This window comes from Aliivibrio sp. S3MY1, assembly GCF_028765575.1.
Taxonomy (GTDB): domain Bacteria; phylum Pseudomonadota; class Gammaproteobacteria; order Enterobacterales; family Vibrionaceae; genus Aliivibrio.
In genome coordinates, this window is the sequence record NZ_JARACO010000015.1 from 1 (window position 1) to 57,671 (window position 57,671).

General features: G+C 39.5%; 50 protein-coding genes (1 of these 50 running past the window's edge). 27 read left to right on the forward strand and 23 right to left on the reverse strand.

Going from position 1 to position 57,671, the window contains the following annotated elements; translation table 11 throughout:
- Positions 1-207: 207 nt before the first annotated feature.
- Positions 208-4,005 carry an autotransporter assembly complex protein TamB gene (gene tamB, locus PVK62_RS10965; protein ID WP_274444341.1) on the reverse strand — a complete coding sequence of 1,266 codons (3,798 nt, stop codon included), beginning with the start codon at positions 4,003-4,005 and terminating at the stop codon, positions 208-210.
- Entirely contained in the window at positions 4,002-5,723 is a 1,722-nt protein-coding gene (gene tamA, locus PVK62_RS10970; RefSeq protein WP_443111773.1) for an autotransporter assembly complex protein TamA, read from the reverse strand. Before tamA ends, tamB begins: the two co-directional genes overlap by 4 nt.
- A 115-nt stretch (positions 5,724-5,838) precedes the next feature.
- Here tamA and msrA point away from each other — a divergent pair, with 115 nt between their 5' ends.
- Positions 5,839-6,417: a peptide-methionine (S)-S-oxide reductase MsrA gene (gene msrA, locus PVK62_RS10975; protein WP_274444342.1), complete on the forward strand. Its 579-nt coding sequence runs from the start codon at positions 5,839-5,841 to the stop codon at positions 6,415-6,417.
- A gap of 42 nt (positions 6,418-6,459) precedes the next feature.
- Here msrA and PVK62_RS10980 read toward each other — a convergent pair whose 3' ends face one another.
- Positions 6,460-6,669 carry a DUF1107 domain-containing protein gene (locus PVK62_RS10980; protein ID WP_274444343.1) on the reverse strand — a complete coding sequence of 70 codons (210 nt, stop codon included), beginning with the start codon at positions 6,667-6,669 and terminating at the stop codon, positions 6,460-6,462.
- 249 nt (positions 6,670-6,918) lie between these two features.
- On the opposite strand from PVK62_RS10980, the gene PVK62_RS10985 reads away from it, so the two are divergent.
- The 7 genes from PVK62_RS10985 (at position 6,919) to PVK62_RS11015 (ending at position 12,212) form a co-directional block, all read left to right on the forward strand.
- Positions 6,919-7,470: a YtfJ family protein gene (locus PVK62_RS10985; RefSeq protein ID WP_274444344.1), complete on the forward strand. Its 552-nt coding sequence runs from the start codon at positions 6,919-6,921 to the stop codon at positions 7,468-7,470.
- A gap of 67 nt (positions 7,471-7,537) precedes the next feature.
- Positions 7,538-7,828 (forward strand): DUF2607 family protein, encoded by a 291-nt coding sequence (locus PVK62_RS10990; protein WP_274444345.1) that lies wholly within the window; start codon positions 7,538-7,540, stop codon positions 7,826-7,828.
- A gap of 45 nt (positions 7,829-7,873) precedes the next feature.
- Positions 7,874-8,536, forward strand: coding sequence for a zinc uptake protein ZrgA (gene zrgA, locus PVK62_RS10995; RefSeq protein WP_274449407.1), 663 nt, complete (start codon positions 7,874-7,876; stop codon positions 8,534-8,536).
- 36 nt (positions 8,537-8,572) lie between these two features.
- Positions 8,573-9,259, forward strand: coding sequence for an ABC transporter ATP-binding protein (locus tag PVK62_RS11000; protein WP_274444347.1), 687 nt, complete (start codon positions 8,573-8,575; stop codon positions 9,257-9,259).
- Positions 9,256-10,515 carry an ABC transporter permease gene (locus PVK62_RS11005; RefSeq protein ID WP_274444348.1) on the forward strand — a complete coding sequence of 420 codons (1,260 nt, stop codon included), beginning with the start codon at positions 9,256-9,258 and terminating at the stop codon, positions 10,513-10,515. Before PVK62_RS11000 ends, PVK62_RS11005 begins: the two co-directional genes overlap by 4 nt.
- Positions 10,516-10,523: 8 nt before the next feature.
- On the forward strand, positions 10,524-11,009 hold the full coding sequence (locus tag PVK62_RS11010; protein ID WP_274444349.1) for a DUF3299 domain-containing protein: 486 nt from the start codon (positions 10,524-10,526) through the stop codon (positions 11,007-11,009).
- A gap of 309 nt (positions 11,010-11,318) precedes the next feature.
- Entirely contained in the window at positions 11,319-12,212 is an 894-nt protein-coding gene (locus PVK62_RS11015) for a TIGR03899 family protein (RefSeq protein ID WP_274444350.1), read from the forward strand.
- A 107-nt stretch (positions 12,213-12,319) separates the two neighbouring features.
- Here the strand turns inward: PVK62_RS11015 and cysC are convergent, their stop codons facing one another.
- From cysC to cysD, 4 genes are read right to left on the reverse strand one after another with little or no spacing between them, the layout of a single operon-like run.
- Positions 12,320-12,937, reverse strand: coding sequence for an adenylyl-sulfate kinase (gene cysC, locus PVK62_RS11020; RefSeq protein WP_274444351.1), 618 nt, complete (start codon positions 12,935-12,937; stop codon positions 12,320-12,322).
- Between the two features lie 14 nt (positions 12,938-12,951).
- Positions 12,952-14,679, reverse strand: a complete 1,728-nt coding sequence (locus PVK62_RS11025) for an SLC13 family permease (protein ID WP_274444352.1) — start codon at positions 14,677-14,679, stop codon at positions 12,952-12,954.
- 21 nt (positions 14,680-14,700) lie between these two features.
- On the reverse strand, positions 14,701-16,137 hold the full coding sequence (gene cysN, locus PVK62_RS11030; protein WP_274444353.1) for a sulfate adenylyltransferase subunit CysN: 1,437 nt from the start codon (positions 16,135-16,137) through the stop codon (positions 14,701-14,703).
- Between the two features lie 28 nt (positions 16,138-16,165).
- The gene (gene cysD / locus PVK62_RS11035) at positions 16,166-17,143 is read right to left on the reverse strand and encodes a sulfate adenylyltransferase subunit CysD (RefSeq protein ID WP_274444354.1); all 978 of its coding nucleotides are present in this window, start codon (positions 17,141-17,143) and stop codon (positions 16,166-16,168) included.
- Between the two features lie 299 nt (positions 17,144-17,442).
- Between cysD and PVK62_RS11040 the strand changes: the two genes are divergently transcribed.
- From PVK62_RS11040 to PVK62_RS11055, 4 genes are all read left to right on the forward strand, one after another.
- Positions 17,443-19,425 (forward strand): bifunctional 2',3'-cyclic-nucleotide 2'-phosphodiesterase/3'-nucleotidase, encoded by a 1,983-nt coding sequence (locus PVK62_RS11040; RefSeq protein WP_274444355.1) that lies wholly within the window; start codon positions 17,443-17,445, stop codon positions 19,423-19,425.
- 133 nt (positions 19,426-19,558) lie between these two features.
- Positions 19,559-20,128, forward strand: coding sequence for a Crp/Fnr family transcriptional regulator (locus PVK62_RS11045; RefSeq protein WP_274444357.1), 570 nt, complete (start codon positions 19,559-19,561; stop codon positions 20,126-20,128).
- A gap of 65 nt (positions 20,129-20,193) precedes the next feature.
- Positions 20,194-20,646: a GNAT family N-acetyltransferase gene (locus PVK62_RS11050; protein WP_274444358.1), complete on the forward strand. Its 453-nt coding sequence runs from the start codon at positions 20,194-20,196 to the stop codon at positions 20,644-20,646.
- A gap of 19 nt (positions 20,647-20,665) precedes the next feature.
- A complete protein-coding gene (locus PVK62_RS11055; protein WP_274444433.1) occupies positions 20,666-21,514 on the forward strand; it encodes a DMT family transporter in 849 nt (282 codons plus the stop codon).
- A gap of 26 nt (positions 21,515-21,540) precedes the next feature.
- On the opposite strand, the gene PVK62_RS11060 is transcribed toward PVK62_RS11055, so the two are convergent.
- Positions 21,541-22,209, reverse strand: a complete 669-nt coding sequence (locus PVK62_RS11060; RefSeq protein WP_274444359.1) for a LysM-like peptidoglycan-binding domain-containing protein — start codon at positions 22,207-22,209, stop codon at positions 21,541-21,543.
- Positions 22,210-22,348: 139 nt separating this feature from the next.
- Between PVK62_RS11060 and PVK62_RS11065 the strand changes: the two genes are divergently transcribed.
- Positions 22,349-22,969: an FKBP-type peptidyl-prolyl cis-trans isomerase gene (locus PVK62_RS11065; RefSeq protein WP_274444360.1), complete on the forward strand. Its 621-nt coding sequence runs from the start codon at positions 22,349-22,351 to the stop codon at positions 22,967-22,969.
- 123 nt (positions 22,970-23,092) lie between these two features.
- Positions 23,093-23,560 (forward strand): DUF2780 domain-containing protein, encoded by a 468-nt coding sequence (locus tag PVK62_RS11070; RefSeq protein WP_274444362.1) that lies wholly within the window; start codon positions 23,093-23,095, stop codon positions 23,558-23,560.
- 66 nt (positions 23,561-23,626) lie between these two features.
- Here PVK62_RS11070 and PVK62_RS11075 read toward each other — a convergent pair whose 3' ends face one another.
- The 6 genes from PVK62_RS11075 to dusA form a co-directional block, all read right to left on the reverse strand.
- Positions 23,627-24,388: a phosphoadenylyl-sulfate reductase gene (locus PVK62_RS11075; RefSeq protein WP_274444363.1), complete on the reverse strand. Its 762-nt coding sequence runs from the start codon at positions 24,386-24,388 to the stop codon at positions 23,627-23,629.
- A complete protein-coding gene (cysI, locus tag PVK62_RS11080; RefSeq protein WP_274444364.1) occupies positions 24,381-26,111 on the reverse strand; it encodes an assimilatory sulfite reductase (NADPH) hemoprotein subunit in 1,731 nt (576 codons plus the stop codon). Before cysI ends, PVK62_RS11075 begins: the two co-directional genes overlap by 8 nt.
- Positions 26,111-27,934, reverse strand: coding sequence for an assimilatory sulfite reductase (NADPH) flavoprotein subunit (locus PVK62_RS11085; protein ID WP_274444365.1), 1,824 nt, complete (start codon positions 27,932-27,934; stop codon positions 26,111-26,113). Before PVK62_RS11085 ends, cysI begins: the two co-directional genes overlap by 1 nt.
- 133 nt (positions 27,935-28,067) lie before the next feature.
- Entirely contained in the window at positions 28,068-28,298 is a 231-nt protein-coding gene (locus PVK62_RS11090) for a hypothetical protein (RefSeq protein WP_274444366.1), read from the reverse strand.
- Between the two features lie 144 nt (positions 28,299-28,442).
- Positions 28,443-29,141 carry a TIGR04219 family outer membrane beta-barrel protein gene (locus PVK62_RS11095; RefSeq protein ID WP_274444367.1) on the reverse strand — a complete coding sequence of 233 codons (699 nt, stop codon included), beginning with the start codon at positions 29,139-29,141 and terminating at the stop codon, positions 28,443-28,445.
- Between the two features lie 119 nt (positions 29,142-29,260).
- Positions 29,261-30,247, reverse strand: coding sequence for a tRNA dihydrouridine(20/20a) synthase DusA (dusA, locus tag PVK62_RS11100; RefSeq protein WP_274444368.1), 987 nt, complete (start codon positions 30,245-30,247; stop codon positions 29,261-29,263).
- A gap of 178 nt (positions 30,248-30,425) precedes the next feature.
- On the opposite strand from dusA, the gene zur reads away from it, so the two are divergent.
- Together zur and PVK62_RS11110 are read left to right on the forward strand one after the other, a co-directional pair.
- On the forward strand, positions 30,426-30,875 hold the full coding sequence (gene zur / locus PVK62_RS11105; protein ID WP_274444369.1) for a zinc uptake transcriptional repressor Zur: 450 nt from the start codon (positions 30,426-30,428) through the stop codon (positions 30,873-30,875).
- Between the two features lie 20 nt (positions 30,876-30,895).
- On the forward strand, positions 30,896-31,357 hold the full coding sequence (locus PVK62_RS11110) for a chemotaxis protein CheX (RefSeq protein WP_274444370.1): 462 nt from the start codon (positions 30,896-30,898) through the stop codon (positions 31,355-31,357).
- Between the two features lie 385 nt (positions 31,358-31,742).
- Here PVK62_RS11110 and pgi read toward each other — a convergent pair whose 3' ends face one another.
- From pgi to PVK62_RS11130, 4 genes are all read right to left on the reverse strand, one after another.
- A complete protein-coding gene (gene pgi / locus PVK62_RS11115) occupies positions 31,743-33,395 on the reverse strand; it encodes a glucose-6-phosphate isomerase (protein WP_274444371.1) in 1,653 nt (550 codons plus the stop codon).
- Between the two features lie 237 nt (positions 33,396-33,632).
- Positions 33,633-34,868, reverse strand: a complete 1,236-nt coding sequence (locus tag PVK62_RS11120) for a hypothetical protein (protein WP_274444372.1) — start codon at positions 34,866-34,868, stop codon at positions 33,633-33,635.
- The gene (gene alr / locus PVK62_RS11125) at positions 34,868-35,950 is read right to left on the reverse strand and encodes an alanine racemase (RefSeq protein WP_274444373.1); all 1,083 of its coding nucleotides are present in this window, start codon (positions 35,948-35,950) and stop codon (positions 34,868-34,870) included. Before alr ends, PVK62_RS11120 begins: the two co-directional genes overlap by 1 nt.
- Positions 35,951-35,960: 10 nt before the next feature.
- The gene (locus PVK62_RS11130; protein ID WP_122032901.1) at positions 35,961-37,358 is read right to left on the reverse strand and encodes a replicative DNA helicase; all 1,398 of its coding nucleotides are present in this window, start codon (positions 37,356-37,358) and stop codon (positions 35,961-35,963) included.
- A gap of 460 nt (positions 37,359-37,818) precedes the next feature.
- Between PVK62_RS11130 and PVK62_RS11135 the strand changes: the two genes are divergently transcribed.
- Positions 37,819-38,541 (forward strand): DUF481 domain-containing protein, encoded by a 723-nt coding sequence (locus tag PVK62_RS11135; protein ID WP_274444434.1) that lies wholly within the window; start codon positions 37,819-37,821, stop codon positions 38,539-38,541.
- A gap of 17 nt (positions 38,542-38,558) precedes the next feature.
- Here PVK62_RS11135 and PVK62_RS11140 read toward each other — a convergent pair whose 3' ends face one another.
- Both PVK62_RS11140 and PVK62_RS11145 read right to left on the reverse strand, forming a co-directional pair.
- Positions 38,559-41,663, reverse strand: a complete 3,105-nt coding sequence (locus PVK62_RS11140; RefSeq protein ID WP_274444374.1) for an efflux RND transporter permease subunit — start codon at positions 41,661-41,663, stop codon at positions 38,559-38,561.
- Positions 41,660-42,973 carry an efflux RND transporter periplasmic adaptor subunit gene (locus PVK62_RS11145; protein WP_274444376.1) on the reverse strand — a complete coding sequence of 438 codons (1,314 nt, stop codon included), beginning with the start codon at positions 42,971-42,973 and terminating at the stop codon, positions 41,660-41,662. The genes PVK62_RS11140 and PVK62_RS11145 overlap by 4 nt, the downstream gene beginning before the upstream one ends.
- A 420-nt stretch (positions 42,974-43,393) precedes the next feature.
- Between PVK62_RS11145 and leuA the strand changes: the two genes are divergently transcribed.
- From leuA to PVK62_RS11170, 5 genes are all read left to right on the forward strand, one after another.
- A complete protein-coding gene (gene leuA / locus PVK62_RS11150; protein WP_274444377.1) occupies positions 43,394-44,941 on the forward strand; it encodes a 2-isopropylmalate synthase in 1,548 nt (515 codons plus the stop codon).
- Between the two features lie 83 nt (positions 44,942-45,024).
- Positions 45,025-46,116, forward strand: coding sequence for a 3-isopropylmalate dehydrogenase (gene leuB, locus PVK62_RS11155; protein WP_274444379.1), 1,092 nt, complete (start codon positions 45,025-45,027; stop codon positions 46,114-46,116).
- A gap of 15 nt (positions 46,117-46,131) precedes the next feature.
- Positions 46,132-47,547, forward strand: a complete 1,416-nt coding sequence (gene leuC / locus PVK62_RS11160; protein WP_274444380.1) for a 3-isopropylmalate dehydratase large subunit — start codon at positions 46,132-46,134, stop codon at positions 47,545-47,547.
- 11 nt (positions 47,548-47,558) lie between these two features.
- The gene (gene leuD, locus PVK62_RS11165; RefSeq protein ID WP_274444381.1) at positions 47,559-48,161 is read left to right on the forward strand and encodes a 3-isopropylmalate dehydratase small subunit; all 603 of its coding nucleotides are present in this window, start codon (positions 47,559-47,561) and stop codon (positions 48,159-48,161) included.
- Between the two features lie 174 nt (positions 48,162-48,335).
- A complete protein-coding gene (locus PVK62_RS11170) occupies positions 48,336-49,115 on the forward strand; it encodes a DUF547 domain-containing protein (RefSeq protein ID WP_274444382.1) in 780 nt (259 codons plus the stop codon).
- 13 nt (positions 49,116-49,128) lie between these two features.
- Here PVK62_RS11170 and djlA read toward each other — a convergent pair whose 3' ends face one another.
- Positions 49,129-49,971 (reverse strand): co-chaperone DjlA, encoded by an 843-nt coding sequence (djlA, locus tag PVK62_RS11175; protein WP_122032893.1) that lies wholly within the window; start codon positions 49,969-49,971, stop codon positions 49,129-49,131.
- A 207-nt stretch (positions 49,972-50,178) separates the two neighbouring features.
- Between djlA and lptD the strand changes: the two genes are divergently transcribed.
- The 5 genes from lptD (at position 50,179) to apaH (ending at position 56,643) form a co-directional block, all read left to right on the forward strand.
- On the forward strand, positions 50,179-52,536 hold the full coding sequence (lptD, locus tag PVK62_RS11180; RefSeq protein WP_274444384.1) for an LPS assembly protein LptD: 2,358 nt from the start codon (positions 50,179-50,181) through the stop codon (positions 52,534-52,536).
- 68 nt (positions 52,537-52,604) lie between these two features.
- Positions 52,605-53,918, forward strand: a complete 1,314-nt coding sequence (surA, locus tag PVK62_RS11185) for a peptidylprolyl isomerase SurA (protein WP_274444387.1) — start codon at positions 52,605-52,607, stop codon at positions 53,916-53,918.
- Complete coding sequence (gene pdxA / locus PVK62_RS11190) at positions 53,911-54,900, forward strand: 4-hydroxythreonine-4-phosphate dehydrogenase PdxA (protein ID WP_274444388.1); 990 nt, start codon at positions 53,911-53,913, stop codon at positions 54,898-54,900. Before surA ends, pdxA begins: the two co-directional genes overlap by 8 nt.
- Positions 54,897-55,730, forward strand: coding sequence for a 16S rRNA (adenine(1518)-N(6)/adenine(1519)-N(6))-dimethyltransferase RsmA (gene rsmA / locus PVK62_RS11195; protein WP_274444389.1), 834 nt, complete (start codon positions 54,897-54,899; stop codon positions 55,728-55,730). The genes pdxA and rsmA overlap by 4 nt, the downstream gene beginning before the upstream one ends.
- A gap of 91 nt (positions 55,731-55,821) precedes the next feature.
- Positions 55,822-56,643, forward strand: coding sequence for a bis(5'-nucleosyl)-tetraphosphatase (symmetrical) ApaH (gene apaH / locus PVK62_RS11200; protein WP_274444390.1), 822 nt, complete (start codon positions 55,822-55,824; stop codon positions 56,641-56,643).
- Between the two features lie 212 nt (positions 56,644-56,855).
- On the opposite strand, the gene folA is transcribed toward apaH, so the two are convergent.
- Both folA and PVK62_RS11210 read right to left on the reverse strand, forming a co-directional pair.
- Positions 56,856-57,335, reverse strand: a complete 480-nt coding sequence (gene folA, locus PVK62_RS11205) for a type 3 dihydrofolate reductase (RefSeq protein ID WP_274444392.1) — start codon at positions 57,333-57,335, stop codon at positions 56,856-56,858.
- A 25-nt stretch (positions 57,336-57,360) separates the two neighbouring features.
- Positions 57,361-57,671, reverse strand: the 3' portion of a protein-coding gene (locus PVK62_RS11210; RefSeq protein ID WP_274444393.1) for a threonine/serine exporter family protein. Its footprint extends 181 nt past the window's final position; the window shows 311 of its 492 coding nt (coding positions 182-492); its start codon lies off the right edge, out of view; the stop codon is at positions 57,361-57,363.

Consider the following 57,671-nt stretch of genomic DNA (forward strand, 5'->3'; position numbering starts at 1 on the left):
GTCACCAACCCTTTGCTGCTCTTGGTTGAGCGCTCCGTGTCAGTGAGGTCGCATTATAGGGAGTTCGATCACATTAGCAAGCTTTAAATGTGTTTTTTTATATGTTTTCTTTCCGTTTGAGTGCTATTTAAACGATAGAAAACTTATACTTTATTACCCTTACCCGCAACACAGCTTGTGCACAAAGTTATCCACAATTGGTTTGTTTTAATCAAATGTAAACTGATAAATTAAATCAACCGCATTGTCTACTCCCGAAATAGCTTCTAGATAGAGATCACTAATAATTCGATACCTTAACGTAAATTCACCCAGTGAGTTAAAAATACCAACGCCATACTTAACTTGGAGATCTGGTGCAATATAACCACTTATTGTAACTTGAGAGTCATCACCAGAACCTGCCGTATCTAATTGTAAGTCTTGGACACCAAATGCTTGGCCAATCTCCCCAACTACCTTACCGCTTTTAGCAAGACTTAAACCTATCAGTGTCGTCGTCATAGCATTGCCACCAGATTCACTATCTATATCCTGCCCTCTTAATAAATAAGATAACGCATTTGCTTGAGGCATAGATGGTGATGAGAATATCTCGACTCTTGGCGTATCAGCAGGACCACTCACTTTAACTCCAGCTATCACGTCATCCTGAGTATTCTCTGGATTTCGAATTGCTTCGATATCTACATAGGGTTGATCTGCAGGGCCATTAAATAAAATCTTTCCTTTTCTTATTTGTAAATCTTGTCCGAAAGAGCGATAACTACCATTTTTAATATTTACTTCCCCAGTAATGAATGGACCTTTATTTTTTTGGGTTACATTTAGCTGACCGACTAATCCAGCCTCTAAACCAAATGCAGAAAGAAGCACATCATTACCAATCGATATTTTAATATTTGTCTCCACTTCCATTGGAAGCGTAGTTTCTGTTTCTACGGGCTGAAGGTCATCATTTAAAATGACTTCATCTTTTGATACTCCGACTGCACTTTCGGGTAAATCATTGACGACAATTCTTCCCCACGGAATACCAATACTCCCAGAGATCTTCGCTAATGTAGGAATGATACGGATCTTCATATCTGGCTTAACTTTTAATTTAACCATTGGTGGGACGTTTACTTGAAGTTCATTACCAAAAACATCAAGTCCTGCTTTCCAATTTTTCAAATCACGCCAGTCTGCTGAACCATGAATATGTAAATCACCATCTGGTGTAGTTATCTTAGAAACCAACTCTCCATCATAACCATTAAATTTGATTTTAAAGTCCCCATTATCAACATCGATAGGAGACACCTCCCCTTTTACTATTACTTTACTTATTTCAAGCTCACCAACTGACTTAGGATGCAGTATCGGTCCTGAAAAATTAACCGTTGAATTAATGAACCCTTGAAGTTGACTGTACTCACCTAATATAGGCTGGAACATAGATAATGAAAGCTCCTCTATATTAGAGGTCGCTTTTATTGTTTTCTTTCCAGTCAAATCATCAATGACCACTTGACCTTTTAATTGACCATTATCTGTCAGCGCGATGAGCCAATCTGCATTGAGCTCATCATTTTTCATTTCAGCATTAACGTTAATATCATCCCAACCAATAATAAGCGGTTGCTCCATCTGCTGTTGGGCACTCCCTATTGGCAAATACAAATTTGCTTTAACATAAGGCGCCTTTTGCTTCTCCCACTTTGCGATAACATTTAGATTCGCTTCACCATTAATTGTCATTTCTTCTGGTAAAAAGTTTTTCAGCTTATTAAATTCAAAATGATTAATACTTAAATCAACGGTTCCAGAGTTACCTACTAACAAATCTTTATTCAAGCAAATAGAAGTGACTCCTTGACTCCAACAGTTTGCTTGAATAAATGCTTCTGATGTTTCAAGGTTGTAGGCCAATGCTGATTTTTTATCTAATTTCCATGGGCCAATCTCTGTCTTAACTTCCGCTTTTGATAACTCACCTTTCCAACCTTTCTTCCTATTTAGAGCGCCATCAATAACTAGGTATGAATCAACAACGTTGGAATCCAAATTTACACTTAAGCGATGCTCTTCTTCTTTTCCACTAAAGTTAATATTTAGAGCCTCAAGCAACTGTTTTTTATATTTGCCTTTAGTTAAATCAATATTAAGATCTGCGTTTAGTTTTGGCATTGGTACTACGTAACCTTTAATTGATGCTTTTTTTAATGTCGCGTCTTTGTTCCACTTTAATCCAAGCGCATCTATATCAAGATCGATCTTTGGTTCTGCTAATTTACCTGTTAATGCAATATCACCAAATAACTTGCCATATAAATCAGGGACACTATCAGACAGTTCCGGAACGTTAATACTTATATCCAGATCCAGCTCTTTGTTCACATCACCAGAAATTTCAATCCCATTATCACCATGATGTAACTCTAAACTTGGGATATTGATGTTTATATCCCCCTCGCCATCCTCATCATGAGCAAAGAGAGATCCATTAATATCTAATGGATACTTCCTAAAGACACCATTAATATCAATCTTTGGTATTAACGCATTCCAGCCACCTCCCTTTGTCAGCGAACCACTAGTAACAATCCGTCCACTAATATTTCCTTCTGCCGCTGCCCACTCAAGTCCTGGCTGAATATTTTGAAGATTTATATCCCCTTTCCATTGCAATACTGATCGCCAATCCAGTTCAGCTTTACCTGAAACCTGCCCACCCAATGTATCAATAAGCAAATCATATAAATTTACAGACCCCGTATCACCTTTTCCTTCAAAACGAATATCCGTTTGAGGGATCCCTTTTCCCTCTATATATAGAGAGCTTGAAAATTGATATTGGTTTAAGTCACCTTTAGCTCTTAAATTTGGTATTAATGTCGTTATCGTTTTATCACCGCTTAGCGGCCAATAAACATCCCCTTTTGAAATTTTAATATCGAATGGGAGTGTCGGCTCTAATGGCTTTATCCTTGCATCTACATGAGCCTGCAATCCACCACTCAATTGGAGTGATGCTGTAAGATCAGCAACACTTCCTTTTGCATCCAATGTAACTGTCTGGCCTTTTAATTCCGTATCTTTGACTTTTAAGCTGGCATCTAGCGTTAACGGATAATCACCATCAAGTTCGATATCATTATTCATCGTTAAACTTGCTTGTGGCATATCTAAATAAAAATCGTTTATATGAACGTTATGCTCTCTGACCTTCGCAATAAAATCGAGTTGGTTAACTTGAATTGGAGTCTCTTGTTTGAGAGTAAAATCTCGTAAGGTAAATTGCTCAATACTAATGTTCAATGGGATATAAACAGAAGGAAGTATTATTCTTGATGCTGATTTTTCTTTTGATAATGTGTCGGTGTCTTCCTGAGGTGTTGCTTTCTTAGCTAACTCAACGCTTATCTTATTCCAAGAAAGCGGAGTTATTGTCAAATCACTATGATGTAGTTTTACACCAGTATTAAATGAGCGCCATTGAATATGGTCACCTAAAATATTCATATCAATGTTATTCAAACTAATATTAGTTACATTAATAGGGATAGGAATAGATAACAGTTTTTGCTCAGTTGGCTCAGCCTCTTTTGTCGCTTGAGTTTCAGGTAACTCAGGCAAGTCTAATTTCAAGCCATCAATAGATATATCCTCGATACAAAGTGCTGGTTGTATTAAACATTTAGGAGTAGAGGCAACATGCAGATTATTTACTTTAGCATTGATGAATGCTTTATCTTGGTAAGATATTCCAGATAAAGAAAACTCAGGCAATAAGCTGCCTTCTACTTTATCTATATATAAAGAGGGTAATGCTTTCTCCGCTCCCCATACAAGAAGCTTTAAACCTGGGTTAGTAAAAACAATCGCTCCAACCAACAGAAGAAATACGAGGAATAACATCGGTAAAAAAAGCGCTAAACAAATACAATGACGACTAAAACGGCGGCTTTTCTTTTGTTTACTATCGATACTCTGCTCTTGGTTTTCTTCTAAAGAACTCATACTTCAGGCCCTAAAGTGAAATGTATTTTAAATTCATCTCCCGGCTCAGCATCAAGCCCCCAAGCGAAATCAAGTCGCACCGGCCCAACGGGTGATGCCCATCGAACACCTAAACCTGCTCCCATCTTCCAATTAGGAGTTGATATCCATGCATCGCCATAATCGACAAACGTTGCCAACCACCAATTGCCAACCACTCGATATTGATACTCTACACTGCTGGCCGCCATAAATTGTCCACCCGTCAAATAGCCCTCTTCATCTTTAGGGGATATTTCTTCATAGCCATAACCTCTAACACTATTATCACCACCAGCAAAAAATCGAATTGAAGGAGGAAGCTTGTTGAAGTCATCCGTATACATAGCTCCAATCTCAGCCCTTGCAACTCCGCGATGATTTTCACCAATGCTCCGTACAATAGCTCCTTGCGCTAAGATACGAAGTAATTTCACATCAGAAGTTAGGCCCTGATCGGTCGCTTCAATAGTCAATGCTTTTTTATCGCCCCACATAGGCATAGTGCCTCCACGAGAACGACTTTGAGAAAAAGACACGCCAGGAAGTATCAATTTTGCGGTGCCATCTTGAGAACCTTGGGTAAATTCTTCATAAAGAAAACGGGTATAAAGCGTTCTATGCCAACCAGAATCAAATACCCAATGTCTTTCAACGGCCAAATTTGACTCTAAACTGTCTGTATCTCTATTATCCACATTCTTTAAACCATACTTAACGATATAGTAATCTTTAAGTACCTGCTCTAAAGGGATTTTATAGGATATAGTTACTTCTTGTTCTGGCCTTGAGATAGAAAAGCCCGTATCTAAACTATGCCCATAGTCATTAAGCCATGGTTTTTTCCAACGGATCTTGCCTCTCACACCGACATCTGTAGAGTAGCCGATACTGGTTTCCAATTGATTTCGAACCTGAGGGGATAAATGCACATTCATTGGTAACTGTCGACTAGAACCAACAGCATCAAGATCTGGCTCAACATAAACAGAGGCAAACCACTCCGTATTAGATAAAGATTGGTTTAGTTGACCAATTTGGCTTGCTAGGTATGGGGCACCTTCTTTAAAGGGGATAATAGAACGAACACGTTTCTCTTCAATTTGGCTGCCATCAATTGTGGTTTTACCAAAATGGTAACGTTGACCACTCTGATAATGTAAACGTACCAAAGCTTGATGACGACCCGGTGCGATCTCTAAACGGCTTAAAGTAAACTCACCATCAAAATAGCCTTTTCTTAATGCTAGATTTTGCAAAGTGCTTTTTAAGCTTTCATATTTACCGTGATTAATCACTTGCCCCAGGTTTAACCCTGAATGACCAACCGCATTAATAAAATCAATATCATCTTTCGCTTCACCGGTGATCAAGATATCACTGACATAGATATAAACAGGCTCTCCAGGGTTAACACTCAGCACTAAGGTGCGTTCCCCTTTTTCACCTTCAATAGAAAAACTCATCGATGGCTGGTAATAACCTAACGCTTTAAGTGCATCTCGGGTATTGTTCTCAAGACGAGATTGAAAACGAAGTGAAGTAGAGTACTCCTCCTCTGGTATGGCTGAAATATACGCTTCAACATTATTCAGCAAAGATCCTTCTAAACCCTCAATCTCTAGTTCCGTTTGTGCTGTCACTCTTGTTGAAAAAAAGGTCAAACAGCACATCAATAAGAGGGGTAACTTCTTTGTCATACTTAATTAATTATTCTATTGATTCATGAATGCGTTCTATGTAATGGTAATTTACTCGCTTTGTAGAGTAGCACAAGGTAAAAGTCTTCCAAATGACTCAGTTGAAGGATGCGACATGACCATGAATAAAAAAAACACATTATCACCTCACTTTCTTTCACATGTTGATTTAGAAACGGTACCTTTAAATCATGAGGTTATCTACATCGGTATGGGGTGCTTTTGGGGAGCTGAACGATTGTTTTGGCAATTATCTGGAGTGTATTCAACCGCAGTAGGATATACAGGTGGGGAACAATCAAACCCAAACTATAAAGAGGTTTGTACTGGAACGACAAATCACGCCGAAGTAGTAAAAATTGTATTTGACCCTACCCTTATCTCACTTGAGATGCTATTGCATTCTTTTTGGCAAAACCACAATCCCACTCAAGGAATGCGCCAAGGTAATGATATTGGTACACAGTATCGCTCAGTAATTTATACACATTCAAACCAGCAACTGCAAATAGCAAAAAAAACACAACAGCAATATCAAGAGGCATTAGACAAACAAGGTATTACAGACCCTATAACGACTGAAATAATGCCAGCTACCCCTTTCTATTTTGCCGAAGATTACCATCAGCAGTACCTAGCTAAAAACCCCAATGGTTACTGTGGATTAGGTGGTACTGGTGTGTGCTTCTTATAATAAAAGAGGTGTTCATAACGAGCACCTCTTAATTTAACCTGCTTAAGCTGGCATTGCTGAAAGTTGACGAATATGTTGATTCACTTCACTCATCACCGATAACATTTTTCTATTTTCTTCATTTGGCATCAGTAACTTGCCACCATCAAATTCAAAAGTTCCAATACCTTCAATGTGAATCTGCCCTTTAAATAACGTCTTTACAAAACGAGCCACTTGAAGTGGTCGATAAGCCTTAAAATTTCTAAACATAGCCATTACCTCAATAATCCATATAAGGTGTTCATTCATAGTCCATCAAAACATACTGATTTTATTATTATGTTTTATCTAAAAATGTGCTCGAAACATTTCCTTAACATTATAGAGCGCAAAACAGTGTGCGACAAGTTGGATTTTACTTTTTTACAACAACTAACAATTAATCAGATTATACTGGTCGAATCGCTTTTTATTAAGCTCTGAACTACACTACAAAGACTTATTTTTAAGGATAATAAAATGAACACAGTAAAACTATTCGCTCTTAGCGCTTGTCTATTGCCTTCTCTTTCTTTTGCTCACAACATTTCATTAAACAAAAGCGTTCCTTCCGTCTCTATTGAACAATATGGTGAGATCACTTACGCCAACGATGCTGCTATATACCAGACTTGGAACAGTGAACAATTAAAAGGGAAAGTTGGCGTTTTACAAGTCATTGCAGGCCGAAGCAGTGCCAAAGCAATGAACGCTGATCTTATGAGTGCCATTACCCTAGAAAAGTTCCCTGAATCAAAATATCAAACGACAACAATTATTAATCAAGACGATTCTATTTGGGGTACTGGTGGGTTTGTAAAATCTTCTGCTGAAGAAAGCAAAAAAGAATTTTCATGGTCATCGATGGTTCTTGATAAAAACGGCAAGGTAGCCACCGCTTGGGATCTTCAAGCTGAAAGCTCTGCTATCATTGTTCAAGATAAAAAAGGGAATGTACTTTTTGTAAAAGAAGGCAAACTAACTTCTGATGAAATAAAACAAGTCATTAGCTTAATTCACGCTCAGCTATAAATAAATGCCTTGCTTATAAATTGTTATATTATTACATTTACCACTCAAATTTCTTTCGGGTGGTACAATGCAATCGTACTTTTTTACTAAACAGCGTTGGTTAAATTGGAGTTTAGCAATTACTCTAGCGCTATTTAGTGTCTTGGTTGCTTATCATCAAATTGATTCCAACATACAACATCATGAACACCACCACTGTCAATTATTTCATTCTATTGGCTCTGGTCTTGTTATTCATATCAGCTCTCCCTCTATTATTCCTCAAGTTATTATTCATTTTGAATTCTCTACTGTAGAAAATAGCTCTCCGTTTTCAATTACCGTTCACTCGCGAGCACCTCCTCTCTCTATCGTCTAACATTAATAAATTACATTTATAACTCTTAGATAATAGGAAGCCATTATGCTTATCTGTAATAAAAAAAATGCACTACGACTAATCATCTCGACTACATTATTTTCAGTACCACTAATGACTTATGCCGCTGATCACCATGACGATCATAATGGGCACGATCATTCAGATCATTCTGAACACTCAGAGCATCGCCAACACGACGCGCACATTCATGGTGTCGTTGAAACCAATATAGCTCAAGATGGCGAACATTTACTTTTTGAGATCACCGCTCCTGGCTCTGATGTTGTAGGATTTGAACACGCTCCTAAAAACAAAGAACAAGAACAGTTATTAGAGCAAGCTATCGCTAAACTAAAAACGCCAAATGCAATTTTCTCTCTACCAGAATCTGCCAACTGTGAAGTTTCGGATATACATGTTTCTCATAACATGAAAAGCGAAGACCACGGTGACCATGACCATGACCATGACCATGACCATGACCATCATAATGATGATTCTCACCATGAAGAACATCAAGGTGAACACGGTGAATTTACTGCTCAATATGAATACCATTGCGAAACAATGTCGAAATTAAATCAAATAGAAACACAGTGGTTTAATGTATTTTCTCATACACAAAAAATGACAGTTCAGTATCTAGGTAACTCAGGACAGAAAGCAGCAACGTTAACCGCTAAAAAAGCAGTTTTAGCTCTATAATTTAGGTATGACGGTGGCAACACCGTCATAATTTTTATGAATATTATTGAATTATCAAACCTGACTTTTTGCTGGCCAAATCAAACAGAGCAGACTCTTGATATCCCAAGCTATCAGCAACAACAAGGCACAAAAGTATTTATCAAAGGCCCTAGTGGCAGTGGTAAATCTACTTTACTTAGTCTTCTTACAGGGATCTTATCTCCCACAGAAGGAACGGTGAGTATTAATGGTACTGATATCAATCAATTAACCTCAAATCAACGAGACCGATTTAGAGCGGATAATATTGGTTATATTTTTCAGCAATTTAATTTACTGCCTTATCTTTCTGTTATTGATAATGTTATTTTGCCATACCAGTTTTCATCAAAAAAAGAACTCTCAAAACAAGAGCTAATAAAAGAAGCAGAGCGCCTACTAAATCAACTTCAATTGCCAAATTCTCACTTTAGTAAACCAATTACTGACTTAAGTATCGGTCAACAACAGCGAGTCGCAGCAGCAAGAGCATTCATTGGTAAACCTAAACTGATCATTGCTGACGAACCAACCTCAGCATTAGATCACGAAACTCGCTTTGCTTTTATTCAGCTCTTAATGGAAGAGTGTGAAAGCAGTGGCGCAGGATTACTTTTTGTGAGTCATGACCCAAGTTTGGAGTCTCTTTTTGATCGTTGTATTGATTTAAGAACATTAAATAATGCAGGAGGTACGCTGTGATTGGTATTGCTCAGTTAGCATGGAAAAGCCTAAGAAACCGAAAAACGACGGTCATATTAACAGTCGTAACTATCGCTATTTCTGTCATGCTATTAATGGGGGTTGAACGAATTAGAACACAAGCAAAGACAAGCTTTGCCAATACTATTTCTAATACCGACTTAATCGTTGGTGCTCGTTCAGGTCAAGTTAACCTACTGCTTTATTCTGTTTTTCGCATTGGTAATGCTACCAACAATATTGACTGGAAAAGCTATCAAGAGATCAGCAATCAAAAATCAGTAAAATGGTCGATTCCAATCTCTCTAGGTGATTCCCATAAAGGCTTTAGAGTCATGGGAACTAATCAAGATTATTTTCGCTTTTACCAATACGGAAAAAAACAACCATTAACCTTCAAAGAAGGTAAACCATTCTCACACTTATTTGATGTCGTTCTCGGTGCTGATGTCGCCAATAAACTGAACTACCAACTAGGTGATAAATTAGTTATCGCTCATGGAATTAGTGATCAATCTTTTACTCGTCATGATAATTTACCCTTTACTGTCACCGGTATCTTAGCACCGACAGGGACACCAGTAGACAAAACCTTACATGTCTCTTTAGGTGCAATAGAAGCCATACATGTTGGCTGGGAAAGTGGTGCCCATTTAGGAAATACGCCAGATGCTGAAATATTAGAACAGCATCAATTTGAACCTAAAGCCATTACTGCATTCATGTTAGGACTTAACTCAAAAATTCAAACCTTTGCGCTACAACGCTATATTAATGATTATAGTAAAGAACCCCTAAGCGCCATTCTTCCAGGTATCGCATTACATGAGTTATGGGGAATGATGTCGATGGCAGAGCAAGCTTTATTGGCCGTCTCTGTTTTTGTTGTCATTGCAGGCTTAATGGGAATGCTCACTAGCTTATTGACCAGCCTACAAGAAAGACGACGAGAAATGGCGATCCTAAGATCAATGGGAGCCCAACCGAAACACATTTTCGCACTACTTATTAGTGAAGCGGTCGTAATAACAACCTTTGGGATCATCGTAGGCCTACTCGGTTTATATCTTTCTTTATCTATATTGCAGCCTATCATCCAGCAATATTATGGTATTGCCATTGAACTTACCTTACCAAGCTTATACGAATTAAAACTATTAGCTCTTGTTCTGTGCTCTGGTTTTATTATTGGTGTTATTCCAGCAATTCAAGCGTATCGACACTCATTGAGTGATGGTATGACAATTAGACTTTAAGGATAAATATGAAAAAGAAATTTTTACTCTGTTTTTTATTACTTCTGCCCTTTAGCGCTATAAGTAATGACGTATTAAAACTCGATTGGATTGACTTAGTTCCTGAACAAGAAAGAAATCAATTCGATGCGGTAGGCATGCCTAAAGTTGATCATAATGGCTCTCAAATGCAGCAATCTCTTGTGGGTGGTGTTCGACAAGAGTTGAATGGCAGTATGGTTAAAATACCTGGATTTGTTATTCCTTTAGAAGGTGATGACAAAATGATCACTGAGTTTTTGCTAGTGCCTTACTTTGGCGCTTGTATCCACGTACCACCACCACCGCCAAATCAAATCATTTATGTTAAGTTTGAAAAAGGCGCTCCAATACAGCAATTGTGGGATGTTATTTATATCGTAGGAAAACTAAAGACAGAAACCATTAATAGCGAACTTGCAGAGACGGGTTATCTTATTGAAGGCGTTCGTTTAGAAGAGTATGACGACGAGTAAATGTAATTAGAATGTAATCACTGGTCTATTGGAATTATTATATATAATGAGAAAGATAGACCAGTGTTGCTGTATACCCTGAAGCAAGCACCACGCTAAACAGCATTTTTTTAAAACCTAAGCCTTTCATTCTATTCCTTTACTTAAAAACTAATCAATACTCATTATTTTAACAAAAATTTAGCATTTAGCCATATTTACTCTTACTGTTTTTTGATTTTTTCTTAATTCTTGTTTTGATATTAAAGTTTTTATTTTCTAATACCGATAATATAAAGGAAGAACCGTTACTCAGGGCTAGGTCAATCAATGAACTCATCACAAAAAATCATCCCTAAAGATGAAAATATAAAAGAACAACCAACACACAAAAAAGAACATTACGTGATAAGTAGTGCTCGTCGACTCACTGAGATCGCACTAAAGCAAGGTCTGGCAGCAAAACTTCAAGCACCAAAGCCAGAAGAAACCCTTTTAAAGCGCTCTTTATATCGAGAGAAATTACTACGAGAGCAACAACAACAAAACTTAGAACAAATTATTAAGTTTGCTCATGATTATTGTAATGATGAAACCGCTGGCGAGCCTGATCCTGATTGGCTTCATCGCTTCTTTGAAATGGCTAAAGATATTCACGACCCATCAATGCAGCGGTTATGGAGTCAAATTTTTAAACAAGAACTAATTACCCCCGGTTCAACGTCCATGAAAGCACTAAAAGTGCTGAAAGATATGACACAACGTGAAGCACAAACGTTCCAGCGAGCAGCCTCATTAGCTTGTAGTTTTGGGCAAGATAACAGTAAAAAATTACTGCTCGGTTATAAGTGTGCTGGCACCCTTTTTAATCTGTATAAAACTGAAGGTCCACAGTTAGTTCATTTAGGTAATTACAAACTTCCCTATTCAAGTTTATTACTATTAATTGAATTAGGCCTGTTACTTGGTACGGAATTAGAATCTGGAGAAATAGAGTTTGAACCCGCATTGCCACTGCAATATCAAGGGAAGAATATTGCTATAAAACCAATGCAAAAAGGATCTCGTTTTGTCTATTATCGCTTTAGCCCTACAGGTGCCGAACTGTGCAAATTATTAGGAAATAAACCTAACGAAAATTATTACGACAACCTAATAGGGTTATTAAGTCAAAAGTTCATTGTTGAAACAGACGTAAAAAAAACCATTTCAACGATGGCATAATTATTTTTCTTCATACATAGCAAAGCCCTTAAATGCATCAATATTTAAGGGCTTTTAAAAGATTCAAAGACTGAAAGCTATGGCCTAACTCGAAGGTAAAAATAGATCTATTTAATGATGCCTCGTGCTTTCAGCTCTGCTAAACACTGCTCAACTAACGCATCAATAGATTCGCTTCCAGCAGGTAAATCAACCTCAGGATTTAATGGCGATTGGTATTCTGAATCAATTCCTGTGAAGTGTTTTATCTCTCCTGCTCGTGCTTTTTTATATAAGCCTTTAGGGTCTCTTTTTTCACATTCATCCAGAGAAGTATTCACAAAGACTTCTAAAAACTCGCCTTCTGGTAATAATTCTCGAACCATTTGACGCTCGACTCGATGCGGTGAGATGAAGGCACTTAATACAATTAAACCTGCATCTGCCATTAATTTTGCAAGCTCACCAATACGTCGAATGTTTTCTTGCCTATCATGATCCGAAAAGCCTAAGTCCTGACATAAACCGTGACGAACATTATCTCCATCTAATAGGTAAGTATGATAACCAAGTTCAGCTAACTTAATTTCTAGCGCCCCAGCGATGGTTGATTTCCCTGCACCAGATAGCCCAGTAAACCAAAGTACCGCTGGCTTCTGATTTTTTAATATTGAGCGAGTTTCTTTAGTTACTGAATGTTGGTGCCAAACAATATTTTCATCTTTCACAACGTCTTTGACTGTCATGTTTCATCCTTGAATTAAAATGGGAAAAAATAAGGGATTAACGTCAGCACTAATACCGAATAAATAATCGACATCGGTAATCCCACTTTTACGTAATCAAGCAGCGTGTAGTTACCCACACTAAATACTAATAAATTGGTTTGATATCCATAAGGAGAAATAAAACTCGCACTGGCCCCAAACAATACCGCCATAATAAAGGGCATAGGGTCAACGCCATAACCTAGCGCCATGCTGTAGCCAATAGGAAACGCCAACGCTGCCGCCGCATTATTGGTGATTAATTCCGTTAATACCAAAGTAATCAGATAAACGGCGATCAAGGCTCCCATCACTCCCCAACCATTAAATAACTCCATAAACATATTGCCAAGCTGTACAGATAAACCTGATGACAACATTAGTTGTGCAATCGAAAGTGCCGCTCCAACGATAACGACAATATCAATCGGAAAACGACGACGTAATTCTCCAATATTAATCACACCAAACGCTAAAAGTGCCAAAAGATACACCGACAGCCCTTTGATAATCGGAAATGCATTCAATAACTCAGCGGCAATAACACCGGCAAAACCTAATAAAACCAGCGCGCTTTTGTCACCATCCAATTTTGCTGCAGAATCGAGATCACTAATAATGACAAATTCACGTTTTAGCTGCTGCTTACTCTGTTCAAAATCTTTTCCTGGTACTAAAACTAAGGTATCACCCGCTTGCAGCTCAATCTTACCTAAACCACCTTCAAGGCGTTCATGGCCTCGTCGAATAGCGACAACCACAGCATCAAAACGGTCTCTAAATTGTGAAGACTTAATACTTTTTCCACGAATAGATGCAGATTGACTGACAATAACTTCTAGTAAATTCTGACCATTTAAATGGTGCTGCCCAAACAGTGTTAAGCCATTAATTTCTTGTAGGGTCGTGACGCTTTCAATATCACCACAAAACAGCAATCTATCTCCGGCTAAGAGCACCATATCAGGGTCAACCGATGCGATAGTTTTCCCCTCTCGAATCACTTCTGCTAAAAAGAGTTTACGTAATGCTCTTAAATTATTTTCACTGATCGACTTTCCAACTAATGGCGAACCGCCCTGAACTCTGGCCTCTAAAAAGTAGGGTAGCTCATCTTGATGGCCCTCATCGTACTGAGGTAACAAATAACTTAATGGAATTAAAATTAACAGACCGCCAAGCAGTACCGCGATACCAATCGTTGTTGGTGCAAAGAAACTTAAACTTGGTAAACCGGCATCTTCTACAAAACTATTAATAATTAAATTGGTTGATGTTCCGATTAAGGTCAGTGTGCCACCTAAGATTGCAGCATACGAGAGAGGAATAAGCAGACGAGAAGGCGCGTGGCGTTGATTGCGCTTTATCGCACCAATTAAAGACACCACCACGGCAGTATTATTAGTAAAAGAAGAAAGAATAGCAGTAGATAGACCCAATTTGCCTACCACACTCCCTAACCTTCCTTCTGAAATATAGCGCCCTACCCAACTGATAAGACGTGTTTTTTCTAAGGCACAAGAACTTAAAATCAATAACACCAACGTTAGCAGTGACGAGTTAGTAAAGTTTTTTGCCAAGCTAGGTAAATCAATCATCCCTAGCATAAAAGCAATAAACGCCGCCCCTGCAAAAATCACACTTGGTTTTAATTTACTTGCTAATAGGCTCATAATAATAAGAGCCAATAAAGCCAGAACGAATCCTTGTTCCCATGCCATAGACTATTCCTTTTTAAGCCATTAACTTAAAAGTTTAGAAACGTCTTGTGCTTTCCAATGAGGAAAATGTTTACGAACTAACGCGTTCAATTCCACCTCAAAAGCACTGACATTATCATTGATAGGCTTTACATCACTCAGTTCAGAAAGGTTTTGGATCATACCAGCCCCTACCGTGACATTCGTTAAGCGATCAATAAAGATAAAGCCCCCCGTATCGGCACAATCTTGATAACGATCTAAGCTTACCGTTTCAATCAGGGATACCTCACACAAACCAATGCCGTTTAGAGGCAATTCTTGTGTCTCAAACGTATCCAAACTATTAATATTTACCTGATGATGAATCGCATCAATTTGGCCTACGGTTTTCTTACCTGCAATTTTAATATCGTACTGACGGCCTGGCTCTAGCCCTTTTTCAGTCATCCATACAATCTCAGCCTTAAATTGATCCGTTGCTTGTAAGCTAGAGTTCGACTTAACGAGTAAATCACCACGGCTAATATCAATCTCATCTGCAAGCGTTAATGTCACCGCTTGACCTGCTTGGGCTGAATCTAAATCACCATCAAAGGTAACAATGCGCGCCACTTTTGATTTTTTACCCGATGGTAGCGCGACAATTTCATCACCAACAGCAATACCGCCCGATGAAACCGTGCCCGCAAAACCACGAAAATCTAGATTTGGACGATTCACATATTGCACTGGAAATCTAAACTCTCCATTACCTCTGTCTGAATCAATATCAATATTTTCTAACACTTCTAAAAGAGGCGTACCTTGATACCAAGATAGCTCCTCACTCTGATTTACCACGTTATCTCCTTCTAGGGCAGATAACGGTAGAATAGAAATATCTAGGTTTGGATTATTTAGCTTCTTGGAGAACGTTAAGTACTCTTCTTTAATCTCTTCAAAGCGAGATTGAGAGTAATCTACTAAATCCATTTTATTTACTGCAACCACAAAGTGGCGAATACCAAGCAGGTTCGCGATATAAGAGTGACGACGAGTTTGGTCAAGCACTCCTTTACGCGCATCAATCAAGATAACCGCAACATTACAGGTCGATGCGCCGGTTGCCATATTTCGCGTATACTGCTCATGTCCTGGAGTATCGGCAATAATAAACTTACGTTTTTGAGTTGAGAAATAACGATATGCAACATCAATAGTAATGCCTTGTTCACGCTCAGCTTGCAGGCCATCAACCAATAACGCTAAGTCAGGACGCTCACCAGTTGTGCCGACACGTTGGCTATCTGCATGAACTGCATCTAACTGATCTGCATAGATTTGTTTTGAGTCATGGAGTAATCGGCCTATGAGGGTACTTTTACCATCATCCACCGAACCACAAGTTAAAAATCGAAGTAATGATTTGTATTGATGTTCTTTTAAATAAGCTTCAATACCAAGCTCTTCTAATTGTTGCTCTACTGCACTATTCATTATTTAATCCTTCCTTAGATGCTTGATATTAAAAGTAACCTTGACGTTTTTTCAACTCCATTGAGCCCGATGAATCATGATCTATCGCGCGGCCTTGACGCTCACTTGAGGTGGCAACCAGCATTTCTTCAATGATTTCAGGTAAGGTGTTTGCTGTTGATTCCACAGCACCTGTTAATGGATAACAACCCAAAGTTCTAAAGCGAATGTCTTTATGTTGGATCTCTTCGCCTTCTTCTAATTCTAAACGCTCATCGTCTACCATGATCAACATGCCATCACGCTCAACCACAGGGCGTTTCTCAGATAAATAAAGAGGCACGATTTCAATGTTCTCTAAATAGATGTATTGCCAAATATCCAACTCTGTCCAATTCGATAATGGGAAAACTCGAATGCTTTCGCCTTTATTTACTTGGCCGTTATAAGTATTCCATAACTCTGGTCGCTGATTTTTTGGGTCCCACGTATGATTTTTATCTCTGAAAGAATACACTCGCTCTTTGGCACGAGATTTTTCTTCATCACGACGCGCACCACCAAAAGCCGCATCAAACCCATATTTATTTAGTGCTTGCTTTAAACCCTGAGTTTTCATGACATCGGTGTGCTTTGATGAACCATGAACAAATGGGTTAATTCCCATTGCCATACCTTCAGGGTTTTTATGTACTAATAGGTCAAAACCATATTTCTTTGCAGTTTTTTCACGAAATTCAATCATCTCTTTGAATTTCCAATCAGTATCAACGTGTAAAAGAGGAAATGGAATTTTTCCTGGATAAAAAGCTTTACGAGCAAGATGCAGCATCACAGAAGAATCTTTACCAATTGAATACATCATTACTGGGTTATCAAACTCAGCAGCAACTTCACGAATAATGTGAATACTTTCAGCTTCAAGCTGTTGTAGGTGGGTTAATCGTTTTGCGTCCATGTGTGTTTTGTCCTTTAGGCTAAATTTGGCAATGACATCACTAACAGCATTAATTGCTCTAACAAACATCAATGCTCTTTTCTCGCGATGGCTATTTTTCATTCCAATAAAGTCACTATAGACGGGTTGCTTTATTACCTGAAATGCTAAAATTTCATTTTTTATTCGATTTAATGCTAACGAAAGTTTTACAAAAAATAATCAATAGAAAAACAGTATGTAAAATCTTGTTTAAGCTGTGATCTTGTTACCGTAAACCACACAGAGACTGGATCAACCGCACACATTAAGAATCCAGTTACATTGATAACATAACCAATCTGTTATCTTATCGGCGTTTTTATGATTATCACCTTTTGGAGAATACGATGAAACTCTCTGCTAAACCTGTTTCACTTGCTGTATTAGCGGGCTTAGGCTTACTAACAATTTCTGGCTGTACACCATCACCAGTAGACACAAACGAAGTGATTAAACTACGTGTTGTAGAAACAACAGATATCCATACCAACCTAATGGATTACGATTACTACAAAGATAAACCCTCTCAAAAAATTGGTTTAGCACGCACTGCAACTTTAGTAAAAGAAGCTCGCGATGAAGTAACAAACAGTGTTCTTGTTGATAACGGTGATTTACTGCAAGGTAGCCCAATGGGTGACTACATGGCAGATAAAGGTATTGAAACAGGTGAAGTTCATCCTGCATATAAAGCGATGAATCAACTCGATTATGATGCAGCTAATCTAGGCAACCATGAATTTAACTACGGTCTAGATTTCTTAGCAGAATCAATTAACGACGCTGATTTCCCTTACATCAGTGCAAACGTATACGATGCTGAAACAAAAGAGCATTACTTTACGCCTTACATCATTAAAACGCATACGTTTAAAGATACTGCTGGTGTAGATCACGAAATTAAAGTGGGTTACATCGGTTTTGTTCCACCACAAATCATGGTGTGGGATAAAAAGAATCTTGAGGGTAAAGTCATTGCTCGTGACATTATCGAAACAGCCAATGAACTTGTTCCTCAAATGAAAGCAGAAGGCGCTGATGTTATTGTTGCAATCCCGCACTCAGGCGTATCTACTGATCCATATAAGCAAGGCGAAGAAAACTCAACGTTTTACTTATCTGAAATAGACGGTATTGATGCTATCGCATTCGGCCATTCTCATGCAGTCTTCCCTGGTAAAGGGTTTGATAACATGCAAGGTATTGATAATCAAAATGGCACAATGAATGGTGTTGCTGCTGTAATGCCTGGACGCTGGGGTAGCCACGTTGGTGTGATGGATTTAACTCTAGAGCAAAAAGATGGCAAATGGATTGTAGTAAAAGGCCAATCTGAAGCTCGCCCTATCTTTGATAAAAAAGAGAAAAAATCATTAGCAGCAGCTGATGAAGGCATTATTAAAGCACTAGAAGCTGATCATAAAGGCACTCGTAATTTCGTTAACCAACCTATCGGTAAAGCTGACGATGTTATGTATAGTTTCTTAGCATTAGTGCAAGATGATCCTACTGTTCAAATCGTTAACCTAGCGCAAAAAGATTACGTAGAACGCTTCATTCAGGGTGACCCTGATTTAGATGGCACACCTGTACTTTCTGCAGCGGCTCCATTTAAAGCTGGCGGCCGTGGCAATGATCCTACCAACTTCACTGAAGTTGAGTCGGGCCAATTAACGTTCCGTAATGCAGCTGACTTATACCTATACCCAAATACTCTAGTGGCAATGAAAGTAACAGGTCACGAAGTAAAAGAGTGGCTTGAATGTTCTGCAGGTCAATTTAAACAAATCGACATCAATAGCACAGCGCCACAACAATTAATTAATTGGGATGGCTTCCGTACCTATAACTTTGATGTGATTGATGGCGTTAACTATCAAATCGATGTTACTCAACCAGCAAAATATGATGGTGACTGTAACGTAATTAACGAAGGTTCAGAGCGTATTGTTGGTCTAACTTACCAAGATAAAGCGATTGATATGAAGCAAGACTTCCTTATCGCAACTAACAACTACCGCGCTTACAGCAACAAATTCCCTGGCACAGGTACTGATTTCATTGCATTTGATGCACCAGATGAAAACCGTACGGTTCTTTCTAGTTACATTTCACGTGTAAGTAAAGAAGAAGGCCAAGTGAAACCAACAGCAGACAACAACTGGTCTTTTGCTCCAATTAAGAGCAATAAGAAGCTGGACATTCGCTTTGAAACCTCACCAAGTGATAAAGCGGCTCAGTTTATTAAAGACAAGGGACAATACCCAATGAAACGCGTTGCAACCGATGATGTTGGCTTTGCGGTATACCAAATTGATTTGGCAAAATAAATAAAATCTACATTTTCTACAGCATAAATAGCATGGTGATTTCACCATGCTATTTTTTTATCTATATACTGCATTTTACTCTAGAAAATAGAACTCTTTTCTAATAAAAAAACACACTAAAAGTACTTACACTATGACTGATCTTTTTACTGCTCAACTTGGATCTTACGGGTTTACCCCTCAAGAGATTACTCAATTAATTAAATTAAGTAACCTCAAAGTTCTTCCCGCGAAGTCTACACTCATTCACCAAAATAGTGCTGCTAGTGAGTTTTATTTTCTTATCGATGGGTTTTGTCATTCTTGCTACCTCACAGAGCAAGGTAAGCAGTTTAGTAAAGAGTTTTATTGGAAAGGTGATTGGGTGGTAGGATTTGAAGAATTATTAGATCAAACTCCATCTCCCTATACTCTTGAAACAATTACGCCAACCAGATTAATCGCATTACCGATTACATTACTTAATCAATGGCGAAAAGACGCCAACCTTCTTTATATCAAGCTACTAGAAACTCAATTAGTCTATAAAGAGAGAAAAGAGCGTTTTATGTTACTTTACTCCCCTCAGTCTCGTTACGAAATTTTCTGTCAACACTACCCTGACTTGCATTCACAATTAAGTGATTATCAAGTAGCCGCTTACCTGGGGATCACTCACATCAGCTTAAGCCGCATTAAAAATAGAATAAAAAAGTTAACATAAGTTAATGCCTAAAAAAGTCAAAATAGGTATCTTGATGAACTTCTTTTTTGATCGAGATAGTTTCTATGATCCATTGGCAAAACATACTTTTTAATGACTTAACTACCGCACAACTGTACGAACTGATTCGTTTAAGAGTTGACGTTTTTGTCGTAGAGCAAACCTGTCCATACCCTGAGTTAGATGGCAAAGATTGCCATGAAGGCGTTTATCATTTAATTGGGACTAAAAATAATGAAATAATCGCCTGTGCTCGATTACTTCCTGCGGGGATTAGTTATCGCAATCCAAGTATTGGCAGAGTCGCAACAAAAGAAACAGCCAGAGGTAATGGCCTAGGGCATGAGCTTATCTCGCAAGCTCTACTATTATGTGAAGAATTATGGCCAGGTGAAACTATTGATATTGGTGCTCAGGAGCATTTAAGCCACTTTTATCAAAAACATGGTTTTAACGTTATTTCTGATATGTATCTTGAGGATGATATTCCTCATGTCGATATGCGATTAGCTAAGTAGTGCGAAAATGAAACCTATGATGACACCAGTCAACCTCGCAATTATCTTACTTATATTAGGTAACTTATTGGCATCTCTATCTGATGTTGCAGTAAAAGTTCTTGATGGTGGAGTATCACCTTTTCAATATATTTTTCTTCGCCAACTGATCTCTCTCGCCCTTCTTTTTCCTTTTTGGATACGCCAATCTTCAGCATCAAAAAAGTTAAGTAACCCGAAAATAACGGTATTAAGATCTCACATTCTCTTAGTTGGCAGTTGTTGCATGGTGGTATCTATTACTTATTTATCTCTTGCTACTGCCAATGCCGTTTTTTATACCGCTCCATTATTGATGATCCCGCTTTCAATGCTGTTACTCAATGAAAGACCCTCGGCTAAAAAAGTACTTCAGACCATCGTTGGATTTATTGGCGTTGTTATTATTTTGCGTCCCTCTCAATTTCATTGGGCGGCAATTTTTGCACTCGGCACCGCAATGACCTTAGCGTCATACAATATTTTGGTTCGGAAAATACCTAATGAACAATCGGTAATCACCACTCTATTTTGGACAACCTTATTATCTCTACCAGTATCAGGAGGCTTGGCTTGGTTTTACTGGCAGCCATTAACTCATAATGAAATCTTTTGGATCGCATTAAGTGCTACCTTTATTATTAGTTACAATGGCCTAGCAACCATGGCATATAAAAAAGCACCAGCAACCCAAATATCTTTGGCTGAATATTCAGGATTAATTTTTGTCGTTCTATTTGGTGTGATGTGGTTTGATGAGGTGCCGGATTTATTAACGGTAATGGGGATTGCATTAATCATTCTCCCTCTTATGCCTAAAACGTGGTTAAAGAAAGTAAGAGGAAGATAATCATTGTAGAGCACTCGAATAGATCTTTACTTACTGCGCCCGAAATTACCATCAGACATTCTAAAATACATGATTGCTTGGTTATCTCGTTCTATCTGGAGAATGTCTAACTCTCCTTTTTGATTCAGTTTAAAACGAAATAGCTGACCTTTTTTTATGTTACTCAGAGGCTTATCGGCGCCTTCTATTTTTACCACTTTATTTAATTCGGTAAGCGGAAGATTATTTTTTCTAAATACTTGATAAAGCGTATCACCGGCTTGAATTTGATAATCATGCCATTTTGCAGAGCTTTGAGTTGGTTGTGATGTTTTCACTTCCGCTGTTTTATCTACTGGCTCTGCTTCTCTTTTTTCTTGTTTTTGTTCTACTTCATAAACAGAAGGTACATCACGAAATGCAGCCTCTTGCTCACTCAGCCCTTCAAGATTCAAACTGACACTTTGTCTCTCCATTTCAGGCGCAGGGATCATTGTAGGCTGAATACTCTCAACCTCTTCTTCTGAACCACTTGGTAATAAAATTAAAACAAAGGTAACAGGAACTAAAATTTTTAATGCCTTTTGATGAAAATCAGGTAAGCGCAGCCAATAAGGTGAGACTTTCTTTAAAAGCGGCTCGCACTTATTTTTCATAATTGCCAACTGCTCAGAGAAGTCTGGACGTTTTATATTCATTTTTTTCTTTTTATTCATGCCATCGCCTCATGCGAAACTGGTTAGCTCACGTTTTATTCTAATATCAGAGTGCAAAGAAGTACAAAAGTTTACCTTAAGCTTAGATCTCTGTATCCTTTAGTCTTTCGTTTATACCATATAAAGAAAGAGAGACAGCATGTCTGAAGTTAAATTAGAAACAGTAGAGCAAAGAGCAAGTTACGGTATTGGCCTTCAAATGGGTCAACAACTAGCACAATCTGGTCTTGAAGGCCTAAATGTTGCAGCTATCGCTAAAGGTATCGCTACTTCACTAACTGGCGACATGCCAGAAATCGAAGTTGACGCTATCAACGAAGCACTTCAAGCACTTCACATGCGTGCTGAAGAAGCGCGTGCTGAAGCATCTAAAGCAGCTGCTGCTGACGGTGAAGCTTTCCTAGCTGATAACGCTCTTCGTTCAGAAGTAACTGTACTTGAATCTGGTCTTCAATATGAAGTACTAACTGTAGGTACTGGTGAAATTCCAACTTCTGATAAAACAGTACGTGTTCACTACCACGGTATGCTAACTGACGGTACCGTATTTGACAGCTCTGTAGAGCGCGGTCAACCTGCTGAATTCCCAGTAACTGGCGTTATCGCTGGTTGGGTTGAAGCTCTTCAGCTAATGCCTGTAGGTTCTAAGTGGAAACTTTCTATCCCACAAGACCTTGCATACGGTGAGCGTGGCGCTGGCGCTGCAATCCCTCCATATGCTGCTCTAGTATTTGAAGTTGAACTACTAGACATCATCTAATCTTTCTCAAAAAAGATTAAAAATGAAATTAGAAAGCGATGCTTATGGGCATCGCTTTTTTTTATGTCATACTCTGGTTATAATGTTAGAAAAACAATATCACAATGTTAAAAGGAAATGACAATGAAAAAAACGTTAATCTTATCAACTCTAGCGCTTTCTCTTACTGCCGCAGCGCCTGCCAATGCTTTTCTTTCAAACCTATTTGGTGGCGGTGATAAAGAAAAAAATACAGAGCAAGTGGCGGCATCAAACCCATTGGTTGGAATGCTAACAGATAATCTAGGTATCTCAGCAGATCAAGCCGCTGGCGGTGCAGGTGCATTACTTGCAATGGCGGGTAATGGTTTATCAAGCTCTGAAAGCTCTGAACTTAATAGCATGATCCCAGGCTTAGAATCCCTAACTGGTTCTATTCCAAGTGGTCTAGGAAGCATGATTTCGAATATGGACAGTGTGAAAGCAGCCTTTTCCGCTCTGGGTCTAGACCCTGCCTTGATTTCCCAATTTACACCTTTAATTACCCAATACTTAACATCACAAGATGCAAGCTCAGGCTTAGTTAACTCTTTGACTTCATTGTGGAAATAATCTTTCAGCGGTAAATAAAAAAGACAGCGCTTATCACGCTGTCTTTTTATCATTAAAACAAACTATTTATATTCCTGAACCTGCAGTCTCACCATCATCTTCATGCAATCCACACTCTCTTTTTAAACCAAAGAATCGAGTTTCCTCTTCTTTCATTCCCGGCTCCCATTTTTGAGTTGTGTGTGTATCACCGACAGAGAGATAACCCTCATCACGTAATGGATGATAAGGTAAATCACGCTCTTCTAAAAAATGATGTACATCTTTGTTACTCCAATCCAATACCGGTAAAAATTTAAATACCCCATTTTGAATGCTAAGTACTGGTAAATTAGCACGAGAACTTGATTGCTCACGGCGTAAACCAGAAAACCAAACCCCCACTTCAAGCTGATCAAGCGCTCGACGCATAGGTTGAACCTTATTTAGCCTATTATATTGCTCTATCCCCTCAACGCCCTTTTCCCACAATTTGCCATAACGAGCTTCTTGCCAGTTTGGACTCTCTTGTGCTGTAAACACATGCAGATTTAGTTTTAGTCGCTCAGTGAGTTGATCAACAAACTGATAAGTTTCAGGAAATAAATATCCGGTGTCGGTTAAAATAACCGGAGTATCCGCTTTTGCATCAGTGACCAATTGCAACATCACTGCTGCTTGAATACCAAAACTTGAGGAGACAGCAGGCTTTCCTTCTAAGTTTTCTAACGCCCACAAAATTCGCTCTTGAGCAGTCAGCACTTCAAGCTCTGCATTCACTTCAGATAAGCGTAAAATTTGCTCAACTTTAGTTAATGACAACAGCTCTGACAATTGCAATTTAGGCATAAAAGTCCCTTTTTGATACTATCACTTCATCTACAATGCCAGCTCTAATGGTAAAATCACCAAAGCCTTCATTACCTTGACGCTCAGTAGCCCAACGACCAACAAGTTCATCTATCTCTGATAGAATTTGGCGGTCTGTAATGTTCTCTTTATACATTTTAGGTACACGAGTACCACTGCGATTACCACCTAAATGGAAGTTATAACGTCCCGGCGCTTTACCAACTAAACCTATTTCAGCAAGCATTGCACGGCCACAACCATTTGGGCATCCCGTGACACGGAAAATAATATTGTCTTCTTCTGGTAGCTTATGTTTTTTGAGTACATCTTCTATTTCAGTTACAAACTCAGGCAAGAAACGCTCAGCCTCTGCCATCGCTAATGGACAAGTAGGAAATGCGACACACGCCATTGAGTTTTTACGCTGCTCTGAATGCCCATCGTCAATTAAGCCATGCTCACGAGCAATTTGCTCTATCTGATCTTTTTGCTCAGTAGGTACACCAGCAACAATTAAATTCTGGTTAGCCGTCATTCTAAAATCACCTTGGTGGATCTTGGCAATCTCAGCCACCCCTGTTTTTAATGGCTTACCCGGATAATCTAATAAACGGCCATTTTCAATAAATAATGCTAAATGATGCTTACCATCAATGCCTTCAACCCAACCGATTCGATCACCACGTTCCGTAAGCTCATAAGGGCGGCTTGCTTCAAATTGAATACCAGCACGTTTTTCCACTTCGGCTTTAAATACATCAACACCTACACGATCTAGCGTATATTTTGTTTTTGCATTTTTACGATTTGAACGGTTACCCCAATCACGCTGAGTCGTCACAACAGCGGCTGCTACTTCTAACGTTTTCTCTAATGATACAAAACCGAAATCATCGGCTTTACGTGGGTAAGTGGCTGTATCGCCATGGGTCATTGCAAGCCCGCCCCCCACAAGAACATTAAAACCAACCAGCTTTCCATTATCAGCAATGGCAATGAAATTGAGATCATTCGCATGCACATCGACATCATTTTGCGGTGGGATCACAACCGTCGTTTTAAATTTACGAGGAAGATAGTTACTGCCTAAAATTGGCTCTTCATCGGTCGTTTCTAACTTCTCACCATCTAGCCAAATCTCAGCATAGGCACGTGTTTTTGGTAGTAGGTGTTCACTGATTTTTTTCGCCCACTCGTACGCTTCTTGATGTAATTCAGATTCGACCGGGTTAGTCGTACACAACACGTTTCGGTTTACATCTCCTGCTGTGGCAATTGAATCAATACCAATACTATTTAATGTTTGATGCATTAACTTAATGTTTGGTTTCAGAACACCATGAAATTGAAAGGTTTGACGAGTAGTTAAACGTAAGCTGCCATAAGAAGTATTTTCTTCTGCAAATTTATCAATCGCCAACCACTGCTTTGGTGTAATGATCCCCCCAGGCATACGTGCACGCAGCATTACGTTATGCAGAGGCTCTAATTTTTGTTTTGCACGCTCAGCACGAATATCTCTATCATCTTGTTGATACATACCGTGGAAACGGATCAATTGGAAATTATCTTTAGTAAAACCACCGGTAATGCGATCTTGAAGATCCGCCACGATCGTCCCTCGAAGATTTTCACTTTCACGCTTTAGACGCTCATTATCCGCTAATGGGCCAAGTTCAGTGCCTGATAAGATTGTTTTTACTGCAATTTGTTCGCTCATTAGTACACATCCCTTTGGTAACGTTTCGCCTTACGCAGATCATTTACAAACTGTTCTGCTTCTTCTCTGTTCTTCTTGCCTTGCTGTTCAACAATAGTAATTAACGCGTCATGTACATCTTTTGCCATGCGAGTTGCATCACCACACACGTAGATATAAGCGCCATCTTGTAGCCACTGCCACACTTGTTCTGAATGCTCTAAAATACGATGCTGTACATAGACTTTTTCTTGTTGATCTCGACTAAATGCAACATCTAGTTGATTTACAACGCCTGATTTTAAATACTTCTGCCATTCCACTTGGTATAAGAAATCTTGTGTAAAGGTTCTATCACCAAAGAATAACCAGTTTTTACCTTCTGCATTACGGTTGTCACGATCCTGTACAAATGAGCGGAATGGTGCGATCCCCGTACCAGGACCAATCATGATCACAGGGGCATTATCATCTTGAGGAAGTTTGAAATTATTGTTGTGCTCAATAAACACTTTTACTGCATCGCCCTCTTCCAAACGATGAGATAGGAAACTAGAAGCACCACCAAATCGAGTATCATCACCTTGTTGGTATTCAACAACAGCAACGGTTAAATGCACTTCTTCATCGACTTCTGTTTGGCTTGAAGCAATAGAATATAAACGAGGGGTTAGACGGCGAAGTAAACCAACTAATTGCTCTGCCGTTAGCTTGGTTTTCTTTTCTGATAGCAGATCAATAACTTGAGTGTTACCGGCATAATGACGTAATTTATCTTTATCTTGTGCCAATTTTTCTAGTTTTTTACTGCCTGATAACTCTGAAAATTTAGCTACTTGCTGTGGGTTTGATGAGGTAATTTCATATTTCTCAACTAACGCTTTTTGTAGAGAGATTGACTCCCCATCAACATCAATTTGCTCTTCACCTGTTAGACCCACTTGTTTTAAGATCGCAGTAGCTAACTCTGAACTATTTTCAAACCAAACACCAAGTGCGTCACCCGGCTGATAAGTTAAGCCTGAACCTTCCAGATCAATTTCAATATGACGAACATCTTTACCTGAATCTCGGCCTGTTATTTTTGAGCTTGCTAATAACGTTGCTGTATAAGGGTTTTGTTTTGAATATTGAGAGTGGCTATGCGCAGCTTGGCCCACAGGTAATTGCACTACCTGTCCATTGTTAGCATCATCACCGGTTGCCAATGTTTCCTTTACTTTCTCTAACGCTTGCTTGCGCCATTCAGCCGCAGGGGCTTCATAATCAACATCAAGATCAATACGTTCAATAAATGGCGTCGCGCCCTTCTTAGATAAGTACGCATCAAAATCTTTACCTGTTTGGCAGAAGAACTCGTAGCTCGAATCCCCCAAACCAATCACTGCGTATTTTAAGTTATCTAATTTTGGTGCTTTTTTAGATTGAAGATATTCATGCAACTCAATGGCATTGTCAGGGGCTTCACCCTCACCATTAGTGGATGCAACAATAATAACGTGGGTTTCTTTAGCGAGGTTTTTACCTTTGTAGTCACTGGCATCAAATAGCTCAACACGGATCCCAGAGGCAGACGCTTCTGCTTTTAATGCTTCAGCAACCCCTTTAGCATTGCCTGTTTGCGAAGCATAAATGATTGATAGCTTACCTGCAGGCTCACTTGATACTGCGGCGGCGGCTTGACTAATTGGTTGTGCTGCACCAGAAGTTTGGCTTACACCCCAAAAATAACCACTCACCCAAGCAAGTTGTTGTGGAGATAATTCTGAAGCCGCTAGCTGTAATTGACCTATTTGTTGATCATTAAGTGGACTAGCGAGTGCGGAGAGTTCCTTTAATAACATGACGACATCCCTATTCATTGCGTCATATTAGATTAGCGACTCTTTTCTATAACAAGAAAGAATAGATAGGTATGTTTTATAACTTTTTGGAAGAAAGAAATGTTTGCGTTAATTAATTCAGCTAAAAATGAAGTTAATCATTAATCCTGACTTGGTTAAATCCAACCGCTAACGCACTTTTCGAAGCAGACTCTAGGTCCCTGTATTTCATCTCCCCACCTTTCATATCGGTAAGCAAAACAAGGCCTCCACGTACATTGCGAAATTCAACAATCCAAGGGCCTTCAAGCATTACGGGCTCAATTACAGCTTCTACTAATTGCTCTTCTTGGTACATCAATTTTAATTCACTTAATGTCGTCATAACTGCATCCTTACCAAATATGAATATCATAGTAATATCCATTCTATAAGCATGGTCAACAAATAAGGATTGAGCAAATTTAAAATAAAAAAATAGCGACTCAGTCACCTGAATCGCTATCTTATTAACTTTTATTTATGTTGATTAGAAATCAAATGACACGCCACCGAACCAGCCATCGACCATGACATTCGCTTGATCGCTATCAAATCCGTCAAAATACCCAAACTCATGATCCATTACGCGATAGCCTACTTTAAACTCAACATCTACCACAGCATCAACAGGAAGAATATACTTAACCCCTGCTTGACCATCCAGCGTTCGAGTATCACTGCTGCTACCAAAATCGTATTGACCAAAAATGTGGAAGTTTGTGTTTGGGATATGCAGTGATGCATCAGCATACATATTCATTGCCGTTTCGCTAAAGCTTTGATCATGCGGTTGAGCTGAATTAACAGAGCCACCTTTATTGAATTCACCATTAGCAAACTGCGTTAGGGTTAAACCCACATCAAACTGAAGACCATTCGTGTCTAATAATTTGTAGTAACCTGTGTAGTCAATTTGATCGTACTCAAAACGATCCGCTTTTACTGGGGTATAACGCACTTTAACATTTGGTATATAAGCAAACGGGTGCTCAAAAGCGATTGAAAATGCTTGCGATGCATCTACATCATCTTTACGACTAGCACTATCTTTAGAGCCTACTTTTGCATCAGGGAACCACGCATCAATTTCAACTTTAGTGGTAAATTCCTTCTCTGTTGAATGTGCAGGTAGTGCCAATACTAAGGCAGCCGAAGCAACAACAGTGGTAAGGGATAGTTTGTTCATGCGAAGTCTCCATTTGCGACGCTATTTGTTTCATATGCAGTAATAATAAACGATCTGGTTTATTTATGTACTTTCTTTTTTATTTTGATTAAATGCTATTTCAGTAAAGTTAAAAAAGCTTAAACATCTAACTCTGCTGGAATTTTAGCTAATGCCGCTTCAACCACTTCAATACCAGAACCTGGTTTGTGCGCATTTTCACTGATATAGCGGCGCCATTGGCGAGCACCCGGCATACTTTGGAATAAACCAAGCATATGACGAGTAATATGACCAAGATGTGCTCCATTCTCTAATTGACGCTCAATGTATGGGTACATTGATTCTACAATTTCACGACGTTTTTTAATTGGCTTATCACTACCAAATAACTGTTGATCGACTTCAGCTAATAAATATGGGCTCTGATACGCTTCACGACCAATCATCACACCATCCAAATGCGCTAAATGCTCTTTTGCTTCAGCCAGTGTTTTAATACCACCATTTACGGCAATCACTAACTGAGGAAAATCTTTTTTAATTTGATAGGCACGAGGGTAATCAAGCGGTGGAATTTCACGGTTTTCTTTCGGGCTTAAGCCACTCAGCCACGCTTTACGAGCATGAATAGTAAATTGATCACAACCACCCTTCTCATGAACCGTTGAAACGAATTTAGTTAAAAACTCATAGCTATCTTGGTCGTCAATACCAATGCGCGTTTTCACGGTCACTGGAATATCAACAACCGCTTTCATTTCAGCGATACACTCAGCAACATGATCAGGCTCAGCCATTAAACAAGCACCAAAGCGACCATTTTGAACACGATCAGATGGACAGCCCACATTTAAATTTATTTCGTCATAACCACGTTCTGCTGCTAGTTTTGCACAATGAGCTAAATCTTTAACGTTTGAACCACCCAGTTGCAATGCCAGTGGATGCTCTTCTTCGTTATAGGCAAGAAAATCACCTTTACCGTGAATAATGGCACCAGTGGTTACCATCTCTGTGTACAACAAAGCATGTTCTGATAATTGACGATGAAAATAACGACAATGGCGATCCGTCCAATCAAGCATAGGGGCAACGGAAAAGCGTTGTAGTGGGTAAGAGCTCATAAATAAATTCGTTCAGTGATCAATACCGCAATTCTAACATAACCAGAACATAAACAGCCAACCTATTACCATGATTAAATACCCTGTAAAAGCCCGAGATTCTGAAAAATAGTCACTAAAATATCTGAATAGTTATGTTAAACTTACGGATCTGTTCAGAAAAGAAGACATATAATCCTTGAATCGTACCCAAAAAGAAAAAGTTGAGCAATTATGCCAACAACGTGGCGTTAGATTAACCCCACAACGATTAACTGTTTTAGAACTAATTGTTACCTACCAAGGTGCCATTAGTGCTTATGATCTTTTAGAACAATTAAAAAAAATAGAACCGCAGGCAAAACCCCCGACAATTTATCGCGCCTTAGATTTTTTGGTTACTCAAGGTTTTGTCCATAAGGTTGAATCAATAAATAGTTACATTGCTTGTTGTGTGATTGGTGAACACGCCCATTTTTCACAATTATTCATCTGTCGCACTTGCGATGATGTTGTAGAGTTCCATGATATAAAAATTACAGAGCAGCTAACCAAGCATGCTGAGCAAATTGGATTTTCTGTTGAGAACCATATTGTTGAAACTCATGGTACCTGCAAAGCTTGTTTAACTAGCGATAATAAACATTAATTTGAAGGACACTATTTACCATGCGCGCTGAATTTGTAAACCCATTCTTAGCTTCACTGATGAATGTACTTAAAACGATGGCTTCGATGGAATTGAAACCACAAAAACCTCGTATTAAAAAAGACGAAGTTGCTCGTGGTGATGTTTCAGGTTTAATAGGCATGGTCGCTCCACAAAGTAAGGGCTCAATGTCGATTACTTTTGATGAGCAGCTTGCTCTGCAAATCATGCAAAATATGTTGGGTGAGCGCCCAAACAGTATCAATGAAGAAGTTACTGACATGGTAGGTGAAATCACCAATATGGTTACTGGTGGTGCTAAGCGCATTCTTTCTGAAAGTGGTTTTGAATTTAGCATGGCAACACCTATGGTTGTTTCTGGTAAAGGCCATACGATTACTCATAAATGCGATGGTGCGATTATTATCATGCCATTTACTTCTGAATGGGGTAATGCGTTTATTGAGATCTGTTTTGAGTAACAGAGACTAGAGACTAGAGACTAGAGACTAGAGACTAGAACGCTGCGCTTCTATAAGAGAAAAAGCAAGAGCTAGGATCCAGGAAATGATGGAGGTTGATATTTAGGTATCAGCCTTTTTTATTGCCTGTAATATCGATAAATAATACCAATCCGGATAAGTAGTTGACCAGATAATTACGTAGGAAAAATCGATTAGAGCAAGGCATAAATTGTAGTAACTAGTGGCTCTAATTACACCTAATTTTTTGCAATAGAAAAGCATAACGCAGCTATAATCGATTTTAACAAGTAAGAATGATCAAATATTTATGTGGATTGGTATCAATACAAAAAGAGCCGACCGAAGTCAGCTCTTTTAATTAATAAATTTTATAACTTAACGATTAAGCTTTGTATGCTTTAAATGCGTTGATTAAGCCGTTAGTTGAACTGTCGTGAGACGTTACTGCTTTATCGTCAGCCAGTTCAGGAAGAATTTGGTTAGCCAGTTGCTTACCAAGCTCTACGCCCCATTGATCAAAGCTGAAGATGTTCCAAATCACACCTTGTACGAAGATTTTGTGTTCGTACATTGCAATCAAGTTACCTAATGTTTTAGGTGTTACTTGTTTAACTAAGATAGAGTTTGTTGGGCGGTTACCAGCAAATACTTTAAATGCAACTAACTCCGCCATTTCTACTTCTGTTTTACCAGCTGCTGCAAATTCTGCACGAACCGTCTCTTCTGTTTTACCAAATGCTAACGCTTCTGTTTGCGCAAAGAAGTTAGACATTAGTTTTTGGTGATGATCACCCACTTGATTGTGGCTAATGGCAGGTGCAATAAAGTCACAAGGAATTAATTTTGTACCTTGGTGGATCAATTGATAGAACGCGTGTTGACCATTTGTACCAGGTTCACCCCAAATGATTGGACCCGTTTGATAATCAACTGGGTTACCGTTACGGTCTACACATTTACCATTTGATTCCATGTTGCCTTGTTGGAAGTACGCAGCAAAACGATGTAGATACTGATCGTATGGAAGAATTGATTCTGATTCAGCACCGTGGAAGTTGTTATACCATAGGCCAATAAGTGCAAGAATAACAGGCACGTTATTTTCAAGCTCAGTAGTAGCAAAATGGTTATCCACTTCATGAGCACCGTCAAGAAGCTCAACAAAGTGATCAAAACCAACCGCTAGTGCAATTGAAAGACCGATTGCTGACCATAGAGAATAACGACCACCAACCCAATCCCAGAATTCAAACATATTATCAGTATCAATACCAAACTCAGATACAGACTGTGCATTTGTTGATAGTGCAGCAAAGTGCTTAGCAACGTGTGCTTGATCGCCAGCTTCAGCAAGGAACCAATCACGAGCACTGTGTGCATTTGTCATTGTTTCTTGGGTTGTGAATGTTTTCGATGCGATTAAAAACAGCGTTGTTTCTGGATTTAGTGGCTTCAGCGTTTCAACAATGTGTGTACCATCTACGTTTGAAACAAAGTGCATGTTTAAGCGTGTTTTGTATGGTGCTAACGCTTCAGAAACCATGTAAGGGCCAAGATCTGAGCCGCCGATACCGATGTTTACGATATCCGTAATTTCTTTACCTGTGTAACCTTTCCACTCACCAGAAATCAAACGTTCAGTGAAAGCTTTCATTTTTTCTAATACCGCATTTACCGCAGGCATTACGTCTTCACCATCAACAATTACCGGCGTATTGCTGCGGTTACGAAGCGCGGTATGAAGTACTGAACGATCTTCGGTTTTATTGATTTTCTCACCGTTAAACATCGCTTTAATTGCTGAAGACAATTCCGTCTGCTCTGCTAATGCGAACAATTTTTCCATTGTTTCTTCGGTAACTAAGTTTTTAGAGAAATCCACTAGAATGTCTTGGCCAAACGTCGTTGAAAATTTATCAAAACGTTGTGCATCCGCAGCGAATAGATCAGATAGGCTGAAATCTTGTGCTGTTTCAAAGTGTGCAGTTAAGTCTGCCCACGCTTGAGTTTCTGTTGGGTTGATGTTTTTTAACATGGTAAAAATATCCCGTGTAATATACTTGTTGGCTCAAAAGTGAATTTCTGAACGCCCCGTTTATACGAATCTAAAAATTGGTGCTCGGTATTATTTAGTGAGCTTTATATTTAGGTATTATGACCAAAACTACGCTCACCCTTTTTGAGTTAGGTCACATTTAAACTTCTAGCGGTGAACATTATCTCTATCAAAACTACGGAACACTAGTGTTGAGATCGTTTTTCTTTATAAATACTAAAATGGTTGATTAATCATAACTCTAAAGACGCTTTCTTCACTGCCTTTAGACATTTCAGTTCGAACAACAATGCCTTCGACTTGAAAGCGTATTGCACCACCCGCACTCCATTTCATCTCTTCATGTAATGTTGATAGTAAAAACTCATCCGCGACTCGACCTACATCAATAAAAGCCACCCATTGCCACCAAGGCACGTCATAAAGATTAAAGATAGGCCACTCTTCCAAAGGTTGCCAATCAGGCATAACTCGGTATTCCGCTGAGTAATGAATGGCAGAGCGACCATGGAAACGCCCACTACTATAGCTTCTTAATCTATATAATCCACCCAGTTTTATGCCTGCATATTCTGGTGGTTGATGAGCATTATCTTGCCAGCTAGGCGTATCAGCAATATAGAAATCGAGTGCTAATACTTGCTTATTTATGATGTCACCTAAATTGCCAAAATCAAAAAATGTACTTTGTTGAAACTCCCATGTCCACCACTCTTCTTGCGTATTGGTTTTTGGTGAGTAGGTAAAATCTAATTCTGTTCGCGAACCATGCGTTGTGTTTCTTATGCTATTTCGATTATCCCAATCTAGGTTAACTTTCATCCCCCAGTTAGACTCAGGTTCATTCCAACCAGCCACATCAGAAAATGTGCGAGAATAATAAAAAGGACTCAGTTCAATGCTCGACACACCACTTTCTAATGGATTAAAACCTTTTACTTTTCTCTCTGGAAGATAAGAGGCTCTTGCTCCAATCGTCTTTGCATTACCAATAGGTAAGATATAATTAGCACTTAAATGATATTGAGCTTCAACACTGTCGGTAAAAACGTCTTCGTTTACAGTAGAGCTGTTGCTACCTGCAGCCCCTAGGTAATAATACATCTCTTTAAAATTAGCATTATACGCATTAACACCAACCAGCCATGAATGACCAATTTGAAAGTTATTAGCAGACAAATAGGTCATGTAAGACCCTTTGGTTGAGTAGAGTCCTGCTGCAAATAATGTCGCTTGAGGTTGGCCTACCCCCTTCATTACAGCGGCTGCGCCTATCGTAGTCCCTAAGATCTCTGACGAGAACAGGAAAGGAACGGCTGAGGTTTCAGGTAATGAGGTTGGCCAAATATCGTCTTTGGCAAACGCATCACTCAAAAAGGAAAAAGGCAAAATAAGAAAAAGCGCTAAACCAGTAGCGCTTTTAAGTGAAAACAAATTCAAAGTAGTTCTCATTAAATATATTGCATCTGCACTCGTGATGTTAGTTTTGTCACTAACTCATAAGCAATCGTTCCTATGTGTTCTGCAACTTCTTCTGCCGGAAGATCTCGTCCCCACAAAACAGCTTCATCACCCACGTTATCTTGAGCATCAGGCCCTAGATTAACAGTAAGCATATCCATAGACACTCGACCTGCGATTGATACCTTGCGTCCATTAACTAAAACCGGCGTGCCATTAGGTGCAGCAATAGGATAACCATCACCATAACCAATTGCGATCACTCCAATTTTAGTATCTCGTTCACTGGTCCACATTGCGCCATAACCCACACTTTCACCTGCTTTTACATCACGAACCGCGATCAAATGAGAGGTAAGGGTCATGGTAGGCAAATAACCTAACTCTTGTGCTGATTGATTAGCAAAAGGAGAAACACCATACATAATAATACCCGGTCTAACCCAATCTAATTGGCTATCAGGCCATGCCAGTAACCCAGCAGAAGCGGCGAGCGAGCGCTCACCTTGGCAACCATCCGTTAATGACATAAAGGTTTCTATTTGCTTGTTGGTTATCGGATTATCTAATTCATCCGCACAACCAAAATGACTCATGTAACGCAGTGGTTTCGCGACATTTTTACATGCATGCAAACGGTCAACATACTCTTGATATTCTTCTGGGCGAATACCTAAACGATGCATTCCTGAATCCACTTTTAGCCAAACAACTACTGGGCCTTCAAGTTCAGCACTTTCCAGTGCTTCTAATTGCTCTTTACAATGTACCGCGGTCTGAATGTTGTTTGCGACCAAAATAGGTAAGTCACCAGCAGAGTAAAAACCCTCAAGTAACAGTACTTGTTTAACGATACCACCAGCTCGAAGTTGTAATGCTTCTTCTATACGAGCAACACCAAAGGCATCAGCATCCTGTGCGCCTTTTGCTATATTCAGTAACCCATGGCCATAACCATTTGCTTTAACAACAGCAAGAAGCTTACTGTTTGGCGCTTGTTGTTTAATCTTTTGCAAATTATGTGCTAACGCTGACATATCAACTTGGGCAGCCGCCGCTTTCATATAGCTCATACTATTTGCCTTATTCATCATCAAACGCAGGACCTGCGTAATTATCAAAGCGTGAAAATTGTCCTTGGAATGTCAGGCTTACTGAGCCGATTGGACCGTTACGTTGCTTACCTAAAATAATTTCAGCAATGCCTTTACGATTACTCTCAGGGTTATAAACCTCATCACGGTAAATAAACATGATTAAATCGGCATCTTGCTCGATCGCTCCAGATTCACGAAGATCCGAGTTAATTGGGCGTTTATCGGCACGTTGCTCTAGGGAACGGTTCAACTGAGACAGTGCAACCACTGGTACATTCAATTCTTTCGCCAGTGCTTTTAAAGAACGAGAAATCTCAGAAATTTCTTGAGTACGGTTGTCTTGTAAACCAGGAACTCGCATTAATTGAAGGTAATCGACCATGATCATACTTAGACCACCCGCTTCACGAGCCACACGACGAGCGCGTGAACGTAATTCAGTTGGCGTCAAACCTGAACTGTCATCGATGTACATGTTTTTCTTTTGCGTCAAAATGCCCATCGTAGACGAAATACGAGCCCAATCTTCATCATCTAACTGACCGGTACGAATTTTAGTTTGGTCAACACGAGACATCGAAGCCAGCATACGCATCATCAATTGTTCGGCGGGCATCTCGAGAGAGAAAATAAGCACTGGCTTATCTTGGTCCATGGCCGCATTTTCACATAAGTTCATCGCGAAGGTTGTTTTACCCATCGATGGACGTGCTGCAACAATGATTAAATCTGAGCCTTGAAGGCCTGCCGTTTTTTTATTTAAATCAGTAAACCCAGTCGATACCCCAGTGACACCATCTTGCGGTGTTTGGTATAAAATCTCGATACGCTCTAACGTTTTCTCTAAAATCGAATCGACACTTTGTGGGCCTTCATTTTCTGTTGTACGCTCTTCTGCAATAGCAAATACTTTACTCTCTGCCATATCCAATAAATCTTCAGAAGTACGTCCTTGAGGATCATAACCCGCATCGGCAATTTCGTTTGCTACACCGATAAGATTACGTACCATGGCTCGCTCACGAACAATATCCGCATACGCATTAATGTTCGCCGCACTTGGGGTGTTTTTGGCCAAATCAGCCAGATAAGCAAACCCACCAACAGAGTCTAATTTCTCATGGCGCTCAAGATGCTCAGATAAGGTAATTAAATCCAGAGGATTACTGTTTTCTAGGATGGATTTGATTGACTCAAAAATGAGTCGATGTGGTCTACTGTAAAAATCTCCGGCTACGACTTTTTCAGCAACCGTATCCCAACGCTCATTATCAAGTAACAGACCACCAAGTACAGATTGCTCCGCCTCTAATGAATGCGGTGGTACTTTTAACGCATCAACTTGTGCATCGTGTTTACGGTTTTGATTTCGATTATCGGCCATTACTGCTTTTCACCATCCTAAATTTAGCCTTACATTATAACCAAAAGAAATTGGGATGAAATAACTATCCGTGTATCTCCTGATAACCTTTCGCAAAATAAAGATTTTGACTCAAATTTAACTCATCAATCAGAGAAAACATCTATACTATCCGTCCTCTTTATTCTTTTGAGATTGATACGTGTTAAAAAAAGTTTTACTTACAGGGCTTATCGCAATTAGTGCATCTGTTCATGCAAGTGAGATAGAAACTGAAGACGCAGATACGTCACCTCTCTCTCCTAGGGAAAATAAAGTCGAAACAGGCTATGGAAGCGACAGCTCACTATCTCTTAATTGTAGTCTAGAACCGGTTTATACCTCTGGACAGAACCGTCATGCCAGTGAAGTAAAATATTACTTATCAAAAGATGCTTGTGAAGCAGAAACGAAAGAGTTAACTCTTGAAAAAAAAACAAGCATCAGTGTTATAACAAAAGAAATAGAAGCAGAAGTTCAAGATACAACGCCACCGTCCCCATGGGAGAGCCAGGTCGAATTTGGTTATCGCTCAAATAATGGCAATAGCGACTCCCAAGCACTCAACAGTCGATTTGAGGCCAGTTACACATTTGGACAACACCGACACACAGGTGAAATAAAATATTATTTGTCAGAAAAAGATGGGGAGGCCGATAAAGACCAACTGAGCCTTAATTTACAAAGCGATTATAAGATCAGTTCTGACTACTATTTATATGCCAACTTTAAAGGATTAAATACTAAGTACAGCGCCTACTTTAATGACTATACCTTTTCAGGTGGTTTGGGTTATCAAGTGAGTAATACTGAAAAATTGCTATTAGAGGTGGAAGTCGGTCCAGGTTTTCGTTACCAAGATCCAAATCTTGATGAAATCGATGATGATGATCTTATTTTCCCTGAAACCGTTCAAGAGCCAATTCTTCGAACCAATGTAAATATGTCATGGAAAGCGCTTGATTCATTAACCGTCGCAGGTGAAATTACGGTAACCGCAGGTCACAGTAATACTCGTGTAGATTCAGAAGTCAGTGTAACGAATAACATCACAGAAGAAATAGCCCTGAAAATCGCACAATCTCAAGAATATCTTGATCGCGTCCCTCCAGGACTAAGTAATACAGACTCTGTATTTAGTATTAATTTACTTTTTTCTTTTTAGCCAGTAATACAATTTACTTAATGTAGCTCTTCATGTTTCTTTACCAATCCAAAATCGGCCAATATCGCATAGGCCGCAGGGATCATGAAGAGCACTAATAATGTTGATGTAAAAATACCAAATACAATAGAAACGACGAGAGGTTGAATAACTTGCGCCTGTAAACTGGTTTCTAGTAACAGTGGCAGTAACCCTGCAGCCGTTGTTATTGACGTTAAAAATACCGCTCTAAATCTTTCTTGGCTGGCTTTTACAACAGAGTCATACACCGAATCTCCATCATCAACATGATGTCGAATGTATTGCACTAATAAAATAGAATCATTAACCACTATCCCAGCTAAAGAAACAAATCCCATAATACTCGGCATACTTAGTGGATGATTTAATAATACATGTCCCCATAGCACACCAATCAAGGCTAATGGAATCGCCAGCATCACCACAAATGGTTCAAGGTAACTTCTAAATTGAAAACTTAAAATAACGAACACACCAAATAAACCCAGCATGAATCCTGTCCCCATTGATTGCCCAGTTTCTGCGGTATCTTTGGCTTCCCCTTCAAAATCAAAACGTAAACTTGGGTATTTTTTCTGAAGTTCAGGAGCAAGATCTTTTCTAAATTGATTTAGTACTTCGGTCGAGCTCACTTGTGATGCATGAACATCACCAAAGACACTTAAGGTTCTTAATCCATTAATACGTTGAATTCGAACATAGTTTCGCTGAAAATCTAATGTTGCAACAGAGGCTAAAGGTATTTGGCCTCCAGTAGGTAAAATGATTGGAAAGTTTTCCAGAGTATGCAAATTACCCGCTTGCTCTTTATTTAGACGCACTTCAATTTCAATATTTTCAACACCGAGTTGGATCTCATCAGCCGTTTGCCCAAAGTAAGCCGCGCGTAATTGATTAGCAATCAATTGGCCTGTGACTCCATAGGTCTCAGCCCCAGGACGAAGCTTCACAAGCACTTCTTCCTTACCCATTCGCATATCATCAAGCACGCCATAAACCCCTGCAAACTCATTGAGATAAGCTTGTACTTCTAGGGAGGCAGACTTTAGCGTATGTAAATCATCGTCCATCATGCGAATTTCAATCGCTCGACCACCCGGCCCCATCGTCGGTTGTTTATACACCATGGTTATTGGCTCAGCTAACTCTCCAACTTCTGCACGCCACGCATCAATAAAATCATCAATTAAGGTGTTTCGCTTTTCAGCCCCTAATAAATCTAAACGAATGGTCGCCAAGTGAGGGCCTGATTCACTCGCGTCTGCATTAGTATTAAATTGCTGAGTAATATGCTCAACAAGTTGGCGACCCCCTTCGTTCTTTTCACTCCATTCTTTATTTAGTTTCTCTGCCGCAGAAACAATTTTATCGACTACAATTTCAGTCTGAGAAAGTGAGGTGCCCGGCGGTAAGATAATTCGAGCTTCTGCAATATCTCCATCTAATTCAGGAAAACCGACAAACTTAAGCGCGCCACCAGAAATGAGTGAAAAAGAAATTAATAAACTGGCAATCACAGCACCTAAAAAAGCGTAACGCCATTCCACAACTTTAGTCACAGCCTTCACTAAAGTGACATTTCTAAAATGCTCAAAACGATCTAAGGTTTTCTTTTTTAAACCTGTAATTGGCTTATCTTTTTTCGCTTTATGTAAAGAGTGGCTAAGGTGATTGGGAAGAATTAAAAATGCTTCAATTAAGCTCAAAGTTAATACAAGAATAAGCACTTGAGGAATAACTTTCAGTACCGCTCCCATTTCTCCTTGTAGAAACATCAAGCTACCAAAAATACACACAGTCGTTAAGAAAGAAGATAATACGCCGGGGAATACTTTTTTTACGCCGTTATACACCGCATCATCTATCTCTTGCCCCCGATCTAAATGTGAGGCTATCGATTCTGCAATTACAATCGCATCATCCATCATGATCCCGATTGCCATTAACAATGCAACCAGTGACATAATATTAATAGAAAGCCCTAAACTCGCCATTAAAAATAACCCCCCAAGAAACGCAACTGGCAGGCCTGCAGCTACCCAAAAAGAGTAACGGAAAGTAAAAAATAACCACATGGTTAAAAATACGAGAATGATCCCTTGCCAACCATTTTTTACCATCATGGTTAATCGATCCCATAATAAAGAGGAAAGATCATTCGTCATTTCTAATGCAACACCATCAGGTGCGATAGACTGCTGATATTTAACAAACTCAGTCACTCGATCTTTAATGCGTAAGGCATCTTCTTCTTTATTTTTACTGATCTTAAGCAAGGCTGACGGCTTACCATCAAACAATATTTTTTGTTCATCAAGCTCAAAGCGATCGGTTATCGTGGCAATATCACCTAAACGGATCAATGCGCCATTATCCGACGCCCCCATCACTGTTTTTTCCAATTCTTGAGGCGTTGTTTTTCTTTCATCAAAGCGAATTAAAAAGTTTTTTTCTGGTGTTTCAATGCTGCCACTTGGTAGTTTTACATTTTGTTCAGCCAGTTTATTTGCAATATCACTGACATTTAAGCCAAGCTGACGAATCGCACCCTCATTTAACTCAACACGGTATTGATGATCAGAAAACCCACTCACTTCAACTAAAGATACATCATAATCAAGCTTTAAAGTTTGTTTCAATTTTTCAGCATACGCCTTCAACTCTGGCCATGTGGTATCAGCAGTAATTGCCACATCCACCACAGGTTCATTCCAATCGAGCTCTTGAACTATCGGCGACTCTATCTCTTTAGGGAAATCATTAATCGAATCAATTTGAGTTTGAACATCAACCAGCATTCGTCCTATGTCTGCTTTTTCATTCAGCTTAATCACTAAACGAGCAGAGCCTTCAATGGCCTCACATTTTGTTTCTTCTATATTTCCTAAGCCATCAACGGCATCCTCCATCCGAACACAAATGCTCTCTTCCACTTCTTGTGGCGATGCACCAGGATAAACGACACCAGCTAAAATATAAGGCGGACTAAATTCTGGAAACGTTTCACGCTTTAATTGAGATAAAGACACTAAACCAAGCAGCAATATAGAGAGCATTAATAAATTGGCTGCCGTTGGGTGTCTTGCAAAAAACTTAATCATTCCACAAGCTCCTTCTTAGGTACGACTGAACGCAGCTGCATACCATTAATAGCAGGAAGAAGATCATTTAAGATCAACAAATCTCCCTCATTAATGCCACCAGAAATGACCACTTGATTGTCTCTTCTAAAGACTATTTTTACAGGAAGTATGGTTAATTGATTATCTTGATTTAACAAATAAATCTTATCGCCATGAAGGGCACTTTCTGGGATCACCCACTGCGCTGAAGCCTCTCCTTCAATCAATGCTTTTACAAACATGCCATTAACCAACGGAGGTAATGAGCTTGGCTTAAGCATTTTATAGTCTTGTTGGATCTCTAAAATGACACCAACAGTAGCTTGGTTTGGATCAACAGTTTCACTGATACGCTCAACTTGAGCTTTCCACTGAGCATTAAAACGACCACTGCTCAACTGCACTATTGCTTGAAAAGGTAATGAATCAATATTTGGTATCCCTTGCTCATTAGGCTGAAATACATGAAAGCTTTGCGCTAAAGTTTGCATATCATGAATCGATACTTGTGCTTCCATTTCCATGGTTTGAATGCCATGTGCAATAAACATTTCTTGTTGTAGATTCACCACTTGATCGGCTTCAATATTCACTTCTGAAATACGAACATCCGTTGGTAATACGATGGAGGTTTTATCTAAAGAGCGCTGAGATTCTTTTAATTTTGCTTGATTTACCTTCACCATGGCTTGCGCGACTTTCCGCTCATCTGGCAATAACAAAATTTGATTTTGAATATCTTGCACGACTTTCTGTTGTGCTAAATACGATTGATTTTGTTGGTCTACATCCGATTGCGAAGTTAGCCCTTTTTTCTGTAGATTTACTTTACGACTTAGCTCTTTCTTACTGATAGATAATCTATTTTTTTCAATTTTTAACGTGTTTCTAATGTTTTTCTCTTCAAGATCAACTTTCGCTAATTGAGTTTTACTCGAACCTAAATCTGCTTCTGCTTGAGCTAATTTCAACTCATAATCGAGTGGGTCTATTCTTAAGACTTCAGTTCCCGCTAACAAGACATTTCCTTTGTTTAGATCCGGATGGCGATACACGACTTTACCCGACACTTCTGCAATCGCCTTCCATTCAAATTTAGGTCTTATTTTTCCAAAACCAACCACTTGAGGAGCGATATTCTGTTGCTCTAAAGAGAGAGTGTTCACAATTTTTGAACGATCTTCTAATGGCTTTACTTCAGCTGATGGACGTAACTTGGTTACCACAATAAGCGTGATTACCCCTAGAGCAACCACAGGGAAAAATAGGTATTTTTTATTTATTTTCATTATGTGCATCTCTTCTATTTTCTAAACGCCATACCAAGTAAAGCTAGATATTTTTTAATTGTATTATTAAGAATTAAAAATACGCCTACTTTGTATAAAAACACACCCACGCAATCGTTTTACCTCTCTTTTTTAACATTTAACCAAAAAAACATTCATCCAAGGTAAAAACGCCATTAAAAGGTTGACGATATGAGTCAAGTACGATATTAATTTGTTAATTATTTTTTATGGATTGTATTTCAAATGAAAACAACATCTTCTTTATCTCTTCGCCTCCTCCTGATCGTGAACATCTCACGCGGGTAGGTTGTGGAACAAAAGAAGCCATAAACCAAATTTTAAAACCCGCTGAACATGGCGGGTTTTTTTATGGAAAACCGTCATTAAAGCGCATGACATACACAAGGAAGCAAGCCCATGAGCGATCAAGTCATAATCTTCGACACCACCTTACGTGATGGCGAACAAGCACTATCAGCAAGTTTAACCGTAAAAGAAAAATTGCAGATTGCTTATGCGCTTGAGCGTTTAGGTGTTGATGTTATTGAAGCCGGATTCCCTGTTTCATCTCCAGGTGATTTTGAATCCGTTCAAACCATTGCAAAGCATATTAAAAACAGTCGTATTTGTGGACTTTCCCGAGCCGTTCCTAAAGATATTGATGCGGCAGCTGAAGCGTTAAAAGTCGCTGAAGCGTTCCGAATTCATACCTTTATTTCTACTTCTACCGTTCATGTTCAAGACAAATTACGCCGTAGCTACGATGATGTGGTTGAAATGGGTGTAAGAGCCGTTAAACACGCACGTAAATACACCGATGATGTTGAGTTTTCTTGTGAAGATGCAGGCCGTACGCCAATTGATAATTTATGTCGCATGGTAGAAGCCGCAATTAATGCTGGTGCAAATACCATTAATATTCCAGATACGGTTGGTTACACCATTCCCGGTGAATTTGGTGGCATTATTCAGCAACTATTTAACCGTGTTCCAAACATTGATAAAGCAATCATCTCTGTTCATTGTCATGATGATTTAGGTATGTCTGTTGCTAACTCTATTGCTGCAGTTCAAGCAGGAGCTCGTCAAGTTGAAGGCACCATTAATGGTATTGGTGAGCGTGCAGGTAACTGTTCTCTAGAAGAAATTGCGATGATTTTGCAAACTCGCTCAGAGTACCTAGGCGTTCATACGGGTCTTAAAAATAATGAAATCCACCGCACCAGTAAGTTAGTAAGTCAGCTGTGTAATATGCCCATTCAGAGCAATAAGGCTATCGTAGGCGCAAACGCCTTTAGCCACTCTTCAGGCATTCACCAAGATGGCATGCTTAAGAATAAAAACACTTACGAAATCATGACACCAGAGTCTATAGGCTTAAAAAACAAAGCATTAAATCTAACCAGTCGTTCAGGTCGTGCTGCGGTTAAGAGCCACATGGATGCGATGGGTTATAAAGACGAAGAATACAATCTAGACACACTATATGCAGATTTTGTGAAGCTAGCGGATCGTAAAGGCCAAGTGTTTGATTACGATTTAGAAGCCCTAATGCATTTTGCTAACTTACGTGATGAAGATGACTTCTATAAGTTGAACTACCTAAGCGTTCAATCTGGCAGCGTAATGGCAACCACTAGTATCAAGCTACTTTGTGGTGATGAAGAAAAATGTGAAGCCGCTGTCGGTAATGGCCCTGTTGATGCCCTTTACCAATGTATCTACAAACTAACAGGCTATGAAATTGTTCTAGATAAGTTTGACTTAACCGCGAAAGGTGAAGGTGAAGATGGTTTAGGTCAGGCTGATATTATTGCCAATTACAAAGGTCGTAAGTATCACGGTACCGGCCTAGCTACCGATATTATCGAAGCCTCTGGTCAGGCATTACTTCACGTAATTAACAGCATTCATCGTGCTGATCAAATTGCCGAGATTAAACAAAAGAAAGTAGCAACGGTTTAAAAAAGCCGAAACAAATTTTACATCAGAGAAATATAGCTCCTCTCTGATTAAGCGAATTAAATAGAAAAGATTAAAGGATTAACATGACGAATAAAACATACAAAATTGCGATTTTACCCGGTGATGGCATTGGCCCAGAAGTGATGGAGCAAGCACATAAAGTTCTGGATGCGATTGAGAAAAAACACGCCATTTCATTTTCTCGCGAGCAGCACGATGTAGGCGGCATCGCAATTGATAACCACGGTTGTCCGCTACCAGAGAGCACAGTAAAAGGCTGTGAAGAATCTGATGCTGTACTATTTGGTTCAGTTGGCGGCCCTAAGTGGGAACATCTTCCACCAAATGACCAACCAGAACGTGGTGCCCTACTTCCTCTTCGTAAACATTTCCAACTGTTCTGTAATCTTCGTCCTGCGCAAATTCACAAAGGATTAGAAAACTTCTCTCCACTGCGTGCTGATATTTCTGGTAACGGTTTTGATATCGTCGTGGTTCGTGAGCTAACTGGCGGCATCTATTTTGGTCAGCCAAAAGGTCGTGAAGGCGAAGGTCCTCAAGAGAAAGCCTACGATACTGAAATTTACCACCGTTATGAAATCGAACGTATTGCAAAGATTGCCTTTGAGTCAGCTCGTCTACGTAAGAAAAACGTTTACTCAATTGATAAAGCCAACGTTCTTCAAAGCTCTATTCTATGGCGTGAAGTGGTAGAAGAAGTCGCTCAAGATTACCCAGATGTAAAACTAAGCCACATGTATATTGATAACGCGACCATGCAGCTAATCAAAGATCCATCTCAGTTTGACGTCATGCTATGTTCAAACATCTTTGGTGACATTATCTCTGATGAGTGCGCGATGATCACAGGATCTATGGGTATGCTTCCTTCTGCAAGTCTGAATGAGAGCAACTTTGGTCTGTATGAACCAGCAGGTGGTTCAGCTCCAGATATCGCAGGTAAAAACATCGCAAACCCAGTGGCTCAGATCTTATCTGCTGCACTAATGTTACGTTACAGCCTAGGTGAAGAAGAAGCAGCACAAAGCATTGAAGCTGCCGTATCTAAAGCGCTGTCAGCAGGTGAACTAACGGCTGATTTAGCCGGAGATAAGCCAGCATTAACTACCTCAGCAATGGGCGATAAAATCGCTGAATACATTTTGAATTCGTAATTCAAGGAAGAAGCAATGTCTAACGCAAAAACATTATATGAAAAAGTTTATGATGCCCATGTTGCTGTTGCAGCAAAAGGCGAAACCCCAATTTTATACATCGATCGCCATTTGGTGCATGAAGTAACGTCCCCACAAGCGTTTGATGGCCTACGTGAAAAAGGTCGTAAAGTTCGCCAAGTAGGGAAAACTTTCGCAACCATGGACCATAACGTATCGACACAAACCAAAGACATTAACGCCTCTGGTGAAATGGCTCGTATCCAAATGGAAACACTGTCTAAAAACTGTGAAGAATTTGGCGTTACCCTTTATGATTTAAACCATAAATATCAAGGTATTGTGCACGTAATGGGACCAGAACTGGGCATTACTCTACCGGGCATGACGATTGTTTGTGGTGATTCACACACTGCAACCCACGGCGCATTTGGTTCGCTAGCATTTGGTATTGGTACCTCTGAAGTTGAACACGTCTTAGCGACACAAACGCTAAAACAAGCGCGTGCTAAAACCATGAAAATCGAAGTTAAAGGTAAAGTAGCCGAAGGCATTACTGCAAAAGATATCGTTCTTGCGATCATAGGTAAAACAACGGCTGCTGGTGGTACTGGCTATGTGGTTGAGTTCTGTGGTGAAGCCATTACCGACCTTACTATGGAAGGTCGTATGACGGTATGTAACATGGCGATTGAATTAGGCGCTAAAGCAGGCCTTATCGCACCAGACCAAACGACGTTTGATTACATTACTAACCGTAAATTCTCGCCTCAAGGTGCAGACTTAACGGCAGCGATTCAATACTGGTCGTCACTAAAAACGGACGACAATGCAAAGTTTGATGCGGTAGTTACACTTGATGCCTCTGAAATCAAACCACAAGTCACTTGGGGCACCAATCCAGGTCAAGTAATCGCCGTTGACCAACCAATCCCAGCTCCTGAGAGTTTTTCTGACCCGGTAGAAAAAGCCTCCGCTGAAAAAGCATTGGCTTACATGGGCCTTGACGCGGGTAAATCTCTGTCTGATTACAATGTAGATAAAGTGTTTGTTGGCTCTTGTACTAACTCACGCATCGAAGACATGCGTGCTGCGGCAGCCATTGCTAAAGGACGTAAAGTTGCCTCTCATGTTCAAGCGTTAATTGTTCCAGGCTCTGAGCAAGTAAAAGCGCAAGCTGAAAAAGAAGGTCTAGATGTGATCTTTAAAGAAGCGGGTTTTGAATGGCGTCTACCGGGTTGTTCTATGTGCCTTGCTATGAACAACGACCGTTTAGGTCCACAAGAACGTTGTGCATCAACATCTAACCGTAATTTTGAAGGTCGCCAAGGCCGTGATGGTCGAACTCACCTAGTCAGTCCTGCAATGGCTGCTGCTGCCGCAATTGCTGGTCACTTTGTTGATATTCGAACTATTGAAGAACAAGCATAAAGGAATTTACTATGTCAGGTTTTAAGCAACATACAGGTCTAGTCGTTCCTTTAGATACGGCAAATATTGATACCGATGCGATCATTCCAAAACAATTTCTACAAAAAGTAAACCGCACTGGTTTTGGTAAGCACCTATTTCATGATTGGCGTTTTTTAGATGATGCTGGAGAGCAAGCAAACCCTGAGTTCGTAATGAACGCTCCTCGCTATCAAGGTGCTAGTATTCTCCTTGCTCGTGAAAACTTTGGTTGTGGTTCATCTCGTGAACATGCACCTTGGGCGTTAGCTGATTATGGTATCCAAGTCATGATCGCACCAAGCTTTGCCGATATTTTTTATGGTAACTCAATTAATAACCAGATGATCCCCGTTTGTTTAACGGACACTGAAGTGGATGAAATTTTCCACTTCGTTGAAGCAACTGAAGGCGCTGAAATTAGCGTTGATTTAGAATCAATGTTAGTAACTGCTAACAATAAGCAATACCGCTTTGAAATTGATGAATTCCGTCGCCACTGTTTACTGAACGGTTTAGATAATATTGGCTTAACGTTACAACACGCGGACAAAATTTCAGAATATGAAGCGAAGATCCCTAGTTTCTTAAAATAGGATTCAGGATTCAGGATTCAGGATTCAGGATTCAGGATTCAGGATTCAGGATTCAGGATTCAGGATTCAGGATTCAGGATTCAGGAAATAATAGAGGTTGATATGAACGTATCAACCTCTTTTTTGTCTATAAAACTAAATAATTATTAGTAAACAAAAGTCAGGTACCTTTATATGAAAACTCTTATTTCCTCGTTAATTTTGCTTTTCTCATTCAATACGTTCGCGGCACCAAAATCTGAATTATGGGATTATTGGAATGTCAGTAATGAAAAAAATGCCACCACTATTTCACATCAATATTGGCAACAAACCTTAGATAAATACCTTATCACTCAAGGGGAATACACTCTTTTTGATTATGCCGACATCACAGATACAGATGAGCGAGTTCTCAATAGCTACTTACGCCAAATGAGTCGTATTGACCCAAGAGAGTATAAAAAAGCAGAGCAATACGCTTATTGGGTCAATCTTTATAATGCAATCACCGTAAAAATTATTTTAGATAATTACCCAATCAAATCGATCACAAAACTGGGCGGATTATTTAGCTTTGGGCCTTGGGACGAAGACGTTGTTGTGGTGACAGGAAAAGTGTTAACGCTCAACGATATTGAACATCGAATTTTAAGACCTATTTGGAATGATCCTAGAACTCACTACGCTGTTAATTGTGCAAGTTTAGGCTGCCCTAACTTACAACTAAAAGCCTTCACCGCCAGAAACAGCGATAAGTTATTAGATAAAGCCGCAACTGAATTCATTAATAGTGAAAAAGGCGTGCTCATTACTGATAACAAAATCCAGCTATCGTCTATTTATGATTGGTTTGCAATTGATTTTGGTAATCAACAGCAACTTTTTGAGCACCTAAAAAAATATCGCCCTGAATTAAAACAATTCAAAGGCGACATTCATTACGACTATAATTGGAAGTTAAATAAACAATAAAAATTAAGAGGGATTACTTAATCCCTTTTGCTTTCTTAATTAAATCGTAAGCTCCTTGGATTTCTTGCGCTTTTTCTTTTGCCATTTCCATCATTTCTGGTGGCAGACCTTTTGCCACCAATTTATCAGGATGATGCTCATTCATTAATTTACGGTGAGCACGCTTAATTGTTTTTGCATCGGCATCTTCACTAATACCCAATAAATTATAAGCATCCGTTAACTGGTCAGCAGAACTTGCTTGCTGCCATTGACCTTGTTGCGAACCACCTTGACCAGAAAAGCCACCACTGCGCTGAAAACGAAAAGCCGCTTCTTGCATTTTTAAGCGTTTTTCTAATTGTTCGGCACTAAAACCAAGCTCTTCCGCAACAATGTGTAAGATATCTCTTTCACTTGGGTGAATATCACCGTCGGCAATGGCAGATGCGATTTGCAACTCTAAAAAGAACTGCAATAGATCATAACGACCACCGGTAATTGAACGAATTTTTTGCAGGGTTTCACGTAATGGAAAATCGTTTTCTTTCCCTTCTCTAAACGCTTCTTGAGCTTCTTTTTTCTGCTCCGCATTCAGGTTCATACGATCCATCATCATTGATGCTAACTGGATCTCTTGTGCAGTTACTTGCCCTTTGGCTTTAGCAACATGCCCCATGACTGAGAAAGCTGCATGAAAGAATTCTGCTTGTTTTTTAGTTTGAGAAGCCCCACCCGTTTGAAAGGTAAAACCACTGCTTGCCATACGTTTTGCTTTATCAAATTGATGGCCAATAAAGATCCCTAATGCGGCACCAAAAAAACCGCCAAATAGAAAACCAAAAAAACCACCCAATATTTTGCCGAATATTTGCATTTTAAATTCCAATTAATGAATTATTTTATTTTTACTCTGTCACACAATGAGCAAGTGCAGCCTGTTACTTTACAACCATTAATAGATGATAGCGACATCTTATAGGTGGTTTGGGCATAGCTTTTGCTTTATTATAAACAAGTGACTCTGTCTAGTCTCTTTGAGTATATCAGCGGATTAATATAACGAACAGGAACGTCTAACTCGATGCCTTTTACCTCTCGCAGCCTACTTGCTTCATTTGCTGGATGCCTTCTTTACGGCTCTCCCGTCATCGCTGATGATGGAAGTAAATCTGTATCTCCAGAAAGTAGCATAATCTTCCCTTTGCAAACTGACACAGTTAACTCCTGTGAAGTACCGAATAAAGCCTCAAAAGAGGAAGAAAATCAACAATCTGTGCTTATTCAAGCAGACAGTGTTGAGGCCAGTAATAATTCAAAAGCGACCTATAAAGGTAACGTTCATATTATTAAAGGTCGTCAAGAGATCAAAGCAGACAGCATTACTGTACATCAACAAGAAAACATAGCGATTGCAGAAGGTAATGTTGATTACTCAAGCATGGATATGCGCTCAACCTCAGATAAAGTAACTACAGACCTAACAACTGAAGATACCATCATGGTTAATACGGCCTATAAAATGTCGTGTCAGCCTATTCGTGGTACAGCAAGCCGTGTATTGAAAACAGGCCAAGAAATCTACCAATTAGAGGATGCCTCTTTCACAACTTGTCCAGCAGGTGATAAAAGTTGGCGCTTTAAAGCCAGTGATATCGAATTAGACCAATCTGATGAATGGGCAACTTTTTATAATGCTCGATTTGAAGTCCTTGATGTTCCTATTTTTTACTTACCTTACATTACTGTGCCTGTTGGTGATAAACGTAAAACAGGGGTATTGATCCCAAGCGCAAGTTTAGACAGTAAAAATGGTTTTGAACTTTCCGTTCCTATTTACTGGAACATTGCACCTAACTACGATGCCACCACAACCATAAACTACATGGAAAAACGTGGTACCCAATTAGAGGCTCAATTCCGTTATTTAGAAAGCTTCGGTCAAGGTACTGTCGATGTCGAATACCTAAATGAAGATGCCAAGTTTAAAGAGAAAGGCGCACGTTGGGGGGTTAGCTGGGAGCACTCAGGCATCTATCAACAACATTGGAAATTTGATGTTGAATACTCTCAAGTCAGTGACATTGATTATTTCCAAGATTTAAATTCAAGCATTGGTACTCGTGATGAGGGTCAATTACAACAATCAGGCGAAGTCTCTTATCGAACGCAAGATTGGGATATGACCATGCGTGTTCGTGATTTCCAAGTTCTTGTTGAGGATAGCTACCCGTATCGCTTAATGCCACAAATTGAATTCAATTATTATGCACCTCAATTTTACAATGAATTTGATTTTAACTTGCACAGCCACATTAGTAAGTTTGCAACCGATGACCCAACAAAGCCATCGGCAACTCGTGTTCATCTAGAGCCAAAATTAAGCTTACCTCTTAGTTCTGCTTGGTGGTCACTAACGCCTGAAGCCAGTTTACTCTATACCTATTACTCTCAAGATTTTGACCGCACAGAAGCCTCATTATCTGGATTAAAAGAAGAAACCTCTCGAACCATTCCAGAGGTTCGAATTAATGGCGCTATCTATTTAGACAGCACTCATAAATTCTTAGGTGAGTACTTACAAACCGTTGAGCCTAAAATACAATATTTATATGTACCTGAAGTCGATCAAAGTGACATTTATGGCGGTCGAGGTGAAGGTGGTTATGACAGTAGCAGGCTACAACTAGATTACTATGGCTTATTTAGAGAACGTCAATATAGTGGCGTTGATTACATTGCCGCAGCAAACCAATTCAGTATTGGTGCCACCTCTCGATTCTATGATGATACCTATAAAGAGCGCATGAATATCTCTTTTGGTCAGATCCTATATATGAACGGCTCTGGTACGACGAATGAAGGCGACACTAGTAACTCATCTGCTTGGGCTATTGAAAGTGACTTTAACTTCAATGACTACCTTTTCTATCATGGTGGTGTTCAGTACGATTCAAATGTTAGTGAACTTCAAGTTGCTAACAGTACATTAGAATATCGTCATACTAAAGGATATATACAAGCTAACTATCGTTATGTCAGTAAAAACTACATCGAGAGTAACGTAAACTTTGAAGATGATTTAGGGCTTATTACTCAACATGGTATCTATCAGGCAGGTTTATTAAGTGAATACAACATTGGTGATAACTGGGCTATTAAAGGTCAATATTTCCACGATACCAAAGAAGAGCAAATGATAGAGGCCTTAGTTGGTGTTACCTATTTAAGTGACTGTTGGTCATTTGGCTTAACTTACAGCGACCAATTAATTGCACCGAATAACGTTCCGGCACTGCCGATTGGCAGTTACGAACCAAAATACGAAAGTAACATAATGCTTTCAATCGCGATTCGAGGCTTAGGTAAAAACACAGGTATCACCTCAGGTTCAGCAACCAATGCATTGGGCTATGGTCGCCCATTTTATTTGAATAATTAATTTATACGGACATACGTGAAGTGCCTACTTTCTATGGCACTTCATTCTCCTTACTCTTGGATGACACTATGAAAAATTGGAAATTCCCTTTTATTAGCACACTACTGCTGATGCTAACCATGAATGCGCACGCAGCTCCTGTTGAATTAGATCGCGTTGTTGCTATTGTTGATGAAGGCGTTGTTCTGCAAAGTGATATTGATACTTCACTGAAAACAGTAAAGATCAATGCTCAAGAGAAGAATCAACCACTGCCTGAAGAGTCGGTACTTCGTGAGCAAGTATTAGAAAAATTGATTGTTGATACTATTCAAAGCCAACAAGCTGAGAAGATGGGTATTCGAATTGATGATACCCGTCTTGAAGAAGCACTAAAGGGAATTGCAAAAGAAAACAACATGACCCTAGCTCAACTGCAACAAAAAACAGCAACTCAAGGTTTATCTTACGCCAGTTTCCGTGAACAAATTCGCAAAGAGATCGCGGCAAGTGAAGCACGAAACGCACAAGTTCGTCGTCGTATTAATATTCTTCCTCAAGAAGTAGAAAGCCTTGCTTTGTTACTTTCAGAAGAGACTCAAGCAACGGTTCAATACAAAATTAGTCACATTCAATTACGTACAGAAGATGGGGCAACTCAGGCTGATAAAGAAGCACTAGAACAACAAGCTGATGAGTTAACTGAGCGTCTACAGCAAGGTGCTGATTTTGCAACGATGGCATATACTTACTCTAAAGGTCCAAAAGCGCTACAAGGTGGTGATTGGGGTTGGATGCGTAAAGAAGAGATGCCAACCATTTTTGCAGACCAGATTACCGGTGAAGGAAAAGGCAGTATTATCGGTCCATTCCGCTCTGGTGTGGGGTTCCACATTCTTAAGATTGATGATGTAAAAGGGCTTGAAACGATTGCAGTTACTGAAGTAAATGCTCGCCATATCCTAATAAAAACCTCTGTAATAATGAGTGATGAAGGTGCACAGCGCCAATTAAATAATATTATCGCAGACATAAAAGCGGGCAATGATACTTTTGGCGAAATGGCTAAACGCTATAGCCAAGATCCTGGCTCTGCAGCAAGAGATGGTGAATTGGGTTTTCAAACCCCCGATTTATACGTTCCTGAATTTAAACATCAAGTCGAAACTCTACCTACAGAACAAATCAGTGCGCCATTTAAAACCGTTCATGGTTGGCATATTGTTGAAGTACTAGAACGCCGCCAGGTAGACAGAACCGATGCCGCGATGAAAAATAAAGCTTATCGTATTCTAATGAACCGTAAATTTAACGAAGAAGCAGGTGCTTGGTTACAAGAAATCCGCGCAAGTTCTTATGTAGAAATTCTGAAAGATACTGATGGTGAAGAAGATAATGAATAAGGTTAAACGCATCGCAGTTACTCCAGGAGAGCCTGCGGGTATTGGCCAAGATCTTGTTTTATCGATAGCGCAACAAGCTTGGCCTCATCAGTTGGTGATTTGTGGCAATAAAAAAGCATTAGAACAAAGAGCAGAATTACTGGGGCTTAGTATCTCAATTGAAGACTACGACAGTAATGCTCCTGCGAAAACACATCAAGCGGGAACCTTAGTCGTTGATAATATAGAACTAGGTGCCGATGTTATCGCAGGAGAGCTGAATGAAGCGAATGGGCATTATGTTCTTGATACCTTACGCCGCGCCGCTCAAGGTAATATGGATGGCGAATTTGATGCCGTAGTGACAGGCCCGGTACATAAAGGGGTCATTAACCGTGCAGGTGTCGCCTTTAGCGGTCATACTGAGTTTTTTGCAGAGCAATCAAATACACAACAAGTCGTTATGATGCTAGCAACAGAAGGCTTACGTGTTGCATTAGTAACGACTCACATACCTCTTGCCTATGTAGCTAAAGCCATTACTGCAGATCGTCTAAAACAAGTCACTCGTATCTTACATCAAGACCTCATTTCTAAGTTTGGTATAGAAAGCCCTGCTATTTTTGTCTGTGGATTAAATCCACACGCAGGTGAAGATGGCTGTCTTGGTCGTGAAGAAATTGATATCATAGCACCAGCATTAGATGAACTACGTGAAGAAGAAGGTATGAACCTCATTGGTCCATTGCCTGCAGACACGTTATTTCAAGATAAATATCTACAAGAAGCGGACGCGGTACTAGCTATGTATCACGATCAAGGGCTTCCTGTGCTAAAATTTAAAGGCTTTGGAAAATCAGTAAACATAACGTTAGGTTTACCGTTTATCCGAACCTCCGTAGACCATGGTACTGCATTGGAATTAGCAGGTACTGGAAAAGCAGATGCAGGAAGCTTTATTACCGCACTAACCCATGCAATTGAACTGGTAGAAAATAAATGAGTACAAGAAATGATGTCCATCTAGGCCATAAAGCGAAAAAACGCTTTGGTCAAAACTTCTTAAATGACCCTTATGTGATCGATGGAATCGTATCTGCAATTAATCCTCTACCAGGCCAAAACCTTGTAGAAATTGGTCCGGGTCTTGGCGCAATCACAGAGCCTGTTGGTCGTGAAGTTGATAAGTTTACTGTTATCGAACTTGACCGTGACTTAGCAGCTCGTTTGCGTACTCACCCTGAACTGGGTAGCAAACTAACGATTCATGAAGGCGATGCAATGCGCTTCGACTTCACGCAACTTATCCAAGAAGGTAATAAATTACGTATCTTTGGTAACTTGCCATACAACATCTCAACCCCGTTGATGTTCCACCTTTTTGAGTTCCATAAAGACATTCAAGATATGCACTTTATGCTACAAAAAGAAGTGGTAAACCGTTTAGCTGCAGGTCCTGGTACTAAAGCTTATGGTCGCTTAACCGTAATGGCTCAATACTTTTGTAAAGTAATGCCAGTACTTGAAGTGCCACCAACCGCATTTGTTCCGCCACCGAAAGTTGATTCTGCAGTTGTTCGCTTAGTACCTTATGAAGTGCTTCCACATCCTGCGAAAAACTTAAAATGGCTTGATCGAGTGTGTCGCGAAGGTTTTAACCAACGTCGTAAGACAATTCGTAACTGTTTCAAAGCGCTATTAACTAAAGAGCAATTAGAAGCATTAGATATTAATCCTTCTCTTCGCCCTGAAAACTTAACGCTAGAGCAATTCGTTAGAATGGCAAACTGGTTAAATGACAACTTCCAAGCTGAATCAAAAGAATCGGCTTAAGTTAGACGTATAATCAACAACAGTTAAATATAAGGGTGACTTCATTGTCACCTTTTTTCTATCTACGCTTTAATGATTAGAGGAAAGAGACATGGCGACCTATTTTGTAGGTGATATTCAAGGATGCCTAGACGAACTATTATTATTGTTAGACCAAGTGAACTTTGATAAAGAAAAAGACCAACTATGGTTAACCGGAGATTTAGTTGCTCGTGGCCCAAAATCATTAGAAACCCTGCGTTTTGTTAAATCTCTTGGTACATCAGCCGTTACTATTCTTGGTAATCATGATCTGCATTTACTTGCTGTATCCCAAGGTATTTCTCGTGTCAAAGAGAAGGATAAAACCGCCCCTATTTTCTCAGCACCAGACAGTAAAGAGTTATTAACTTGGTTACGCCAACAACCTTTATTAGCGGTTCACCCTGAGCATAATATTGTAATGAGTCATGCTGGTATTTCTCCTCAATGGGATGTTAACACAGCGATTGAATGCGCTCGTGAAGTTGAAGCGATTTTACAATCCGATAAATGGATTTGGTTATTAGAGAACATGTACGAAAACCAACCCGATTTATGGACCCCTAATCTAGAAGAGATAGACCGTTATCGTTATATAATTAACGCTTTTACACGCATGCGTTTTTGCTTTCATAACGCAAGTTTAGATATGGATTGTAAACAACCGCCACAAGATTTATCAGCAGAAGATAAAGATAAATTAGTCCCTTGGTTTGAGTTAAGCTCTCGCCTTCCCCTAACTCATAGAGTCATATTTGGCCATTGGGCTGCTTTGATGGGGCATGAAGGAAATGACGTAATAGCGTTGGATACAGGTTGTGTCTGGGGGGAATATATGACGATGTATCGTGTTGATGATGGGAAGTATTTTACTCAAAAAGCGTTGAGCTAGAAACGATACGCTTCGCTGACTAGAAACTATAAGAGCAAAGAATTCAGATCGGTCGTAAACTCCCTAGCAGAGTTCAGAGTTAAACGCTGAAATATCAACGACTACTTCTGAATTCTGCTAGCGAAGCGATCTGAACCCTGCTCTTATAGAAGCGAAGCGGTCTAGTTTCTAGTTTCTAGTTTCTAGTTTCTAGTTAGCGCAGCGTATAGCCTCTATCGTTCAAGAACCACAAACTCCATATCGTACTTATTCTTTTCATCTTTCAAATACATTTCAGAATGAGTCTGCTTCCAGCCCTCACCCCAATCAGGGAATTGAGTGTCACCATCAATGTCTGCGTCAATAAAGGTAAGATACAGTTTGTCAGCATCAGCAAGACACGCTTGGTAAATTGAACCACCACCAATGATCATTAGCTCGTCAATATCACCAGCGGCTTTTTTCGCTTCATCAATTGAAGTTACACAAGTAACACTTTCAATCTTCAAATTCGCATCACGGCTTAATACTATGTTCAAACGCCCCGGTAAAGGACGACCAATCGACTCATAGGTTTTACGCCCCATCACAATTGGCTTACCCATAGTGCATTGCTTAAACCATGCAAAATCAGCAGGTAAGTGCCATGGCATTTGATTATCAACACCAATAATTCGGTTCTTTGCCATTGCGGCAATCATGCTAATTTTCACAGTTATTCCTTATGTTACTAAACACTTAAACAATCGACTTTCTACGGTAAAACAGCAGCCCAGGCATAGCAAGACCAATTGCTAATGCAGCAATGGTAAATAGTGTTTTAATTAGATTATCGATCATCATCGCCCATAATTCTGGAGAATAACCAAGATGATTAATTTCGACCACAGCGATCATCGCTTTAAATGCAAACACACCAGGGATCATCGGAATTAAAGCAGCAACCGTAAATACTTTAGGATGAGCAAGAAAACGGTGTGACCAATGCACTCCGATCATACCCACCGTTGTTGCAGCACATAACGTCGCCCACTCTAATGGTGCGCCAT

What these genes read in the sequence shown, in the direction of transcription:
- PVK62_RS11140 (WP_274444374.1), bottom strand. Translation starts at nt 41,663, where the DNA reads ATGATTAAGTTTTTTGCAAGACACCCAACGGCAGCCAATTTATTAATG.
- leuD (WP_274444381.1), top strand. Translation starts at nt 47,559, where the DNA reads ATGTCAGGTTTTAAGCAACATACAGGTCTAGTCGTTCCTTTAGATACG.
- PVK62_RS11130 (WP_122032901.1), bottom strand. Translation starts at nt 37,358, where the DNA reads ATGGCCGATAATCGAAATCAAAACCGTAAACACGATGCACAAGTTGAT.
- PVK62_RS10980 (WP_274444343.1), bottom strand. Translation starts at nt 6,669, where the DNA reads ATGTTTAGAAATTTTAAGGCTTATCGACCACTTCAAGTGGCTCGTTTT.
- cysC (WP_274444351.1), bottom strand. Translation starts at nt 12,937, where the DNA reads ATGACAGTCAAAGACGTTGTGAAAGATGAAAATATTGTTTGGCACCAA.
- PVK62_RS11120 (WP_274444372.1), bottom strand. Translation starts at nt 34,868, where the DNA reads ATGAGAACTACTTTGAATTTGTTTTCACTTAAAAGCGCTACTGGTTTA.
- zrgA (WP_274449407.1), top strand. Translation starts at nt 7,874, where the DNA reads ATGCTTATCTGTAATAAAAAAAATGCACTACGACTAATCATCTCGACT.
- cysI (WP_274444364.1), bottom strand. Translation starts at nt 26,111, where the DNA reads ATGAGCGAACAAATTGCAGTAAAAACAATCTTATCAGGCACTGAACTT.
- djlA (WP_122032893.1), bottom strand. Translation starts at nt 49,971, where the DNA reads ATGCAAATATTCGGCAAAATATTGGGTGGTTTTTTTGGTTTTCTATTT.
- PVK62_RS11065 (WP_274444360.1), top strand. Translation starts at nt 22,349, where the DNA reads ATGTCTGAAGTTAAATTAGAAACAGTAGAGCAAAGAGCAAGTTACGGT.
- PVK62_RS11025 (WP_274444352.1), bottom strand. Translation starts at nt 14,679, where the DNA reads ATGGCATGGGAACAAGGATTCGTTCTGGCTTTATTGGCTCTTATTATT.
- PVK62_RS11050 (WP_274444358.1), top strand. Translation starts at nt 20,194, where the DNA reads ATGATCCATTGGCAAAACATACTTTTTAATGACTTAACTACCGCACAA.
- leuC (WP_274444380.1), top strand. Translation starts at nt 46,132, where the DNA reads ATGTCTAACGCAAAAACATTATATGAAAAAGTTTATGATGCCCATGTT.
- apaH (WP_274444390.1), top strand. Translation starts at nt 55,822, where the DNA reads ATGGCGACCTATTTTGTAGGTGATATTCAAGGATGCCTAGACGAACTA.
- msrA (WP_274444342.1), top strand. Translation starts at nt 5,839, where the DNA reads ATGACCATGAATAAAAAAAACACATTATCACCTCACTTTCTTTCACAT.
- PVK62_RS11060 (WP_274444359.1), bottom strand. Translation starts at nt 22,209, where the DNA reads ATGAATAAAAAGAAAAAAATGAATATAAAACGTCCAGACTTCTCTGAG.
- lptD (WP_274444384.1), top strand. Translation starts at nt 50,179, where the DNA reads ATGCCTTTTACCTCTCGCAGCCTACTTGCTTCATTTGCTGGATGCCTT.
- PVK62_RS11085 (WP_274444365.1), bottom strand. Translation starts at nt 27,934, where the DNA reads ATGTTATTAAAGGAACTCTCCGCACTCGCTAGTCCACTTAATGATCAA.
- pgi (WP_274444371.1), bottom strand. Translation starts at nt 33,395, where the DNA reads ATGTTAAAAAACATCAACCCAACAGAAACTCAAGCGTGGGCAGACTTA.
- cysD (WP_274444354.1), bottom strand. Translation starts at nt 17,143, where the DNA reads ATGTTTGTTAGAGCAATTAATGCTGTTAGTGATGTCATTGCCAAATTT.
- PVK62_RS11075 (WP_274444363.1), bottom strand. Translation starts at nt 24,388, where the DNA reads ATGCCTAAATTGCAATTGTCAGAGCTGTTGTCATTAACTAAAGTTGAG.
- PVK62_RS11000 (WP_274444347.1), top strand. Translation starts at nt 8,573, where the DNA reads ATGAATATTATTGAATTATCAAACCTGACTTTTTGCTGGCCAAATCAA.
- dusA (WP_274444368.1), bottom strand. Translation starts at nt 30,247, where the DNA reads ATGAGCTCTTACCCACTACAACGCTTTTCCGTTGCCCCTATGCTTGAT.
- PVK62_RS11170 (WP_274444382.1), top strand. Translation starts at nt 48,336, where the DNA reads ATGAAAACTCTTATTTCCTCGTTAATTTTGCTTTTCTCATTCAATACG.
- PVK62_RS11145 (WP_274444376.1), bottom strand. Translation starts at nt 42,973, where the DNA reads ATGAAAATAAATAAAAAATACCTATTTTTCCCTGTGGTTGCTCTAGGG.
- PVK62_RS11095 (WP_274444367.1), bottom strand. Translation starts at nt 29,141, where the DNA reads ATGAACAAACTATCCCTTACCACTGTTGTTGCTTCGGCTGCCTTAGTA.
- PVK62_RS11040 (WP_274444355.1), top strand. Translation starts at nt 17,443, where the DNA reads ATGAAACTCTCTGCTAAACCTGTTTCACTTGCTGTATTAGCGGGCTTA.
- PVK62_RS11015 (WP_274444350.1), top strand. Translation starts at nt 11,319, where the DNA reads ATGAACTCATCACAAAAAATCATCCCTAAAGATGAAAATATAAAAGAA.
- leuA (WP_274444377.1), top strand. Translation starts at nt 43,394, where the DNA reads ATGAGCGATCAAGTCATAATCTTCGACACCACCTTACGTGATGGCGAA.
- leuB (WP_274444379.1), top strand. Translation starts at nt 45,025, where the DNA reads ATGACGAATAAAACATACAAAATTGCGATTTTACCCGGTGATGGCATT.
- PVK62_RS11010 (WP_274444349.1), top strand. Translation starts at nt 10,524, where the DNA reads ATGAAAAAGAAATTTTTACTCTGTTTTTTATTACTTCTGCCCTTTAGC.
- PVK62_RS11110 (WP_274444370.1), top strand. Translation starts at nt 30,896, where the DNA reads ATGCGCGCTGAATTTGTAAACCCATTCTTAGCTTCACTGATGAATGTA.
- cysN (WP_274444353.1), bottom strand. Translation starts at nt 16,137, where the DNA reads ATGAATAGTGCAGTAGAGCAACAATTAGAAGAGCTTGGTATTGAAGCT.
- pdxA (WP_274444388.1), top strand. Translation starts at nt 53,911, where the DNA reads ATGAATAAGGTTAAACGCATCGCAGTTACTCCAGGAGAGCCTGCGGGT.
- tamA (WP_443111773.1), bottom strand. Translation starts at nt 5,723, where the DNA reads ATGACAAAGAAGTTACCCCTCTTATTGATGTGCTGTTTGACCTTTTTT.
- PVK62_RS11070 (WP_274444362.1), top strand. Translation starts at nt 23,093, where the DNA reads ATGAAAAAAACGTTAATCTTATCAACTCTAGCGCTTTCTCTTACTGCC.
- PVK62_RS11055 (WP_274444433.1), top strand. Translation starts at nt 20,666, where the DNA reads ATGACACCAGTCAACCTCGCAATTATCTTACTTATATTAGGTAACTTA.
- PVK62_RS11090 (WP_274444366.1), bottom strand. Translation starts at nt 28,298, where the DNA reads ATGACGACATTAAGTGAATTAAAATTGATGTACCAAGAAGAGCAATTA.
- surA (WP_274444387.1), top strand. Translation starts at nt 52,605, where the DNA reads ATGAAAAATTGGAAATTCCCTTTTATTAGCACACTACTGCTGATGCTA.
- tamB (WP_274444341.1), bottom strand. Translation starts at nt 4,005, where the DNA reads ATGAGTTCTTTAGAAGAAAACCAAGAGCAGAGTATCGATAGTAAACAA.
- rsmA (WP_274444389.1), top strand. Translation starts at nt 54,897, where the DNA reads ATGAGTACAAGAAATGATGTCCATCTAGGCCATAAAGCGAAAAAACGC.
- PVK62_RS11045 (WP_274444357.1), top strand. Translation starts at nt 19,559, where the DNA reads ATGACTGATCTTTTTACTGCTCAACTTGGATCTTACGGGTTTACCCCT.
- PVK62_RS10985 (WP_274444344.1), top strand. Translation starts at nt 6,919, where the DNA reads ATGAACACAGTAAAACTATTCGCTCTTAGCGCTTGTCTATTGCCTTCT.
- alr (WP_274444373.1), bottom strand. Translation starts at nt 35,950, where the DNA reads ATGAGCTATATGAAAGCGGCGGCTGCCCAAGTTGATATGTCAGCGTTA.
- PVK62_RS10990 (WP_274444345.1), top strand. Translation starts at nt 7,538, where the DNA reads ATGCAATCGTACTTTTTTACTAAACAGCGTTGGTTAAATTGGAGTTTA.